Raw genomic sequence first — 57,070 nt, 5'->3', positions numbered from 1 at the left:
CGTCTTGGCCTCGGTCAAAAAGAGCGCGTTGGCCGACGACAGAGTGGCGGGGTGCGGACGTCGCAGCCCGGCACCTGGCCAGACTGGACGATGAATCGCGTAGAAAAGGAAGACGTCCGGAGAACGTCTGGGATGGGTTACCTCAGGGACACTCGTCGAGCTCCCGGGTGCAGTCTTCGGGCGGAATCCAGCAGTAGGTACCCATCACCCAATCCGCCAGCGGGAAGGTCAGATTGAAGTTGTGAGTACGCATCAGGTCCCGGCGATGGTGCAGCTTGTGCAGGTGACGCATGTGACCGATCCAGGGCAGCCGGACCAGAACATGATCCTGGGGCAGATGGTCACAAAAATGGAAAAACTCGTAGGCCAGGTAGCCGATCATCAGTCCCCCGGCAAACAGGTGCCCCCACTCCGGCGCCAGCACCCAGCCAATCACACTGCCCACCAGAGTCGCGATGGTTGCCGTCACCAGCACCAGCCAGGCCGGAAACAGGGTTACCCGCCAATCCCGGTGGTTCCGGGGCACCAGCGCGGTTTCGGTAAAAAAGGAATGGTGGTCACCGGTGTGGCGTTTGTAGAACATGGCCGCCCACCGCTTCTTGCGGTGGCCCAGCTTGATGTGGATGAAGTACTCGGCAAAGTTCCACAGTACCAGCGTGACGATCAGACCCAGCCAGTGGCCCCAGTGGAATTCTCCCGCCAGCGCCAACTGATAGACCACAAACATCACCCCCACACACGCCACAAAAGCCATGTGCAGGTAGCCGTTGTAACGGGGGCTGATGCCGGCACGGTAGTTTGCCCGGAAACTGGCATTGGTGTTCTCAGCGTACATACAAACACTCCAACATCTGCGGCCTGAACGAGAGCTCCAGTATGGGATACAAGCTGGTCCGGTGCGTTAACAGTTCACACCATTATTTTGACATCCCACGCCAATGATATGATCAGCTTAAGGCACCAATTGGCAAAACTCATGAAGCAGCACAAAACCATCTATTCCTATTGGCTCAAGGACAGCCTGGCGGTCATGGCCACCCTGGGGCTCGACGTTGACGCCATCACCGCAGGGTTGCCCGGCCTGCAGGTCGGCAGCCGGCAGAGCAGCAGCTGGGTCGAGGTCAGCGTGGCCAGACAACTGTGGCACAACGCCTTTGAGCAATGCCGGGACACCGCCCTCGGTTTCAAGGTAGGCAAGCAGCTGTCGATACGGGCATTCAATGTGCTGGCGCCGGTGTTGAGCCATAGCCCCACCATGGCCGAAGCCATTGCCAACGCCATGAGATACCAGCAATTGCTGTCTCAGAGCGGATCGTTCCATCACACCCTGCGGAAAGGCCGGTTGGTGGCCCGGTATGTGCCCGCACCGTCACACACCGCCCTGCACTTCTCCCAGGTGGACTCGGTACTGGCGGCCTTCGTCAAGGCCTTGCGGCTGCTGCTGGACGAGCAGGCTTCGCTGCATCAGGTAACTCTCACAGGCCCCAGGAGGGACGACATCGGGCTGTACGAGGCGTTCTATCGCTGTCCGGTTTACCAGGGCGGCGAGGCCGCCGAACTGGAGTTTACCGCCGATCTGCTGGTCCGCCCGATCATCGGTGCCGACCCCGGTATCTACCGCATAAACCAGACACTGGCGGAAGACCGCCTGAGCCGACTGCTCAACGTCGAGCAGCTACACAACAGCGTGGCCGAAGCGGTTGCCAACCTGAAGTACGCCCAGGCAGACATTCACGGTGTGGCACGGGAGCTGGTGCTGACAGTACGCACCCTGCAACGCAAACTCAGCCAGAGCGGCAGCAGCTTCAGCCTGATCCAGGACCAGGTCATGCTGAAGGAAGCCACCCGCCTGCTGACGGAAACCGAAACCAGCGTTCAGGAGATTGCGCTGTTGATGGGATACACCGAAACCAGCTCGTTCTCGAGGGCCATCAGGACCATGACCGGACGTTCACCGCTTCAGCTAAGACAGGCGACCGTCAGGGCGGGCACCCCCAGCAGTTCACCATGAACGGCACTCATACAAAAAAGCCCACCTGTCAGGTGGGCTTTTTGAATCATGCCAGCATCCCCTTTTCGGGGGACCGGTTATCCGGGCTTAGTCCCAGAAATTCCACCAGGCATTCGAGTTTTCACGCTTGGCGGCCTGACCCTGCTCGCTGCCACGCTCGCCGGGATTAACCTCGGGGCCACGGGCATTGTCCATGCGTTCGCTGCGCTGTTCCATCTCCGCCTCGGCCTGGTTACGGCCCCGCTCTGCCTCATTTTCGGCGCGATCACGCATACGCTCGGCATCATCACGACGACGATCGCGCTCACCCTCGGCCCGCTCACGCATGCGCTCGGCCTCTTCCTGGCGACGCTCTGCTTCGTCCTCGGCCCGCTCGCGAACCCGCTCAGCCTCGTCTTCACCGCGTTCACGGCCACGCTCGGCTTCCCGCTCGGCGCGCTCACGCATCCGCTCAGCATCTCGCTCGGCACGATCACGACGTTGCTCCATTTCTTCGTTGCCACGCTCCCGCATCTGCTCAGCCTGATCACGACGGGTCTCGGCCTCGTCCATCATCAACTGCTGCGCATTGCCATTCTGGCGGTGGTCGGCACCGGGGTTGTTACCGTTATTATTGCCACCCGGGGCCGCTACAACCTGGGCTGAAAGCAGAACGGCACCACTGAGCATTACGGCACGAGCCAGAATGGAGCGCTGGACTGTCATTGTCATCGGACTTCCTCTTATCGACTGATTTTTATGGTATCAACATACACCAACAACGCTGAGCCGGCGCATTCCGTTCCATGAATCTTTGGTAGGAAGCGGCAAGTTGGCACCTTCTGCAACGAAATCAGTCAACCGGCGACGGGCGAAACTGCTCCCGCCGCCAGATCCTGCAATCGCCTGACAGCTGGCTGCGCTCATCCGTCTGGAGTTCATGAAGCTGGCGTTGGCAACGAACCCTCTGGTTCTGGGGAGTCATCGGCCCATCGGTTCGGGCCGGTGTCGACGATGGCATGGCGGGATAGGATGGCGACGAGGCCCCGGAACGCTCCAACCGTTCCTGCTGTTGCTGGCGCTGCTCGTTTCGCACCTGTTCCTGAACACGGCCCATCGGGGCACTCGGGGTATGAAGCGGCGTGCGAGGCTCAACAACATAGGGTTCTGCCCCCACATTGCCCCCCACCGCCAGCCACATCGCCAGCAGCAGGCACCTTCCGGTCCGCCTACCGGATTGCACGACAGCGTCCATGACAAGCCCTCCCCCGAAACCGGTGTTTGCCTCATGCCGACTCAGCCATCACTGTGGCATACTCCAGAATGCCTACAACGTATCAGAACCACAACGGATTAAGGACAACCCCATGAAACCGGAAACTCTGGCCCTGCATGCTGGCTTCCACAGTGACCCCACCACGAAGGCAGCCACCACGCCAATCTACCAGACCACCTCCTACACCTTTGACGACACCCAACACGGTGCCGACCTGTTTGACCTGAAGGTTCAGGGCAATATCTATACCCGTATCATGAACCCCACCAACGCGGTTCTGGAAGAACGGATGACGCAGCTCGAAGGTGGCGTTGGTGCCCTGGCTGTCGCCTCCGGCATGGCCGCCATCACCTACGCCCTGCAGACCATCTGCACCGTCGGCACCAACATTGTCAGCACCAGTCAGCTCTATGGCGGCACCTATAACCTGCTCGCCCATTCTCTCCCTAACCAGGGCATCACCACGCGATTTGTCCCACACGATGACTACGCGGCTCTGGAAGCGGCGATCGATGACAACACCCGGGCGCTATTCTGTGAGTCCATTGGCAACCCCGCCGGTAACGTCGTCGACATCCAGCGCTGGGCCGAGATTGCCCACCGCCATGGCGTTCCGCTGATTGTCGACAACACCGTCGCCACGCCGTTCCTGTGCCGCCCGTTCGACCACGGCGCGGATATCGTTGTCCACTCGCTCACCAAGTACATCGGCGGCCACGGCACCACCGTCGCCGGGGTGGTGGTGGATTCCGGCAAGTTCGACTGGGTCGCCAACAAGGACCGGTTCCCGATGCTCAACGAGCCGGATCCTTCGTACCACGGGGTGGTCTATACCGAAGCTCTCGGCGCTGCTGCCTTCATCGGCCGCTGCCGCGTGGTGCCTCTGCGCAACACCGGTGCCGCCCTGTCGCCGTTCAATGCCTTCCTGATTATGCAGGGCATGGAAACCCTGGCACTGCGAATGGAGCGTCACTGCGACAATGCCCAGAAAGTGGCCGAGTTCCTGGCCAGCCATCCCAGTGTGGAATGGGTCAACTACGCCGGCCTGACCGACAGCCCCTACCGCGACACCTGCAAAAAAATCTGCGGCGGCAAGGCCTCTGGCATCCTCAGTTTTGGTATCAAGGGCGGACGTGACGCCGGGGCACGCTTTATCGATGCCCTGCAGCTGATCTACCGGCTGGTCAACATTGGCGATGCCAAATCCCTGGCTTGCCACCCGGCCTCTACCACTCACCGTCAGTTGAGCCCGGAGGAGCTGCTCAGCGCCGGGGTCAGTGAAGATCTGGTGAGACTGTCCATCGGCATCGAACATGTGGATGATATCCTCGCGGATATCCGCCAGGCCCTGGATGCGGCAAGCCGCTGATCCGTAAGCATTCCTCCCGGCGCTGCGACTAATGTAGCAGCGCCGGGAGCACGGTGATTATCCCTACTTTGCTTGTATCCCGCGGCCTCGCGCATTACTCTTGAAGGCTCCCCTCCGTCCTGTCAGAAGAGTCCGGTTTTCATGAGCGACAGCGCGAAACCCCGCGTCACCAGTGGTAGCAAGTTCCAGAGCGAACACGGTATTTCCGCCATCAAGGATGGCATCAAGAAATCCAGTAACGCCGACACCCCGTCCGGTCGCAAGCCAAAGTGGCTGCGAGCCCGCATGCCGGGTGGCGAACGCTACGACGCGGTCCGCCGCAATGTCTCCGAACACCGTCTGAGCACAGTCTGTCAGGAATCCCACTGCCCCAACATTGGCGAATGCTGGAACAGCGGCACCGCCACCATCATGGTGATGGGCTCGGTGTGTACCCGCGCCTGCAAGTTCTGCGCGGTCGATACCGGTAACCCCAAGGGCTGGCTGGATGCGGAGGAGCCGGAAAACACCGCCAAGTCGGTGGAACTTATGGGGCTGCGCTACATTGTGCTGACCTCCGTAGACCGGGATGATCTCGACGACGGCGGCGCGGCCCATTACGCAGCCTGCGTTGCCGCCATCAAGGCCAGGACCCCGGAAGTTGCCGTGGAAGCACTGACCCCGGACTTCGATGCGGTCATGGCGAACGTCGAACAGGTGGTGGATTCAGGGCTGGATGTGTTTGCCCAGAACGTCGAGACCGTGGAACGGCTCACCCACCGGGTACGCGACCCCCGTGCCGGCTACCAGAAAACTCTCAGCGTACTGGCCCACGCCAAAAATCATCGTCCGGACCTGCTGACCAAGACCAGTCTGATGCTGGGCCTGGGTGAAACCGACGAGGAAATCCTCGCCACCATGGACGACTTGCGGGCCATCGGTGTCGATATTCTCACCCTCGGCCAGTACCTGCGCCCCACCCCGAATCATCTGCCGGTGGAGCGCTACGTCACCCCGGAAGAATTCAACCGTTACCGCGAGATCGGTCTTGAGAAAGGCTTCATGGAAGTGCCCTCAGGCCCCATGGTGAGATCCAGCTACCGCGCTGACCGGGTCTTCGAGAAGAACAACCTGGGCCTGATTACCCCGGAGGTTCCTGCCAGCAATGCCCACCAGATTCCGGTCAAGGTGCTCGACTGAGAGCAAGGCTGCGACGGAGAAATTTGTCAGCCTTTGTAAAACCTCCACCGGCCCGTGATCTGAGACAAGAAAAAATCACAATCCCTTGCTATTTTTACCCTTCTGCACCTTCCATCGCCCTGCCCCCCGGCGATGGCCAGGCGGATTGACCGGATAGCGGGCCCTTTATGTTAAGACTGCTCAAGAACGCGCGGCTGAAGTACAAGTTCTGGCTGCTCAATATTGTCGTACTGGCGGTATTGTGCCTGCTGGTGCTTTACGCCATGAACCTTATGGCCACCACCACGCAGCGCCCATTCGGGGACGTGTTCAGCGACACCGCTCTGGAATTTGCAGCGGTAGTCGCCGTGCTGATGGCGCTTGAGATGGCCGGCTCCCAGCTGCTGATCAGCTTCATTGAACGCCATGTCCACCGGCTCAAGGCCACCATGGTCGAGGTACAGGGTTCCGGCAATCTCAGCCAGCGGGCGGAGGTGGACTCCAGCGATGAGATCGGGGAAATGGCCTCGGCCTTCAACGCCATGCAGGATCGCACCATGGCGGTGGTTCGCAGCATGAAAGAAGCCATCGACCGGCTGCACTGGGAAGTCCGCGAGCTTGCCAACGCCGCCGAACAACGGCGGGACGAACTCAGCCGCCAGCAGGCCGGTACCGACCGCTCGGCGGAAATGATCGAGACCATGCTGCAGAGTTTCAACGGCATCGCCGAGCAGGCCGACATTGCCAAAACCCTGTCCCACGAAGCCCGTAACGCGGCCATTCATGGTGGTGACCGGGTCTCCCGGAGTACCGGCTCCATTCAGGGCCTGGCTCAGGCCATTGAGCAGTCCGCTCACAGTGTGCAGTCTCTGGCGGAGAACTCCCATGAAATCAGCGCCGCCGTGGCCGAGATCAAGGGCATTGCCGAACAGACCAATCTGCTGGCCCTGAACGCAGCGATCGAAGCAGCCCGCGCTGGCGAGCAGGGGCGCGGCTTTGCGGTGGTCGCCGATGAGGTTCGCAAGCTCGCCCAGCGAGTGCAGGACTCCACCGACCAGATCCAGGGCACCATCGACCGTCTGCTCCAGGCCATGGGCGCCGCCGTCAACCAGATGACCGCCAGTTCCGCCGACGCGACCCGCTGTGTCGACGAAGCCCAAGAAGGTCAGCACGCACTGGAAGCGATCAATGAAGTGGTCAGCCGGATTGATCACACCAACGAAGAAATCGCTACCGTCTCGGCTCACCAAACGGCATCAACGGACGACGTTATCTCCAATGTCCAGAGCATCCGTGAGGCAACCCAGAACATGGTCTCCCAGCTGGCGGACAGCGCCGACATGAGCCAGCGACTCAAGGCGCTGATCGATTCACTGGAAGAGGCGGCCAATAAGGTCCACGTTGACTAGCGGTTTATGGCACACTGCGCACTCGCTTTAACCCAGTGGAATTGCCTGTCCCATGACCATGTTACGAACCCTCTACCGGCACCTGCTCCTCGCTCATCCGGTGATCGCGCTGTTGGCGTTTACCCTGCTTCTGGTGTTCGCCAGCCTTCGACTTGACCACTTCCGCCTGGATGCCTCCGCGGAATCTCTGGTGTTGGAAAATGATCGTTCCCTGGAGCAATACCGCAGTATTAACCAGCGCTTCACCACCTCTGACGACTTCCTGATTGTCACCTACACCCCCGACCACGAACTGTTCAGTGACGAGGGACTGGCGGCACTGCGCTCCCTGCGAGATGAACTGGAGCGGGTCGAGGCCGTTGGCTCCACCAACAGTATTCTCAACGTGCCCCTGCTGCACAGCCCGAACCTCAGCCTGGATACCGTCAATGACGAAATCCTGACCATCGACGCCGATGCCGTGCCTCCACAGCAAGCACGACAGGCGCTGCTGGCGAACCCGCTCTACCCCAACCTGCTGCTCAGCGAGGATGGCCGTACCACCGCCATTCAGGTCAACCTGCCGACCCCGGCGGCCTACTTTGAACTGCTGGCCGAACGCAAGGCCGCCCGGGCAGCGGTGACCGGCCCCGAGGCCCCGGACAGCGCCCACCGCGCCCTTGCCGAGGCCGAGGCCCGCTTTCTCGCGCTGACCGAATCCCTCGATGCCCGCCGTGATGCCACCATTGCCGAGGTGAGGACGATTCTTGAAGGCCATCAGGACCACGCCAACATTCACCTTGGCGGCGTACCGATGATCGTCGCGGACATGATCCGCTTTATCCAGAACGACCTCTCGACCTTTGGCATCGGCGTCTTGCTGTTCCTGCTGGTGACGCTGGCGATCATCTTCCGCCAGTGGCGCTGGGTACTGGTGCCCTTGCTGTGCTGCAGTTTCACGGTCTGGCTGATGATCGGCTATCTGGGCTGGGCGGAATGGCCGGTGACGGTGATCTCGTCCAATTTTGTATCGCTGCTGCTGATCATGACCCTGTCACTGACCATTCACCTGATTGTCCGCTACCGGGAATTCCAGCATGACGACCCCGGAGCAGAGCCGGCACAGACGCTGGAACGGACGGTCGCCGCCATGGTCAAACCGTGCTTCTACATGGCCGTCACCACCATTGTGGCGTTCGGGTCACTGACCTTCAGCGGCATTCGCCCGGTCATCGATTTCGGCTGGATGATGACCATCGGCCTGACCGTGGCGTTCCTGATTACCTTCCTGATATTCCCGCTGCTGCTGCGGCTGCTGCCACCCCCCATCGATTCCCGGGTGACCTCCGACCGGCGGCCACTGACTGACCTCTTTGCCAGCGCGACTGAACACCATGGCACCCTGGTGCTGTTCGCTTCGCTGGTACTGGCGGTACTCTGTGCCATGGGGGTCAGTCGGCTGACCGTGGAAAACAGCTTCATCGACTACTTCAAGTCAGACACCGAAATCCACCAGGGCATGATTGTCATTGATGACCGCCTCGGCGGAACCACGCCGCTGGACGTCATCATCACCGACGACCCGGCACCGGAATCCAATGGCTTTGATGACCCATTCGCCAGTGACTGTGATCCGTTCGTGGATGACTGTGGCGACGAGGAGTATCGCGACACCTGGTATACCTACCAGAAGATGGAGCGGCTCGCCCAGGTTCACGACTATCTCGACAGCCTGCCGGAAACCGGCAAGGTGCTGTCGATTGCAACCACCCTCGACCTGCTGGCGCAGATCAACGAAGGCCAGGCCCTGGATGCCCTGCAACTGGCGTTTGTACCGGCGGCGGTACCGGATGACCTGACCAATATTCTCCTGACGCCGTACATTTCCGAGGAACATGATCAGGCCCGATTCAGTATCCGGTTACTGGAAACCTCCCCCAATCTCCGTCGCCAGCAGCTGCTCGAGCGCATCCACGCTCACCTGACCGGTGAACTGGGCTTTGAGGACGAACAGGTCCTGTTTACCGGCATGACGGTGATGTACAACAACATGCTACAGAGCCTGTTTGATTCTCAGATCAAGACCCTTGGCGCCGTGTTTCTCGCCATCATGGCGATGTTCATGGTGTTGTTCCGCTCCGTGAAACTGGCGCTGATTGGCATTGCCCCCAATCTGTTGGCCGCGGGCTCGGTACTGGGACTGATGGGGTGGCTGGGCATTCCGCTGGACATGATGACCATTACCGTGGCGGCCATCACTGTGGGCATTGCGGTGGACGATACCATCCATTACATCCATCGCTTCAAAGTCGAATTTGCGCAGGACCGTCACTATCTGGCGACCATGCACCGGTGCCATCGCAGCATCGGGCGCGCCATGTCCTATACCTCGATCACAATTATTGCCGGCTTTTCGATCCTGGTACTGTCCAACTTCATTCCCACGATCTACTTCGGCCTGTTCACCGGCTTTGCCATGTTGATGGCGTTGTTGGGCGCGCTGACGCTGCTACCGAAGCTGATCCTGGTGTTCAAACCGTTCGGCGCCGAGGCCTGATGCCACGCCAGGCAGCGGAGCACCACCGGCGTCAGGGGAGCGTTACCGCTCCGCCCCGTTCAGCGGGTCGGAGCGGTTGGCTGCATCTCGCGCATGCGACGATCCAGCTCGTCACGCTGTTCCTGGGTAAACACACTGTCGACCTTGGCCTGCAGCAGCGTGGACAGCGCCGAGATTTCCCCCGACAGGTCGCCCAGCTTTTCCGCATCCGCGCGAATGGCCGCTTCGTCGTAATCCGGCCGGATATGATCCTGGAGCTTCTGCTGCAGGGTCAGGGCCTCGACACGAAGATCGCGGATCTGAGCCTGAAGGTCGGCCAGTATCTCGCGAATCCTCGCCTTCTGATCGTCGCTCAGCGCCACCAGAGTCGCCAGGCGCTCAACCTGATCGGGTTCCGACTGGGGTTCTGGCAGAGGTTCCGCCAGGACCGGGAAAGAGAGGCTCAGGGACAGCAACGCAGCCCCGAGCAGGTGCTGCAGCTTCATAACGGTCTCCATCTTGAATAAACGTGGTGACCCTCACCCTAAAGCTACCGCTGCCGGAAATCATCCTTCCATGTCTCGTTTTTCCGACACCACCCCGTACCGATGACAGCCAGCCCGCACGGTTGGCGAGATCACGGAAATGTGAAAATTTGGTCATTCCCCGCCATAATGGCGCGATTCGATCATCACCGGAGTAATCCCCATGGCCATTAACTGGTTTCCCGGGCATATGCACAAGGCCCGCAAGGAGATCAAAAAGATCATGCCGCAGATGGACCTCATCATTGAGGTTCTCGACGCACGCCTGCCGTTCAGCAGCGAAAACCCGCTGGTACCGGCCTTGCGCGGCGATACGCCGGTGATCAAGATTCTCAACAAGCGCGATCTGGCGGATCCGGAGGTCACCGCCCGCTGGACGGCTTATCTGGAGCGGGAGCGTGGCGTCCGAGCCATCACCCTGACCCATAACCAGCGTCAGGAAGCCCTCGATATTCTCCGCCTTGCCGGAGAAATGACTGCCGGACACGATCGCCAGAAAAGTGCCTTGCGAGTGATGATCCTGGGCATCCCGAATGTGGGCAAATCAACCCTGATCAACACCCTGGCGGGTCGGCCGGTGGCACGCACCGGTAACGAGCCGGCAGTGACCAAGGCCCAGCAGGTGATCAAACTGCCAGACAACATCCTGCTCTATGACACCCCCGGGTTCCTGTGGCCCAAACTGTCGCCGGAAGCCTGTGGCTATCGGCTGGCCGTGTCCGGGGCCATCCGCAGTGCGGTGATCGATTACGAGGATGTCGCGCTGTTTGCCGCCGAGTACCTGCTCGCCGCCTACCCGGACATCCTGACCGAGCGTTACGACCTTGATCCCCTTCCCCGGGACGGGATTGCGGTGATGGATGCCATCGCGGAACGCCGTCGTTTCTTTGGCCGTGGTGGCATTCCGGATCTGCACAAGGTGGCGGAAGTTCTGCTTAACGAGCTGCGCAGCGGCAAGCTGGGCGCGGTCTCCCTGGAAACTCCGGAGATGGTGGAAGAAGAAACCCGCATTCTCGCCGAAGAGGAAGCCGCCCGCGAAGCAGACGAGGCTCAGGCCGGGAAATCAGGGAAATCGGGCAAGAGGAAGCACCGGCAGAGCTGAAAGCCCTGCTCTGATACATACACCGACGGCAGGGCGTCGAACATGTCCCGCGCGGTTCTCACCAGGTGGGGCTGATCATAGAAACCGGCTTCCACCGCCAGCTGCGAGACCGACTTGCCCCGCTGCCAGTGGGCCAGCGCCCGGTTCATTTTTAGGTGCAACAGAAAGCGCCGTGGCGCCACCCCCAACTCGGCCCGAAACAGGTGGGTCAGCCTGGAACTCGACAGGTTCACCCGGGCCGCCAGGGCGGCCAGATCAAGCTTGTCGGGCAGAGTCTCCCGCAGGTACCGGCAACAGCTGATCACACGGTCATCCAGCGATGCCGGCGTGGCACTCAGCAGCGCCAGCAGGTGTTCAAGACGCTCGGCCATAGCCCGGCAGTCGCCCTCTTCGGTCATGGAAAAGGCCTCCGGCGGCAACGTCAGGTCTACCGAGTCGCTCCCCTTCAATAGCGGTTTCAGCTGCAACCAGTGCGCACTGTCCGGGTCAAGCTGTACCGCCCAGACGCGGGTATGGGCAGGATCAAGGGCCTGGGCAACATCAGGGGCAACAATTGCGGCGCGGGTGGTTCGCCATCGCCCCTGGCACTCCAGACGAAAGGGTCCGTCGAGCCCCAGCAACAGCGACGCACTGATGTGACGATGGGTCTTGTTGGCGACCAGATGGCCCACCAGCTGCCAATGATCAGGCCAAAGGTACAGACGTCCCTGAGGCTGGGTCATAGAAAGGATCCTGCGGTATGCGGTCAAAGTGACAGCATACCGCAAACCTCATCGTCAGTGACCCTGGGCGGAGGTATGGCCCTTATGGCTGTTCAGGGCCAGTGGGACAGGGACGCCCAACTTGGCAACAAATTCGATACTGACGAAGATCGGCCCGATAAGCAGGAAGACCAGGTCATCAACAAAGGATGGCTTCTTACCCTCAACCTTATGGCCATAGACCTGCACGATCCAGGCCGCCACCCAGACGGCCACGCTCAACCACAACAGGGACCAGCCCGAGTTAACCACTGACAGGATGAGCCACAGCGACAATGCAAACCAACCCGCCATCAGCAGAAAAACCCACCAACCCAAACGCAGGTAAAGGACGCCCGACAGCACCCCCAGAATGGTCGCCCCGTTGACCCAGTAGGCAACGGACTCGGGCAGCGCCAGCCAGCTACCGACGGGAACCAGCCACAGCAGGCCAAGGGTGGATATCAGAATGGCAGGCACACAGATAATGTGAATCCACTGGTTGAGGGGGTTCTGGTGGCTATCACCGTAATCGGACAGGAATTGCTGCAGACTTCGCACCGGGTACTCCTTTTTATGGTTATCGTTGCGTCTGAAAGGACAGTCGTCACGGCAGCTTAACAGGCCGCTGACGCGCCGCCTTGTACGAAACGGCTATATTACCGTACCAAGGTCAAATACCGCCGTCGGCCCAAAGCGCCTACACTGGCGTCCAGAGAATCCGGTTACCATTGCGGTAACAATTTACACCGGGCCAGCCGGGAACCTGTGGTTCCCCACGCCCCGAGAGGAGGAGTTTATGAGACGGGTCGTTGTGACCGGCATGGGCATCGTGTCCTGCCTGGGCAACTCAGTGGATGAGGTCGCTGCCAGCCTGAAGAGCGGCAAGTCAGGCATTCGTTTCAACGAAAGCTACCGTGACAATGGTTTTCGCAGCCAGGTGTCCGGTTCCATAGACGTCGATACCGACGTCATTGATCGCAAACTTCGTCGCTTCATGGGCCAGTCGGCCATGTATGCCTATCTCTCAATGGAACAGGCCATTGCCTCAGCCGGACTGAGCGCTGACCTGATCTCCAACGATCGCACCGGGCTGATTGCAGGCTCCGGCGGCGCCTCCTGCTCGACCCAGGTGGAAGCCACCGACATCATGCGGGAGAAAGGTGTGAAGCGCATCGGGCCCTATATGGTTCCGCGCATCATGACCAGTACCGTGTCCGCCTGCCTGGCAACCGCCTACAAGATCCGGGGCGTGAATTACTCCATGTCGTCCGCCTGTGCCACCAGTGCCCACTGCATTGGCCACGCCATGGAGCAGATCCAGGCCGGCAAACAGGACATTGTGTTCGCCGGTGGCGGAGAAGAGGAACACTGGAGCCTGACCATGCTGTTCGACGCCATGGGCGCCCTCTCCACCAAGTACAACGACGCCCCTGAAACCGCTTCCCGTCCCTTCGACAGCGGCCGCGATGGATTCGTCATTGCCGGTGGCGGAGGCATGCTGGTGCTGGAAGAGCTGGAACACGCCCGCAGCCGGGGCGCTAACATCATTGCGGAACTGACGGGCTACGGCGCCACCTCGGACGGTTACGACATGGTGGCACCCTCCGGAGAAGGTGCGCAGCGGTGCATGAACCAGGCCATGGCGACGGTGTCCGCTCCCATCGACTACATCAACGCCCACGGCACCAGCACACCGGTGGGTGATGTGGCGGAAATGGGCGCGGTCGCCCGCACCTTTGGCGATCAGGTGCCAGCGATTTCCTCAACCAAGTCGCTGTCCGGACACTCTCTGGGCGCCGCCGGGGTTCACGAAGCCATTTACTCCCTGCTGATGCTGCAGCATGGATTCATCGCCGGTACGGCCAACCTCATTGAGCGTGATGAGAAGATCGCCGACCTGCCCATCGTGGGTCCGGAGGCCCGTGATGCCAAGCTTAAGACGGTGATGTCCAACAGCTTTGGGTTTGGCGGAACCAACGCCTCCCTGATCTTCCAGGCGCTCGACGACTGATCCCGCGGCCGGGATGAAAGACGGCCAGACAGGCACCACTCAAGACCAGTCTGCCATGATCGGGTATACTGGTCGGTGCCCGTTTCCGGCAGTACCGGTTTATCTTGCGATACTCAGCAGATACCACGATGCCCGTTGGCAATACCGGCGGATCGTATTATCGTACGCAGGTTCTTACTTGGCTTTCATTCAGGCGTAACAACACGTTATGGCGCAATCGATCAAAATCGGAAAGAGCTCTTCACTCAAGGCATCCTGCCAGCAGTGCAGCCTCAGCAATCTTTGCCTGCCGCTGGCAGTCAGTGAGGATGACCTCGCTCGCCTGGAAGATGTGATCCAGCAGGGACACATCTTCAACCGTGGCGACTACGTTTTTGAACAAAGCACGCCCTTCCGTTCCTGCTTTGCCGTGCGCAGTGGTGCGGTAAAAACGTCGATTGTGACGGAAAACGGGGATGAGCAGGTCACCGGTTTCTTCCTGCCCGGGGAGCTGGTCGGTCTGGACAGCATGAGCAGTGCCAACTATGCATGTTCTGCCAAAGCGCTTGAGCGTACCAGTGTGTGCGAACTGCCGGTGGAGCATCTGGACGACCTGACCCACAAACTGCCCGGTCTGCAGCACCACTTTTTCCATCTGATGAGCCAGGAAATCCAGAACAGCCACCAGCTGGCGCTGATGCTGAGCAAGCGTACCGCCGAAGAACGGATTGCCAGCCTGCTGCTGTCCCTGTCGAGCCGCTTCGCCCGGCGCAAGCTGTCCGCCACCCAGTTCAATCTGCCGATGGCGCGCAACGACATTGCCAATTTTCTGGGCCTGGCGGTCGAGACCGTAAGCCGCGTGTTTACCCGCTTCCAGAATCAGGGCCTGATACGGGCACGGGGACGCGAAGTGGAACTGCTGGATATTGAGGCGCTTCAGGGTATTAGCCAGGAAGCCGAAGACCAGCCAGCGTGCCAGCGTAAAAGCTGATCCCGGCCGGGCTCGGCCCCGGCCTTATTCTCCCTGAGCCTCCAGTTCGACCCGGCGACTGGCGCGAATCAGCGCCAGCTCATCTTCAATCTGGGTTCGCCAGGGCAGCTGCTTGATGCCAAAGGTATTGCGGATCTTGGTGCAGCCGAGGGTGGCGTTTTCGGGTTCCAACCCTCCCCAGTCAGGCACTTCATCCATCACCTTCACATCGCCGTCAAACCCCAAGAGTTCGACCAGCGCCAGCCCCAGCTCATACTGGGAAATTTCTTCAGCGCAGGTGTACTGGTAGGTTCCCCACAGCTCGGCGCCACAATCCACCTGCTGAAGCATCGCCACCATGACCCTGGCCAGATCCCTGAACGCCACCGGCTGGCCACGGAATCGACTGGACAACTGCAAGACCGCCCCGCTGTCGTGACAACGGCTCGCCAGGCGAATGAAACGGCCAAGATTCCAGCCAGTTCTGAGAATGAGATGGCGAGGCAACAGCGTCCGCAATGCCTGTTCGCATTCCCACTGCCAATTTCCCAACTGACTGAACGGGTTGCCGGGGTTCGAGGCCAGATATGCACTCTGTTTACGACCATCAAAAACATAGCATGAGGACAACTGCAGCAAAGCCATGCCATGCTCCCGGGCGTGCTCAGCCAGAGCGATGGGGATCGAGAACACCGTCTGGCGGGCCGCTTCCGGATTGGCCTCGGCTTGCTGCGGATCACTCAGCCACAAGGCGTTGATGATGAAATCGGTATCCGCAGGGATCCAGTCTGCCAGTGCAGTCAGGTCAACATTTCCCGGCTCACTGATCAACAGCGGGCTGATCACCAGCGAGGACTTCTTGAGTTGTTCAAGCAGAACCCGGCCCAGCGGGCCGTAATCATGGACGACAAGCACTTTCACAGGATTTCTCAAACTCCTTGATTCGAACCGTTAAGGTACAGGCAATCCCGGGTCGGTGCCAGAGGGCAAACCAACACCGAAGACCAGCAAACCGCAGGGGCTATCACTATTCTGACACCCTTCGGGCTAAACCGAAGCCAATGCCCGTATGGACTCATTCTTTAGAATACGATCAAAGCAGATGCAACCAAAACAATGAGTCTTCTTACGGGATCCAACATGCTGAAAGCGCAAAGCCATATCGTCGCACCGATCGACGATGAACTCAGGACCAAAGCACTTTACACCGTCAGTGAACTCCGCAGCCGCGGCAAGGCCGACAAGGAGGCCATTGAGGAGCTTTTCCAGCTGATCGTGGAATTGACCGAATCCGGTCTGGATTTCTTCTTCCTGGAGCCCCTGCGCCGCCTCAACGCCGGCAGCATGATGATGGGCATGGCCAAAGTGGGCATCAGCAGCATGCTCAAAGGCAGCAAGATGGTGGTTCACAAGGTTCTCAAGAAACTGGACGAACGCAGCCTGGTCAGCATTCTCGACTTCATTGAAGAAATCATTCACGAGCCGGAAACACCGGCCTGACGCCAGACGTCAGCCGCGATAACGCCGGGGTACTCGAGCGGTCACCCCGGTCAGCAATTCGTAGCCAATGGTCCCTGCGTGGCGGGCCACCTCATCAATCAACACGTTTGCCCCCCACAGCTCGACCTTGTCACCGGGCTGCGCCGCTGGCGCTGCCGACAGATCCACTGCCAGCATATCCATCGACACCCGGCCAATCAGCCGAATCCGCTGGCCGTTGACCCAGGCCGGAGTATCCGTGCCGGCATGGCGCGGGTAGCCGTCACCATACCCAATGGCGACGATCCCCATGGGCGTTGGCCGGTCAGCGGTCCAGGTCTGACCATACCCCACGGAATCGCCCGGCTGCAGCGTTCGCACCGCAATGAGCTCGGACGCCAGTGTCATCACCGGCTTTAAACCCAGGACATTGCTGTCCCGGTCGCCCAGCGGCGATGCGCCATAGAGCATGATGCCCGGACGACTCCAGTGAAACAGCGGTTGCCCCGGACGGAAATGCGCGGCGGAATTCCCGACGCTCCGTAACAGGTCGGGCCAGGGCGCAACCGCCTCGTTAAATACCCGGGTCTGCGCCTCGGTGACAGGGCTTTCCGGCTCATCGGCAGAGGCAAAGTGGGTCAGAAAGCCTTTGGGGCGACAGCCGCCCTGATCGGCCCGCGCCATCACCCCGGCCAACTCAGAGGGCCGGAAGCCCAGCCGGTTCATGCCGCTGTTGACCTTGATCCATAGCGTCGGGCGATCCGGGCTGTCGATCACCCACTGCAACTGGTAATCACTGTGAACGACCACCTCAACACCGAGACAGGCACAGGTCGCCACATCCGCCTCACTGTGCATGCCCTGCAGCAGCACCACCGTCTGGTTCAGACCTTCGTCACGAATGGCCTGCGCCTCTTCAAGACAGGCAACAGCAAAACAGCTGACGTCCGCCGCCAGCGCCCGGGCAACCGCCCGGATACCGTGACCATAACCATCGGCCTTGATCACCGCCATGGCAGAGGCGTCCCCCGCCCTCTCCCGGGCCAGACGGTAGTTGTGACGCAGAGCGTCGAGGTCAACGTGGGCAATAGTCGGGCGAGGCATCAGTATTCGTCGTCGTAGTCACCGTGACCGTGGGCCAGGTCTTCAAATTTGGTGTACTTGCCGATAAAGGCCAGCCGGAGGGTACCGATTGGACCGTTCCGCTGCTTACCAATAATGATCTCGGCAATGCCCTTGTCCGGGGTGTCTTCGTTATAGACTTCATCCCGGTACACGAACATGATCACGTCCGCATCCTGCTCGATCGCACCGGATTCCCGCAAATCCGAGTTAACCGGCCGCTTGTTGGGACGCTGCTCGAGACTCCGGTTCAACTGGGACAGGGCCACAACCGGGCAATTCAGTTCTTTGGCAATACCCTTGAGCGACCGCGAGATTTCAGAGATCTCTGCCGTCCGGCCTTCGGTATTTCCTGGCACCCGCATGAGCTGCAGGTAATCCACCATGATCAAGCCGAGCTTGCCGCCGTTTTCGCGGGCAACACGCCGTGCCCGGGAGCGCATTTCCGTCGGGCTCAGGCCCGCGGTATCGTCGATATACAGCGGCTTATCTTTCAGCAGCGACACCGCAGACGTCAGCCGGGGCCAGTCATCCTCTTCCAGCTTACCGCTACGGACCTTGGTCTGGTCGATGCGGCCAAGGGACGACAACATACGCATGACGATCGAGTCGGCCGGCATCTCCATACTGAACACCAGAATCGGCTCACCGGTCTTGAGCAACGCATTCTCAACCAGGTTCATTGCAAAGGTGGTCTTACCCATCGACGGGCGCCCGGCGACAATGATCAGGTCGGAAGGCTGCATGCCGGAGGTGCGTTCATCAAGATCACGGAAACCGCTGGTGAGACCGGTAATGGAACCATCCGACTCGAAGAGTTCCTCGATTCGGCCCAGCGCCTTGGTCAGAACCGGGTTAATGCTCTGCGGGCCGGTACCCTGCTTGTTGCGCGATTCGGCGATGTTGAACACCTGACGCTCGGCTTCATCCAACAGTTCGTCACTGGTCCGTCCCTGGGGGTTGAAGGCAGAGTCTACGATTCCCCCGGACACTTCAATCAGCTTCCGCAGAACCGCTCGCTCCCGAACGATTTCGGCGTAAGCGCGGATATTCGCCGCCCCCGGCGTCTTCTCCGCCAGTTCCGCCAGATAACTGAGGCCACCCGCATCCTCGATATCACCGGCCCGATCCAGAAACTCGGCCAGGGTCACCACGTCCAGCGGCTCACTGTCTCCCGCCAGCCGCTCGGCCGCGGCGAAAATCAACCGGTGGTCCTGACGGTAAAAATCTTCGGAGGAGATGATTTCCGATACTTCGTCGAAGCGACGATTGTCGAGCATCAGGCCGCCCAGAACAGCCTGTTCGGCTTCCAGGGAATGAGGCGGCACCTTGACGCGGGAGGTTTCCAGGTCGGTTGCTGCTGCTATCGGATTGAGGTTTGCCATGAAAATTGGTCTTCGATCAGGTCTATCAGGGGTCTTCGGGGGCATGCCGGAATACGCAGTGTACTGTCGGCGCCGGAAGCTACAAGCATACCAGAAAGCAACAGGCCCGGAATCCGCTTTAGGCGGACCGGGCCTGTTTTGCGCCAGCCCCCGCGAGGGGGCCGACGCCCAGGAATGTGCCGGACCAGGCCGGCAACAGAACCTGGCTTTTTACTCGGCTACTACAGCCAGCTTCACTTCAACGCTAACGTCGCTGTGCAGCTGAAGCTCGACGTCAAATTCACCGGTGGTACGGATCGGACCTTCCGGCAGACGAACTTCACTCTTCTCTACTTCGGTACCGCCAGCGCTGACAACTTCAGCGATGTCGCGTACACCGATAGAACCGAACAGCTTGCCTTCATCACCCGCTTTGGACGTGATGGTGAAGGATGCGCCTTCCAGAGCTTCCGCACGGGACTGGGCAGCAGTCAGCTTTTCAGCAGCGGCTTTTTCCAGTTCGGCACGACGCTCTTCAAACGCCTTCACATTAGCTTCAGTGGCAGCAACAGCCTTGCCATAAGGAAGCAGGAAATTACGACCGTAACCGGCCTTAACAGATACCTTGTCGCCCAGAGAGCCAAGGTTTGCTACTTTCTCGAGCAGAATAACTTCCATCTCGTTAACCTCTTCGTGCTTTATTCAGCCGACCCAGGAGGCTTGATTCGCCCCCGGATATCCAGCCAGCTATCCACAAACGCCAAAACCAGTAACAGAAACATCAGACTCGGACCCAGTAACACCAGCGCGATGTAAAACATCACCAACCAGTGGGAACCAAGTTCACGAACACCGACAACACCGTGCACCAGCGCTATACCCGCCAGGAACACTGGCATACCAGCCGCCCAGGCAATCAGGACCGGATTCAGCCCCAATGAGGGCCCCACCAGTACCGCTACAACACTCCCGATGGCAACAGGTACGGACAACCGGAAGGCGTGAAACTCTTTCCGGAAACCGCCGGGGTTATACAACCCGGCCTGCCAGGACCTGGCCAGCATCGTCATAAAGACGGCGGTGGCGAGGAACATGCCAGACATACTGCCAATCATGGTGTGCCGGATATCCGCTTCCAGCTGGCTCCCCGCTTCCGGGGACGCCGCGATGTCGTACTGTTCGTAAAGCTCCATCCCCGCACTGACCAACTGGTCAAGCAACTGCGGGTACAGAACAGGCAACAGCAAACCCATTACGACGGTCAGAACACTACCGCTGATGAATACCCGCTCCCAGGACGATGTCGCCCTGAGCACCGAGGCCATCAGCATCACCTGCAGCAATACCGCAAGTGCTGTCGGATCCTGACCAAACCAGGCCCACCCCATTGCCGGCAGTAACGCCCAGAGGCCGATATTCAAGCCCCGGCTGATGCCGAGCCTGAGAATAACCAGACCGACAACGGCAGCTCCCGCCCAAAACAGCAAAGGCGCAGCGGTCGCAGCAGCGGCTACCACACCTGCCTGCAGGGGACCTCGCATTACAAACTGTGCAAGAGCACGCATGGTCCCGAGTCCTGTCGATTATTTCTGAAACTTAGTTATCGTGGCTGTCCGAGTAAGGCAGCAGTGCCAGGTAGCGAGCGCGCTTGATAGCGGTAGCCAGCTGACGCTGATAACGTGCTTTAGTGCCTGTGATACGGCTGGGCACGATCTTGCCGGTTTCAGTGATGTAACCTTTCAGGGTGTCCAGATCTTTGTAATCGATCTCTTTAACACCTTCTGCCGAGAAGCGGCAGAACTTACGACGTCTGAAAAAACGAGCCATGAATGAACTCCTCAACTCCGATGATGATTTTACTCTTCTTCGCCCTGGGCATCTTCAGCCTGACGACGCTCGCCTTCGGCTGAACGACGGGGACGATCTTCTCCACCAGCACGACGGTCTTCACGGGACTCGGCGGCCTTCATCGGAGACAGGTCGGTAACAGCTTCATCGCGACGGATGATCAGATCACGGATGATCGCGTCGTTGAAGCGGAAGTTGTGAGTCAGCTCGTCCATGGCGGCCTGTGAACATTCAGCGTTCATCAGTACGTAGTGAGCCTTGTGGATCTTGTTGATCGGGTAAGCCAGGTGACGACGGCCCCAATCTTCCAGGCGATGTACCTGGCCACCATCTTCAGTGATGACGCCGGTATAACGCTCGATCATTGCGGGCACCTGCTCGCTCTGATCCGGATGTACCATAAATACGATTTCGTAGTGACGCATGAGTTCTCCCTACGGTTTAAACAGCTTCCGGCGGATATCAGACCAACCAGAAGCAAGGAGGTGGCAGCTAACTGCCCGTTTCTAGTGCTTTTTTCAAAGCAGCGCTAAATTACCCAATTGAATATTCTGGACAATAAAACGCCACCCCTAATAAAAGGGGTGCCGTATTCTAGGCGTGACTGTGATTGAATGCAAGCTACGGGGCCGGACGGCCCCGTGGGAAACCGCGTCAGGCCTGGCGCTGCCTTAACGCTTCGTACAGACAAACTCCGGTCGCCACCGACACATTCAGGCTGTCGACATGCCCCAGCATCGGAATGTTGATCAGCAGGTCGCAATGTTCCCGGGTCAACCGTCGCATACCCTTGCCTTCAGCCCCCATGACCAACGCCACCGCGCCACGGAAGTCAGCCTGGTAAAGCGAGCTGTCAGCTTCGCCTGCCGTTCCGATCAGCCAGACCCCTTCTTCCTGCAAGGTTCGCAGGGTACGCGCCAGATTTGTCACCCGCACCAGCGGCACGGTTTCAGCAGCACCGCACGCCACCTTGCGCGCGACCGGTGTCAATGACGCAGACTTATCCTTGGGCACGATGACCGCCTGCACCCCCACCGCATCCGCGGTGCGCAAACAGGCGCCAAGATTGTGCGGATCGGTCACCCCGTCAAGGACCAGCAGGAACGGCGGCTTGTCGGAACCGGCCAGCATCGCCAGCATATCCGCCTCGCTCCACTCTTTGCTCTTTCCTACCTGGGCAACCACGCCCTGGTGAACGCCCGCCACCCGCTCGTCCAGTTCACGGCGATGCACCAGCTCCCAGGTCACCCCCATTTCATCCAGCGCACTGGTCACGGTTTTTACCCGGCGATCCTGACGCCCGGTCTGAATCCAGAGCCGCTGCAGACGCTCGGGCTCCCGCTTGAGCACCGCCTCAACGGCGTGCCATCCAAAAATGTACTCGTCAGACACAGACTACTTTCCTGATTTTCTGGGTTTTGAGGGCTTGCCGCTGGATTTTTTAGCCGCCTCCTGGGCAGCAGCTTCAACCAGCTTCTGCTTGGCGGACTTGCCTTCAGTCTTTTTGCCACCCGCAGACTTGGCCGGCTTGCCGGACTTAGCAGGCTTGCCGGATTTGCCCGATTTTCCGGACTTGCCCTTTCTGGCCGGTTTGTCGTCTTTACCGCCACGACCGGACTTGCCGCCGTCGGCGCGCTTACGCTTGTTTCCCGCCCCGCCGTCAGCTTCCAGCGCCAACAGATCGGCCCGACGCCGGCGAGGACGACTCAACAGCTCAAGATCAATTTTGCGATCATCAAGGTCCACCCGGACCACCTTAACCCGGACGGTATCACCGAGTCGGAAACTCACCGCGGTGCGCTCACCGACCAGACGGTGTTTGGCGGCGTCGTGATGGTAGTAATCGCCACTCAGGGTGGATACATGAACCAGCCCTTCTATATAGATGTCATTCAGCTCCACGAAGAAGCCGAAAGGCACCACCGCGGCAATCACTCCATCGTATTCGTCACCCACCCGATCCTTGAGATACTCACACTTGAGCCAGGCCATCACATCACGGGTGGCATCGTCTGCCCGCCGCTCGGTGATCGAGGTCAGCTCGCCAACCTGGGTCATTCGCGCAAGGTCGTAGGGGTAGGCGCCCAGATCCTGATCCCGGGCATCCGGCTGAACCACCATCTTGCGGGCTTCCGCATTATGGATAACCGACTTGATTGCCCGGTGTACCACCAGATCCGGATAACGGCGGATCGGCGACGTGAAGTGGGCATAGCTGGCAAAGCCCAACCCGAAGTGACCGTGCTCCTCTGGACTGTAAACGGCCTGACTCAGTGACCGCAGCATCACGGTCTGAATGACCTGAGCATCGGGCCGCTCGCCAATCTGTGACAACAGCGTCTGGTAGTCTGCGGATGTCGGCTTATCGCCGCCCCCCAACTGCAGACCAAGCTCCCCAAGGAACAGACGCAGACCACTCAGACGTTCCTCGGACGGACCATCGTGCACACGATACAGTGCCGGCAACTTGTGATACTTGAGGAAACGGGCCGCGGCCACGTTGGCGCACAGCATGCATTCTTCGACGATCTTGTGGGCATCGTTGCGGTGAACCGGAACAATCTCTTCGATCTTGCGCTCAGCATCAAAGATGATCCGGGTTTCCGTGGTCTCAAAATCGATGGCGCCCCGCTCCGTGCGCCCACGACGCAAGACTTTGTAGAGATCATAAAGGTCATGCAGATGCGGCAGCACCTCTGCATACTGCTCACACAGATGGTACCCGGGCTCGTCGTCCGGCCGCTCCAGCATGTTACTGACCTTGGTATAGGTCAGTCGGGCATGACTGTGCATAACAGCCTGATAGAAGGTGTAACTGCTGATATTACCGGAGGCACTGATGGTCATGTCCGCCACCATGCACAACCGGTCAACCTGCGGGTTCAGAGAACAAAGACCGTTGGACAGCTTTTCAGGCAGCATCGGCACAACGTGGTCCGGGAAATAGACCGAGTTACCGCGATTCAGCGCCTCTTCATCCAGCGGACTGCCCGCCCGAACGTAATGGGACACATCGGCAATGGCGACGACCAACCGGAAGCCACCGCGGGGACGACGCTCACAATAGATGGCGTCATCGAAGTCCCGGGCGTCCTCTCCATCAATGGTGACCAGCGGAAGATCCCGCAGGTCGACCCGGTTCTGCTTGTCGCCCTCGGTGACCTGATCCGGGATGGCGGCAGCCTGCTCACCGGCGGCCGTAGGCCAGCTATGCGGGATATCATAGGAACGGATGGCAACTGCGATTTCCATCCCCGGCGCCATGTGGTCTCCCAATACCTCCGCGACCTTACCGGTCGGCTTTGTCCGCGGGGTTGGCTGATTCAGGATGTCCACAACCACATACTGGCCATGATAGGCGTTGGCGCAATGCTCTTCCGGAATCAGCACTTCGTGGTTGATCCGCGCATTTTCCGGCACCACGAACGAAACGCCGCTCTCCCGGAACAGTCGTCCGACTATCTGGCGGGTCTGGGCTTCCAGCACTTCGACAATAACCCCTTCACGGCGGCCACGGTCGTCAATGCGATCCACCCTGGCGGCCACCCGATCACCGTGAAACACCTTGCGCATCTGGCGGGCGGTGAGGAACAGGTCGCTGCCGCCATCATCCGGCACCAGAAAACCAAAGCCGTCCCGATGCCCCATGACCCGTCCGGTAAGCAGATCGGCTTCTTCTATAGGGAGATAGGCCCCGCGCCGGTTACAGATCAACTGACCGTCCCGGCACATGGCGATCAACCGCCGCCGCAGGGCTTCAATATTTTCAGGGGTATCCAGCGCCAGTTCCTGGCAAAGCGTTTCATGAGTCGCCGGAGCGCCGCGCTTAAGCAGATGATCGAGAATAAATTCCCGGCTTTGGATGGGGTTGTCGTATTTCTGTGCCTCACGCCCGGCGTGGGGATCGTTATCCGTCTTCTTTCTTGAAGCCATTCGCTATAGTGTCCTGTCGCCGCCCAACGGAATCTCCTCCTGGAGATAAAGAACGCGGCCTGAATTCTTTGAAGCCCTTAGGAAAGTGGACAAGGGCTTGTTGTGACTCGAGTATAACGTTACGAACCGACGCCTGCCTAACCGGCCAGGAAATAAATTTGAAAAAAATGTTTGACAGTCAGAAACCGAATCTTTAAAGTACGCGCCATCGGTTGAGGCAACAAACCTCACCACTGGCAGAAACGCTAAGTTTTCAACAAGCTACCTTAAGCTCTGCGAAATCTAAACGAATCTGCAAATCACCTGCCGAGGTGGTGAAATTGGTAGACACGCTAGCTTCAGGTGCTAGTGGGGGCAACCCCGTGGAGGTTCAAGTCCTCTCCTCGGCACCACTTTCTTTCTGAAAGTGGCTCTCCCAGCAGTAAAAACACCCCCCAAGATCAGATCCCGAATACGCTATCTCGTTTCCACTAGTTTCACTTGTTTGCCGTTTCCTGCTATTGCCCGGGTTATTCCTCAGCTGTCTTCGCACCGGCTTGCCCCAAACGTTTCCCTCTCCCGGACAAAACGCCAACCCTGAACTAACCTTGTACTGTCTGCCGTTGAAACAGGCGAGCACATCAGGCCATGGTCAATCCGGCGATTGCTGATCAGCCAAGATCCCCTATCCCTATTGGCACTCTCACTGAAGTTCACGGTCCGGTGGCGGTGATCCATTGCGAAACGCTGCCCCCACTGCATCAGGCCCTATGCGCCTATCTCGACCATGAACGCTACCTGTTCGAGGTACACCAGCACCTGGACAACCATCGGGTGCGCGCCATTACCCTGCATGGCAGCTCCGGGCTGTGCCGCGGCATGACCATCTATGACACCGGCACGCCCCTGCATGTCCCTGTCACCCCCGATTGCCTTGGCCGCCTGCTCAACATTTTTGGCGAGCCCCTGGACGACGGCGCGCCGCTCACACCACAGGGCTATCGCTCTGTCCATTGCCCACCGCTGCCCCTGGAATACGCCGTTGGCATTGGTGATGTGATTGAGACCGGCATCAAGGTCATCGATCTGCTATGCCCCTTTGTCAAAGGCGGAAAAACCGGTCTGTTCGGGGGCGCCGGGGTGGGCAAGACCGTGCTTATCATGGAGTTCATTCATGCCCTGTCCACCCTCCACCAGGGCGTATCGGTGTTTGCAGGGGTTGGCGAGCGTATCCGTGAAGGCCACGAGTTATGGCATGAAATGCGTGAGGCCGGGGTGCTACCGCAAACGCTGATGGTGTTCGGGCAGATGGACGAATCCCCCGGGGTTCGCTTTCGGGTCGGCCTGTCAGCGCTGACCTATGCAGAATACCTACGCGACACCCTGCACAAGGAAGTGCTGTTCGTGATGGACAACATCTTCCGCTTTGTTCAGGCCGGCAGCGAAGTCTCCAGCCTGCTGGGCCGCATGCCCGCCACCGTTGGCTACCAGCCCACCCTCACCACCGAAGTCGCTGAAATGCAGGATCGAATCCTGTCCACACGGGAGGGAGCCATCACCTCAGTACAGGCGGTCTATGTACCGGCCGATGATATGACCGACCCGGCGGTCAGCGCGATTCTCAATCATCTGGATACCACGGTGATCCTGTCCCGGGCTCAGGCGGGCAAAGGCATTTATCCGGCCGTGGAGCCCCTGCAATCCAGCAGCAAACTGCTGGATCGCCATACCCTCGGAGCGAAGCATTACGCCATCGCCGAGGGGGTCCGGGAACATCTGGCCCGCTATCAGGAACTGGAAGACATCATCACCATGCTCGGTATGGAGGAACTGTCCGCCAGGGACCGCAACACGGTCATTCGCGCCCGCAAGCTGCAACGCTACCTGACCCAGCCGTTCTGGACCACCGCCGCCCATACCGGTATTCCCGGCGTTTCGGTGCCGCTGGCAGACACCCTCCAGGACTGCGAGCGCTTCCTGCTCGGACACTACGATCACCTGTCGGAGGAAGCCTGCTACATGCAAGGCGCCCTGGGCCCCGGGGCAAAACAAAAGGGCTCTCCCCCATGAACACCTTCACCCTGCATCTGCTGGATGCCACCCATTCCGAGACCCTGGCGGACATCACATCGTTTGTCGGAGAGGATGCCTCCGGCAGTTTTGGCATTCTCCCGGGGCACAGCCGCCTCATGACCTGCCTGGTCATGGGACTCGCCCGCTTCCGCACCCGGGACCAACGCTGGCATTACCTTGCGCTTCCCGGCGCAGTGCTCTATTTCAACAATAATGAACTGACATTGAGCACACGCCACTTCCTGCGTGATGACGACTACACCCGCATCAGCAATGCACTGAGGGATCAGCTGCTGGCTGAGGAAAACGCCTTGCTGAGCATGAAAAAAAGTCTGCACCGCATGGAGGAAGAGACCCTCAAGCGCTTGTGGAACCTGAACCGCGTTACCACCGGGTGAGCCCCATGTCTGAGATGGACGACCTTCGCCAACGGATCGCCCGGCAAGCCCAACGCATGAAACAGGCGGAAAGGGACCGGCCAACGCTGATTGGTCAGACCATCTACATCGGCACCCTGGGTCTGATCCTTGTATTGCCGGTGGTCGGGGGCGCCTACCTTGGCTATTGGCTCGACACGATGGCCCAGGGCTACTCCGTGCGATGGACCATCGGGCTGATCCTGGCCGGTGTGATTGTGGGGGCTGTAAACGTTTATCTGTTCATCAGGGAGTAGCGCATGGATGATCAAGGTGTCGCCTTCACACCGGTCTTTTCGATTGGCCCGGTCGAGGTCACCAATACGGTGCTCGTGACCTGGGCCATCATCGCCGTTCTTGGCGTTTCATGCTGGCTGGTGTCCCGACGACTGCAATTGACCCCTCCGCCCCTGCAAACCGCCGTTGAAGGGGTTGTGCTGATGATTGAAAACGCCGTCGCTGCGGTTGCTCCGCAACATACCCGGCAAATCATGCCGTTTATTGGCAGCCTGTGGATCTTCCTGGTGGTCGCCAACCTCTGCGGGCTGATTCCCGGCGTCCACTCCCCGACACGCGACCTGTCAGCCACTACGGCGCTGGCCATTCTGGTATTCCTTTCAACCCATTGGTTTGGCATCCGTATCCAGGGCCTCAGGGCTTACCTGCGTCACTACCTGACCCCCAGCCCAATCCTGTTGCCGTTCCATGTGATTGGCGAGATCACTCGAACCATCGCTCTGGCGGTGCGCCTCTTTGGCAACATGATGAGCCTCGAAATGGCTGCGCTGCTGATTCTCCTGGTGGCCGGCTTCCTGGCCCCGATTCCCATCCTGATGCTGCACATTGTGGAAGCCCTGGTGCAGGCCTACATCTTCGGCATGCTGGCACTGATCTATGTCGCTGGCAGCATCCAGTCCCATCAGCTTCGCAGCTCTCCGGAGGAGTAACCCATGCCTGACCTGTCGACCTTTACCCTGGCATCCACTGTCGCCGCCATCCTTGGCATTTCCATTGGTGTCATGCTGCCCGCCATCGCCATGGGGTGGGCCATCAGCCGGGCCCTGGATGCCCTGTCACGGCAACCGGAAGCCGAGCGCGCCATCATGCGCACCCTGTTCATTGGCCTGGCAATGATCGAGTCTCTGGCCATCTACGTACTGGTGATCGTGCTGATCATCCTGTTCCGGAATCCGCTACTGGCGTACCTGCTGCAATAACGCAGAACGTCCGGGGCGGGCCCCGGCAATCACGAAGGAAGGACTGTCACCGTGGAAATGAGCTGGTCCACTTTCATGCTTGAAATCGTCAACTTCGTCATCCTGATCTGGATCCTCAAGCGCTTCCTTTACAAGCCGGTGCTGGAGGTGATCGATCAGCGGCGGAAAAACATCGAACAACAACTGGCCGAAGTCCAGCAGCAACAGGCGCAGGCAAAATCACTGCAGGGGCGCTACCAAGACCGCCTGGCCGACTGGGAACAACAACGCCAGCAGCTCGAGTCAGCGCTCAGTCAGGAGCTCCAGACGGAAAGGGCAAAACAGTCGGGTGTACTGCAAAGCCAACTGGAGCAGGAGCGGGAAAAAGCCCGGCGCGCCATCAAGCACCAGCAGGCCGAAGTTATCCGCCAGAGCGAGATCCGCGCCTTGCACCAGGGCGCCCGATTCGCCAGCCGCCTCCTTGAGGCCGCTGCGGGCCCAGAGCTGGAAGCCCGATTGCTCTCGCTGACCGCCGAAGAACTCTCACAATTACCCGACGCCACCCGGGATCGCATACGCAGCCAATGGGGTGAACCCCCTTCCGATATTCTAGTAACCAGCGCCTACCCGTTAGCTGAGAAGGATCGGCAGCCACTTGAGCAGGCACTGCGGGAGTCTCTCGGATTAACCGCTCCCATCAGCTACCAGCAGGACCCGGAGCTGGTGGCCGGAATCAGGATCAACGTGGGGCCGTGGATGCTGAATACCAATGTCCGCGATGAACTGAACGGATTCACGGAGTTCAGCCATGGCTTCGAGTAACTCCGCCAGCAACGGCCCTCTGAGCAGACAGGCCGACTGGCTGAACGACTATCGCCCAGGGCTGCGAATCCGCGAACAAGGCTCCGTGCTGGCCGTCGGCGATGGCATCGCCTGGGTATCCGGCCTTCCCTCCGCGGCGATGGATGATCTGATTGAGTTTGCCGATGGCAGTCAGGGCATGGTGTTTGACCTGACGACCAACCGCATCGGCGCGGTTCTGTTGGAAGAAACCAGCCGCCTCACGGCCGGAACCGCGGCCCGCCTGAGCGGCCGCCAGCTCAGCATCCCGGTCGGCAACGAGCTGCTGGGACGGATCATTAATCCACTGGGCGCCCCCCTGGACGGACGCCCCACCCCGGAGCAAACCGGCTGGCAGCGACTTGAAGCCAAAGCCCCTCCCATTGTCGCGCGGGAGCTCGTTACCAAGCCCCTGTATACCGGCATCAAGATCATCGACACACTGATACCCATCGGCCGTGGCCAGCGCCAGCTGATCGTTGGCGACAACGGCCTGGGTCGCAGTGCCCTGGCGCTGGATACGGTCATTCATCAACAGGGCAACGGTGTTCGTTGTGTCTATGTGCTGATTGGCCAAAAGCGCTCGACCACGGTGGATACCATCGAAATCCTGCGGGAATACGGGGCCATGGAATACACCACCGTGGTGGTGGCCGAGGCCAGCAACCTGCCGGGACTACAACACCTTGCGCCCTTTGCCGGCTGTGCGGTGGCGGAGTTCTGGATGCAGCAGGGCTGCGACACCCTGGTGGTCTATGACGACCTGGCCACTCACGCCCAAACCTACCGGGAGCTGTCGCTGCTGCTGCGTCGGCCGCCCGGCCGGGAAGCCTACCCGGGCGACATTTTTTCGGTCCATGCCCGTCTGCTGGAACGGGCAACCTGCCTCAATGCCAGTCATGGCGGTGGCAGCATGACCGCCCTGCCCATCGTCGAGACCCGGCAGGGGGAGATCGCGGCCTTTATCCCGACCAATCTGATCTCCATCACTGATGGCCAAATATACCTGGATCGCAAACTGTTTACCGGCGGCTTTCGCCCCGCCATCGACATTGCCCGTTCAGTGTCCCGAATTGGCGGCCATGCACAACATCCACGCATCAAAGAAGAAGCCGGCCGCATGAAGCTCGACTACCTGCAGTTCCTTGAACTGGAAGTTTTCACCCGCTTCGGCGCCCGCCTGGAAGCCAGCATGGAATCCGCCATCGCCCGCGGCCAGGTGTTACGGGAGCTGCTCAAGCAAGACCGGCTGGCTACCTTGCCGGTCACCGTGCAGATGGCCTGGATGGTCGCCTTTAACGACGGTCTGTTTGAAGCGGTACCAAAAGAGCAGATTCCCGCCCGGATGGCGCAGCTGGCCAGCGGCGTGCACAACGCCAGCCTGAGACTCGACAGCCCCCGTGAGGCATGGCGTAAGGCCACAGCCCACTGGCTCCGGTCCCACGAAGGCAAGACAACATGAGCCGCCGTCAGGAGCTGGAACGCCACCGCCACAATGTGGGTGAAATCCGCAACATCATGAATTCCATGAAGACCCTCGCCTACATGGAAACCCGAAAACTCGCCCGCTTCCTCGAAGCCCAACAGGCCGTCGTCCAAAGCATAGAGACACTGGCCTCAGACTTTCTCAGCACCTACCCCGGGTTGCTCGAGGCATCAGAGAGACTGTCGCCGGTGTACCTGCTGCTGGGGAGTGAACGGGGGTTTTGCGGTGATTTCAATCAGGCGATTGCACGGCAGGCCGACGCCGAGATCGACAGCACTGGCGGGCCGGAAGCGACGGTGATTGCCGTCGGCGGAAAGCTTCATCCCCTCTGCGAGCCTGGCCACCGGAAAGCCGAATTCATCACGGGTGCCAGCGTCGCAGAAGAAATACCCACCGTGCTGAGCAACATCGCCGCGTCACTCGCCTCACTGCAACCGGCCAACGGCATGGCCCTGTACGGTATTTTTCACGGCAACGGCGAAGTCATCTGCCAACGTCTGCTGCCGGCCTTCAGCAACCACTACCCTGAAGGCCCTGGCTACCCACACCCGCCAATGCTCAACCTGCCGCCGGCACAGTTTCTGGCGGAGCTGGTTGACCACCACCTGTTCGCCGCCCTGCACACCCTGCTGTACACATCGCTGATGGCCGAGAACCATCGCCGCGCCAATCACCTGGAACGCGCCGTCAAGCATCTCGACAAGCAATCGGACGCATTGGGGCGCACCTGCAGCGCCCTGCGTCAGGAAGAAATCATTGAAGAAATAGAGGTCATCATGCTGAGCGCCCCGAGCCTTGATGAGTTCCAACCAGACTCTGGCTCATAGAGCGGATTCTGCACCCTGCCGAAACCAGCGCCCGCCTGATGTGCGGGCCCCGGGGCCAGCCTGTAAATCTGGCTACTGCACCAGGCTTCCCGCCAGGGCTCCGGACAGCCGCTCATAGTTCGCCTGCACCCAGGCGAACAGGCTCTGGCTTGGTCTCGCGGTGTCCTTGGCGCCACAGCTTTTGAGGCTGAGAAGACCGGTCAGGTAGGCTTCACTGACCAGGTTGGGCTGGTCCGCCGAGACAATCAGGCTGTCCGGCTGATAGAAGAAATTCCAGGCAAACCCGTTGTAGGAACCCGCCGCCAGCGGCGCCCACTCCGGGTTCAGAAAGGCATGTTGCAATAGCCGGTCCCAGCCATTGCGACGATCGAAATCCAGCGCCAAATCGATAAACGAGGCCGGTTGGGGATCGTAACCCGCAAAGGTATACGCCTTTCTGTGACTGATCACCCGGGTACTGCCAAGATCCTCAGCGAGGATACTGGCACTGCAATCGTCCGTGGTGGCTGCCAGCGCCACCGCTTCCAGCTCGCCACCGGCATCGGTCAGACCATAACCCCGGTAGGCATCGATCTCATTGCTGTAGTCGGGCACCAGAGTACGAGTGCCATCACTGATACTGCTCACCCGGCCAGCAGCCATTTGCCACTGGAACGTGATCGCAGGCTCCCCACCCAGTGCCGGTGACGCCTCCAGGCCGGCATGGCAGGAGGTCGTGGTTTCGAAGGTCGCCCGCTGGTTAGCCCAGTCAAAAATCAGGCGCTCATCGACCCCCTCCTGCTCCATGAACCCGCGACTGAGCTGGGACAGCGAAACCGCCGGCAACCATTGGGTCCCGGTCTTGGCTATATAGCCACCGGCATCGGCCAGGCGGGCAATTTCCTGTAATGACGGAGCCATACAGCCTTCCACGTCCAGCGACATTAACTGGCCGTCCGCCGCGTAGCGGAACTGGATTCGGGCTGACTCCAGCAGGTCTGACGATCGGGCGGGCAGACTGCCATTGCGGTCATGGGCGAACACCACCTGCTCGGCAAGCACCAGCGGATTGCTCAGATCCAGGGGCTCCACCACCATCGGCAGGCTATCAATATCAACATTGCCATAATGTCCAAAAGGCGCCGCGTCATCCACCAGGGCAACAAGGTCGCCGGAATTACGGGCCAGCGAAACCGCCAGCAACTCGAACCCTTCCGGGGTCAGCACCCGCTCCGTGCCATCGCCGGTCCGCAAGGCGTCATTAGCCTCAGCCGGGAACTGCGCCGCCATGAAGCGGACAAATGCCCGCGCGTAGGCATGCATCCGCTGATCCCCTGCCGCCAGATAGTCCCGTTGCAGGTTCACGTCTCGAAAGGCCGCCTCCAGCACAGCCGACTCGCCAAACTGGGCCGCCAATCCGGCCAGGGTGCGGGCCCGGAGCAAGGTGGTCAGCGGGGTGACCGTGCGCACGCCTTTGGGCGCGGTAAGCATATAAGCCTGCTCGATCACGCGCTCCCCCAACGGGGTTTCATCGACCGTCTGACCCGGCAGCGTCATTACCATCAACGAGTAGTCCCGCGGGTCAAGGTCAGCGGCGACCAGTGGATCCTGATCCAGCTCCCCGATATCGAGGCTGAACTGGCCGCCTCCCGTTGTCATTGCGGTGGGCTCGCCCCCTGGCAGAACCACGCTCCCGCCACCCGGCCTGACCACCGTCATTGGGCCCGGGGTGTATTGGTAATCACCGTCAATATCAAGCCAGACCCGGGCGTTACGCAGGTAGTCATCAATCACCACTCCGCTGTAGCTGGCAGACTGATCATAACCGGAAGCATCGAAATCCCGGCCGTCCACCGGCAGCGGGTCGGACTCCTCACCACACCCGGTCAGAGTGAAGGCGGCAAGGGTCAGAGAAAGAGGTAGAAGCAGACGAGATATCACGGCAACCGTTATCCTTGTTGGTGGTTGTCCGGATACTCTATGTGAACTTGCCGGCAGGAACCTTGATAGGCTTGGCAAATTGTAAAGTTGAGTAACCGGGTACCCCAAAGAGAGGCACCCGGGTGTGTCGGGTCAGGCCGCTGGCCCGCAATCAGAAGGAACGGGCAACAATCTCTTTCATGATCTCGTTGGTACCGGCATAGATGCGCTGCACCCGGGAGTCAGCCCAGGCACGGGCAATCGGGTATTCCCACATGTAGCCATACCCGCCGTGAAGCTGGACACACTCATCCATCACCTTGCACTGCAGATCGGTCGTCCACTGCTTGAGCATTGCCGCAGTGGTGACATCCAGCTTTTTCTCAAGATGCAGCTCAAGACAACGGTCGACAAAAACCCGCGCCGCCGTGATGTCCGCTTTCATTTCTGCCATCTTGAAGCGGGTGTTCTGGAAGGCCGCGACAGGCTTACCGAAGGCCTTGCGGTCTTTGACGTAGGCCAGCGTCCACTCCCAGGCCGCTTCCGCCGCGGCCACCGCGGTCAGAGCAACTTGCAGGCGTTCCGCCGGGAGTTCCTGCATCAGCTGGAAAAACCCCTGGCCTTCATTGCTGCCCAACAGGTGGGTCTCGGGAATCTTTACATCCTGGAAGAACAGTTCGGACGTATCCTGGGCTTTCATACCGACCTTGTTCAGGTTCTGCCCTTTCTCAAAGCCCGCCCAGGCAGACTCGACGATGAACAGGCTGGTGCCCTTGGCACCTTCCTTGGGATCCGTCTTGGCCACCACAATCACCACATCCGCCAGCTGGCCGTTGGTGATGAATGTTTTGGAACCGTTCAGAACGTAATGGTCGCCGTTCTTGATCGCATTGGTTTTGACGCCCTGCAGGTCGGACCCCGCGCCGGGTTCGGTCATCGCAATGGCTCCGATCATCTCGCCGCTGGCAAGCTTGGGCAGGTAGTGCTGCTTCTGTGCCTCGGACCCGTAGTGGAGAATGTAGGGAGCCACGATATCGGAATGCAGGCCCCAGCCAATTCCGGACAGGCCAGCACGGGAAATTTCCTCATGGATCACCGCGCTGTAACGAAAATCGGCACCCACACCACCGTACTCTTCCGGCATGGTGGCGCACAGGAAGCCCAGTTCACCGGCCTTGGTCCACAGCTCGCGGCTGACCTGGCCGTCTTTTTCCCATTGCTCATGGTAGGGGGCCGCTTCCTGCTCAAAGAACTTGCGGACGGAATCCCGGAAGCCTTCCAGGTCGGCATCGAAAAGAGTACGTGGAATCATGTTGAACCCCTGTGAGTGGTTGTCGTTATGTTTATTCACAGAGTCTGGTGTTCGACAGGAATTTGCTCAATGGTGAAAAACATCAATCCGGTTGGCCAAAACCGCCGTTAGTCCTGACCACCGTGCTTGCGCTGTACCCGCTCTTCCCCCCAACGGGGCATCAGTGTCTGGTCGACCCCCAGGTGATCCAGAAGGCGGGCCACAATGAAGTCCACCAGATCTTCTATAGAGCCGGGCTGATGGTAGAAGCCGGGACTGGCCGGAATGATGGTCGCCCCCATGCGGGTCAGGCGGAGCATGTTTTCGAGGTGCACTTCCGAGTAAGGCGCTTCCCGCGGCACCAGAATCAGCGTCCGACGTTCTTTCAGGGCAACGTCGCCAGCCCGTTCAATCAGGTTGTTGCTGGCTCCGGTCGCCAGGGCCGACAAGGTTCCCGTGCTGCAGGGACAAACCACGAGCGGCGCGGGTTCGCCCGAACCGGACGCCGGAGGGGCGAACCAGTCTTCACGACCAAACACCAGCAACTGATCCGCCCCGGCGCCATAGAGGCCCGCCAGGTACTCCTGCATGGCGGGCGGACTGCCGGGCAGCTTGAGGTCGGTTTCGGTGGCGATCACCACCTGGGCCGCACGACTGACCATCAAATGAACCCGGCAGCCGGCGGCCAGCAGGCATTGCAACAGACGCAGACCATACTGAGCCCCGGAGGCACCAGTAAAGGCCAGATTGATGGTTTTCCGCACGGCCGGATCGGCTGTCATGGGTCAGTTTCCTGCGCTGAAATCGCTCAGTGGCCAAGCCGCTGCTTGAGTGCCGCCACCAGTTTCTGGTGGATGCCACCAAATCCGCCATTACTCATGACCACAATATGGCAGGGCTGGGTCAGCTCTTCCAGTGTGCGACTGATCAGCGCCTCGACCGAGCCCTCGACCTGATGGGTTTCGTGGTCACCAGAGCTTTGCTGATGAGCGGCCACCAGGCTGTCCAGCCACTCCAATTGGTTGAGGTTGGCCCACAACACCCGGTTCGCGGCATCGGCACTGGGCAACAACGCCTGCTGGTGCACACCTTGCTGCATGGTGTTGGAGCGTGGTTCGATCAACGCCAGGATGGGCTCATCACCCACCTGATTACGCAGCCCTTCAAGGGTCGTGGCGATGGCCGTGGGATGGTGAGCGAAGTCGTCGTAGACCCGCACCCCATCAATATCGGCCAGCAGTTCCATCCGCCGCTTGACCCCCGAAAAGCGGTTCAGGGCCGCAATCGCGTGGTCAGGCGTCACCCCAACGTGACGGGCAGCGGCAATGGCTGCCAGTGCATTACGCACGTTATGCATGCCGGTCTGGGCCCACCGGACCTTGGCCACCGGCTGCTCATGATGGATCACCATGAACTCGCTGCCGTCGTCCTTCAGCAACTCGGCACGCCAGTCAGCGTTGTCGCTCTCGCCCCCAATGGCCGTGGACTGAACGCCGCTCCAGCTGCCCATGGCCAGTGCCCGGTCCAGATGTTCGTCGCGGGCGGGCCGAACCAGCAGGCCCTGAGACGGAACCGTTCTGACCAGGTGATGAAACTGGCGCTCGATGGCCTCAACGTTGTCGAAGATGTCGGCGTGATCAAATTCCAGGTTATTGAGGATCAGCGTTCGCGGCCGGTAATGAATAAATTTCGAGCGCTTGTCGAAAAACGCACTGTCGTACTCGTCGGCCTCGATCACGAAAAAGTCGCTGCTGCCAAGCCGGGCAGAGACCGGAAAATCTTTTGGCACACCACCCACCAGGTAGCCCGGATCAAATCCCGCCTGGTCCAGAATCCACAACAGCATCGAGGTGGTGGTGGTCTTGCCATGGGTGCCGGCAACCGCCAGCACCCAGCGCTTGCGCAGCACTTCCCGCGCCAGCCATTCAGGCCCGGACATGTAGTCGATGTTGCGATTCAGCACCGCCTCCACTTCCGGGTTGCCGCGGGACATGGCGTTGCCGATCAGAACCAGATCCGGTACCGGATCAAGATGCGTCGGATCGTAGCCTTCCATCAGGCTGATGCCCTGGGCTTCCAGCTGGGTGCTCATGGGTGGGTACACGCCCTGATCGGATCCGGTGACGGTATGCCCCAACTCCCGGGCCAGTACCGCCAGGCTTCCCATAAACGTGCCACAGATGCCCAAGATGTGAATATGCATGTCAAATCAGCCCTGATAAGTGAACCGTGCCAAGCCTCCCGTATACGCCCCCACCCGTCAAGGGCAAATTGACCCGTGTATAAGGGGTCTCCGCCATGAAAATTGGCAATAATTGACGTATCATGCGCGGCAACCGTTTAACCAGCAGGAGGCGCCAGCCAACATGGCCATCAAGAACGCGTTTTACGCCCAGTCCGGCGGAGTCACCGCCGTCATTAACGCCAGTGCTTGCGGTGTTATCCAGACCGCCCGCAAGAACCCGGATAAAATCGGAAAGGTATTTGCCGGACGCAACGGGATTATCGGCGCCCTGCGGGAAGAACTGATCGATACCAGTCTGGAATCCGATGATGCCATCCACGCCCTGCTGCATACTCCGGGCGGCGCCTTTGGCTCCTGCCGCTACAAGCTGAAAAACCTGACCGAGAACCGTCGTGAGTACGAGCGCCTGATCGAGGTGTTCCGCGCCCACGACATTGGCTACTTCTTCTATAACGGTGGTGGCGATTCCCAAGATACCGCATACAAGGTGTCGCAGCTGGGCGAGAAAATGGGCTACCCCATTACCTGTATCGGTGTCCCCAAAACTGTCGACAACGACCTGCCGTTTACCGACTGCTGCCCCGGCTTTGGTTCCGTAGCAAAGTACATTGCTACCTCCACCCTGGAAGCCAGCCTTGATATCCGTTCCATGAGCGAGTCGTCCACCAAGGTGTTCATTCTCGAAGTCATGGGCCGTCATGCTGGCTGGATTGCGGCCTCCGGTGGCCTCGCCGGCAATGGCGAAGGTGAACCACCCCATATCATCCTGTTCCCGGAAGTACCGTTTGACCGCGAAGCGTTCCTCAAACGGGTGGATTACTGCGTTCAGAACTACGGGTACTGCGTGGTGGTTGCCTCAGAAGGCGCCCAGTACGAAGATGGCCGCTTTGTTGCCGATGCCGGTGCCAAGGATGCCTTCGGGCACACCCAGCTCGGCGGTGTCGCTCCGGCTCTGGCCAACATGGTTCGCCATGCCCTGGGTTACAAATACCACTGGGCGGTGGCCGACTACCTGCAGCGCGCCGCCCGTCACATCGCTTCCGCGACGGACGTTGAGCAGGCCTACACCGTGGGCAAGGCCGCGGTGGAAATGGCTCTGGCCGGCAAACAGGCGCTGATGCCGACGATTGTCCGCGAACAGGCTTCCCCCTATCGCTGGCACATTGGCGAAGCGCCACTGAGTGAAGTGGCCAACCAGGAAAAGAAGATGCCGATCCACTACATCACTGATGATGGCTTCGGAATCACCCAGGACTGCCGTGAATACCTGCAGCCCCTGATCGAAGGCGAAGCCTTCCCACCGTTCGAGAATGGCCTGCCCAAGGTGGCCAAACTGAAAAATGAGCTGGTGGAGAAGAAGCTGAAAACCGCTTTTGACATCTGATGGCCAACCTCCGGCCATGAAAAAGGCGCCCTCCGGGGCGCCTTTTTTGTCACTGCGGTCTACAACTAGCCAACGGTCTCAGCCGCCTCGGACTGCCGCACGTAGAGGAAAAAGTCATCGCATCCACCAATGTGCTGGTCACCGACAAAAATCTGCGGAACGGTCATCACCGGCTTGCCGATGATCTTCTCCAGGTCGGCCTTGGTGATGCCCTCTTCCGCCATGTTAACGAACCGGTAGGGGAAGTTCTTGAGCTCACAGAGCTGCCTGGCGCGGACACAGAAGCCACAGGACATACGACCATAAATTGTAACCTGCTCCATAAACGCTCCTCTCGCTGAACAAACTGCCAAATCAATTACCGGTGCGGCAAGCTCCGCACCCTCATCACCGTGAGCATGATGCCAGCCATGCCGACAAAACAAAACTCAATCGGACAAATATCCTCGATAGCCAGAACCAATGAGGGGGCAAGCCAGGTTTTCAGGCGGCGTTGAGCAGACCGCTGACATCTTCACCATATCGGGCTGCAGTGGCAGATAACCACTTCATCGCGATATCCTGCACCATGCCGACTGTGGCGCGGGTACTATCGGCTTCCATCGTCCCCAACGAACGCTGGGCCGTAACGATCATGCCCCCATCACCAACCCAACGGGATCAACGTGGTATACCTTAGCCTTTTCCTGACCTCTTTCCTCGCCGCTACGCTTTTACCAGCCTATTCCGAGGTCCTGTTCGGCGGCCTTGTCACCCAGGGCTACTCGGTCTGGTGGCTATGGTTCTGGGCCACTCTGGGCAACACATTGGGGTCGGTGGTTAACGGTATACTGGGGCGACAGGTTGAGCGCTTCCAGGATCGGCGCTGGTTTCCGTTCAGCCGGGAACAGATGGAAAAAGCACGCGCACGGTATCTGCGCTATGGCGAATGGTCATTGTTGTTGGGTTGGCTGCCGGTGGGCGGAGATGTACTGACCCTGGTTGGCGGGATTATGCGGGTGCCCTGGCTGACCTTCATTACACTGGTCGCCATTGGCAAAGGCGCCCGCTACGCCGTCGTGTTGTGGATCGTCCTTGAATCCTTCGGTAACGGAACCCCAGGCTGATGGGGTCAAGGCTTCAGCCCTGCGGGTTGCGATCACCGCGATAGAGGTAGGCGCGCAGCAAAGCCTCTCCGTTGAACTCGGAACACAGCACTGAAATGAAGGTGTAGACACCGATCAGCTTGCGATTGAGGAAGACAAATTCCTTTGGCGGAATCCGGAAATAACGGCTGATGGCCGACCGCGCCGCCTGTCGCGCCACCCGGGAAGGCAGATCACTTTGCTTCCAGCGGTACTGCCCCTGACGGTTTACGGCATTCTCAGGCCATTGACTGCGATCAGACTTCAGCGGCTCCAGCACCGACATACAGACATCGGCAAAGGTGTGCAGAACGTCTTCGGGCCAGTCCCGGCTCATAAACCCGAGATCGACGCCACCATCAATAAGGCCTTCCCGGTTACCTTCGTAAGACGCTGCAATCATTCGCTTTACCGGCTCCAGAAAGCTCTCCGGATAACTTTGTACGGCTCCGAAATCCAGCAGCACGATCTGGTCCTTCTCGATATCGCAGCCGGGTTCTCCGGCGATGCGGATACGATAATTACCAAAGTTTGGATCGGTCTGAATCTCTCCCCAGACAAAAAGCTCCTCAAGGAACAGTTCCAGCGCCGCCTTACCGAGCTCGCTGCGTCGCTCGAGCGGTAGCTCACGAACGGCCAGAGAACTGACGGAATGCCCGGGCTCATAGGTAGAGGCCATGAGGTGAGAGGTCGAGTATTCCGGCAATACACGGGGGACCACAAAGCGCTCATCGCCGAGAAGCATCTGCCTGAAACGCTCGGTCGTTTCGGCTTCCAGCCGGTAATCAACTTCCCGATGCATCATCTGCCGGACTTCTTCCAGCCAGTCCTCGAATTCAGGGCCAATGGAGACCAGCCGGGCGACTCGCAATAATTGGGCAACCGCGTTGAGATCACTGTCGATGGCATCAGCCACTCCCGGGTACTGCACCTTGAGCACCAGTTCCAGGCCATCACTGAGCCGGCGGGCCCGATGCACCTGGCCGAGAGAGGCCGCACCGATGGGCTCCGGGTCCACTTCCAGCTCAGCCAGCCGCGCAGTCCCGAGTTCCCGCTCCAGTACCACGCGGATAGCGTTCCACTCCAGTGACGTGGTCTGGTCTTCCAGGGTATGCAGGGCTTCGGTGACTTCTTCCGGCAGGAAGTGTTCTCCATAGAGAGCCATGACCTGCCCGATCTTGACCACACTGCCCTTGAGCTTGCCCAGCTCCTCGACCAGAAATTCTGCCTGGCGAGACAACATGGCACGATGACGACGTTCCCGATTTTCCTTGCTGCTGAACCAGTTGGTCGCCATGTGCGAAGCCATGCGGGTGCCCGCAAACAGCCCGGCCCGGGTCATCGATAGCCGACGCTCGAAACTTCCAGTCTTGATTCGGGATACAGTGTTGCCAGTCTTTTTGGACGCCATGAAATCCTTTCCGAAGCCAATCACTCAGGCCGTAGGAGAATGTACGAATGAAGGGAACCCGTGCTCAGGTCATTATACGGGTAAATGATGGGCTTCCGGTTACTGGTTAGCCTATCCCAATACGACGTTTCGGCCATTGAACACCCGCCGCCATCACCGCCTTTCAGAGAATTTACGCATAAACCTATCAAAGCAGACTAAGTTTACGAATTTCTACATTCAATTTGCCCGATAGGCGTTAAGCTAGGAAGCAATAAAATAATAAAGTAGCCTTCTGTCACGCCGAAAAACCAAACACTATGGCTTTGATATCTGATTCTGACGCCTCAAGGAACAACGCAGCCAATGTCCATATCGAGGGTGAAATCCCGGTTTCAACCCTGATTATCTGGCTCACTGTCGCCGGCGTTTGTGCGCTCAGTGTGTTCAGCGTTCGTGGCTATATGCAAGGTAACACCACAACCTTGTATGCCCTCAGTGCGTTCGCCGCCTTGCTCGCAACCAATGCGATCATCTATGGCTTCAGCCGCAGTGAGCCCCTGCTTCACGGCGGATTTGTTGCCCTCATCACGCTGTTGTTTTCATACCTGACGGTCTTCGCCGTGGAGAACGGAGCCGGAGTGCTCTGGCTGTTTGCCTACCCCCCGGTGGTGTTCTATATCAGCAACCAAAAGGTGGGACTGATCAGCTGCATTGGCGGATGGCTGGCCCTGGCGCTGCTGTTCAGTCCGATCGGCGGAATGATTATCAAGACACCATACAGCGCTGACTTCAGCCTGCTGATGCTGTCTGCACTGGGTTTTGTGATGGTCTCCTGCTATGCCCTCGACCAGAGCCGCCGGCGCAGCAAACAGCGGTTGCTGCAACTGGCCTCAGAATTTGAGTATGCGGCAAAACACGATGCGCTCACCGGTCTGTTCAACCGCCGTGAGGGGCATGCGCGGCTTGAGAGCGAGTACGAGCGTTACCGCAGAAACCATCGGCCTTTCTCGCTCCTGTTGATGGACATTGATTTGTTCAAGAAGGTCAACGACACCTATGGTCACCTGGCCGGTGATGAAATGATCAAGCTGGTTGCCCGCACCCTGCTGCGCGAATGTCGAAAAGTAGACATCGTTGCCCGCTGGGGGGGCGAAGAGTTTCTGGTCGTGTTGCCGGAAACCGGCGCCCGGGAGGCCTTCCTGTCAGCCGACCGGATCCGTGAGGCCGTGGCCACACAATCCATCGAGGTGGACGGTAAAAAGATTCAGGCGACCATCAGTATTGGCGTCGCCGCTATTGAACAATCGAAAACCATTGAGCGAAGCCTGCAGCACGCCGACGAGGGGCTGTATCAGGCAAAAACGCTGGGGCGTAACCGGGTCTGCGAATATTCAGACCGGCTGTCCGGCGCCGAAGCTGAAAAAAAGCAGGCTCCCAGACAAAAAGTGCAAACAGGCCGGGCCACCAGAAAAGCCCTGGTTACCAGCCCTCGACGTGACTGACCGGGTGTGCCTCGAGGCGTCGGGCGAGCGCATCAGACAAAGCCCGGGAGAGCTCAGCAACGTTCGCACCCGGCACAAAATCGGTCACCTGACACATCGCCATTCCGGCATAACCGCAGGGGTTGATGCGGGCAAACGGTGACATATCCATCGCGATATTCAGTGCCAGGCCATGGAAAGAGCACCCTCGCCGGACCCGCAGTCCCAGGGACGCAATCTTGGCATCTCCAACATAGACACCGGGCGCATCCGCCTTTGGCGCCGCCTCGATACCTTGATCCGCAAGCACCTCAACGATGGCCTGCTCGATATGATCCACCAGCGCCCGCACACCCAGCTTGGCCCGGCTGAGATCAATCAGCAGGTAGATCACCAGCTGACCCGGGCCGTGATAGGTCACCTGCCCCCCGCGATCCACCTGAACCACCGGAATATCACCGGGGTTCAGGATATGCTCGGCCTTGCCGGCCTGGCCCTGGGTGAACACATGGGGATGCTCCAGGCACCACAGCTCATCCACCGTTTCCCCGTTGCGGTCTGCAGTAAACGATTTCATCGCCTCCCAGACCACTTCGTAGGGCTGCAGGCCCAGTGAACGGACAATCAGATCTGCCATTCGTCAAAGCACCATGTGAACACGGCCGCTGGCTTTCAGTTCCTCAAACAGCGCCTTGAGCTGAGGCTCCCCAGTGGCGACGATCGTCAGCTGAACGGAGCAGAACCGGGCGTTGCGGCTGTCCTTGACCGTCACATCGGTTTCGCTGATGCCCGGAGCATGGCGTTCCACCACAGACACCACATAGTCGCGAAAATCCGGCGCTGCCGTACCGATCACCTTGATCATGTAATCGCAGGGGAACTCAATCTTGGGCGCTTTCGGCTCAGACATCTCTCAGCTACCTCTCAGCTTGCTGCAGCCGCTCACGAGAACAGCTGCACAAAAAACAGTTTAATCGCGTCCCAAAGACGCTTGAACAGCCCCCCTTCAGGCACATCCTGCAAGGCCAGCACCGGCTCATCCAGCAGTACCTCGCCGTTCAGGGACACCCGGATCCGGCCCAGCTCATCCCCGATGGAAACCGGCGCCTTGATGACCGTGTCGATATCCACCACTGACTCCAGCGCATCCTTTGAGCCACGGGGAATGGTCACAAACACTTCATCCTTTACCCCCAGAGCCAGCTCGTTCTGAGCGCCACCCCAGACCTGGGTGTCCAGCAACTGCTGACCTGCGCTAAACAACTTGGCTGATTCGTAGTAACGGAAGCCATAATTGAGCATTTTCTGGACTTCCTGGGACCGGGCCTCATTGCTGGGCGTCCCCATGACGACACCAATCAGGCGGGTATCGTTGCGCACCGCTGAGGCCACCAGACAAAAACCCGCTTCATCGGTGTGCCCGGTCTTCAGGCCATCAACCGTGGGGTCCCGCCACAACAGCGCATTACGGTTGGGCTGACGGATGTTGTTATAGGTGAAATGCTTCTCAGCGTAAATTCCGTAGTTCTCCGGATAATCATTAATGATCGCCCGCGCCAGCAGGGCAAGATCAAACGCCGTCGAAAAATGCTCCTGATGCGGCAACCCGGTAGCATTGGCAAAATGGGAGTCGGTCATCCCCAGCAGCTGAGCCTGCTGGTTCATGATATCGGTGAACGCCGCTTCACTTCCGGCCACAAATTCAGCCAGTGCCACACTGGCGTCATTGCCGGACTGAATAATCACCCCTTTGAGCAGATCCTCAACCCGCACCTGAGTCCCTTCGCGCACAAAGGTCCGGGAACCTTCGGTGCGCCAGGCATTGACACTGATGGGCACCATATCGTCCATGGAAATCCGGCCTTCAGCCAGTTCACGCTCCACAATGTACGCAGTCATCATCTTGGTCAGACTGGCCGGAGGCAGGCGCTCATGGCTGTTGTTTTCCATAATGACGTCGCCACTGCGGGGGTCCATCAGCACGTAGGAGCTGGCCCCGATCTGTGGCGGCGAAGGAATTAACAGAGGCTGCTGGGCGAACGCCACAACGGGCATCAGCACGACAAGCAGGAGGGCGATCAGTGAACGAAAAACAGAATTGTGTGACATGGGTCCATTCATAGTTGAGGTTTGCTGTTTTATTAGGCTGTCAGCCGGGCACGGCCCCGCTGTTCATTCGTCATTCTAGCGGGTATCCGTGAGCAGGATAGGCTCACCGAAGCCGCTATCAGCCAGTTGTTGCCGGGTTCTCTGGGCCTGATCCGAATCCTGGAAAGGACCTACCTGAACACGGTGATAACGTCCGGATGAGGTCTCCACCTCACGCACCCGGACGGAAAATGGCACCAGCGCTTCCGCCTGTTCCGCCATCATTCTCGCGGGGCCCGCATTGGAAAACGAGCCCAGCTGTACAAAGAGCCCCGGGGTTCCTGCCGTGGAAACCGGTGTTGGTGCTGGTGTCGCTGGCTGAGCCGGCGCGTTCTCGCCGGCAACCCGCACGACCCCATCGGGTGTCACGGTAATCGCAGCCACTTCAACTCGGGCAGTACCCTGAGCCTGGTAGCCCAGCTTGATCGCTGCCGCATACGACAGGTCAATCAGGCGACCGTCATGGAAAGGTCCACGGTCATTGACCCGTACGATCACACTGCGCCCGTTATCCAGGTTGGTGACACGGGCATACCCCGGAATCGGCAGGCTCTTATGTGCCGCCGACATCGCATACATATCAAAGACTTCGCCATTGGACGTCTTGTGTCCGTGAAACTTCTCGCCGTACCAGCTGGCCACGCCACGCTCCACGTAACCGGAAGCATCACTCATCACCGTGTACTGTTTTCCCCAGACTGTATAAGGCGAGCGGTTACCCGCCGACCGGGGCGGTTCATAGCGCGGCACCGCATCCGCCAGCCCGGAGGCATCAAAGCCCTCGGCAGGGGCCCGATCCTGGGCAATGGAATAACGCGACGAACCTGACGAATCAGGTGAAGAGGCGCAGCCAGCCAGAACAACCGCGCTCAGTGCCAGCACAAGCAGGGTAATGTGTCTGCGGGGCAATTTGATGACCTTCACGACGAAGCGATTTCCTGTTCGGTACCCTGCTCGGCCAACGCCTCTGACGACGCCATCACGGCCGTGCTCTGCAGGAGATGATAATTATATCGGGTGTGACGTATAAGTTGTGGCAGGCCACCCCGAGTTCAATGGCATTGTCCCCATTTAACAGGGCCGCAGGACCTTAACCCACGGTCTCTGTGCCACAAAGAGACCGCTGTCAGCGCACGTCCCGACCTATTGGGCCTGCCTTCGGGCCGAAACAAGGTACCTTAACATGGCGGCAATGCGCTCAACCATTACCCTGTGTCCACCTGAGGCTTGCGGGGCGCTACGCCGTTATCATCCGGCGATGAGTATGGATCGACATCAATACCCCAAATGCCGCCATCAGAGTCACACTGGATGTTCCGCCATAGCTGATCAGCGGCAACGGCACGCCAACAACCGGCAGCAGCCCACTCACCATGCCAATATTCACGAAGATATAGATGAAGAAGGTCATGGTCAGCGCGCCTGCCACCAGACGTCCGAACGAATCCTGGGCATTGACCGCGATATACATGCAGCGGAACAGAATCAGCAGGTACAGCCCCAGCAGAGCGAGCATGCCAACAAAGCCAAACTCCTCAGCGAGGACCGCAACGATAAAATCGGTATGGCTCTCAGGCAGGAACTCAAGGTGAGACTGAGTGCCCTGCAACCAGCCTTTGCCACTCCACCCACCGGAACCTATGGCGGTCTTGGACTGGATAATGTTCCAGCCGGCGCCAAGCGGATCGCTTTGTGGATCCAGCAGGGTCAGCACCCGCTGCTTCTGGTAGTCCCGCATCACGAAGAACCACATCATCGGCGCGGCCACCGAAACCATCGCAAGAAAAGCCGTAATCAGTTTCCAGCTGATACCGGCAAAGAACACCACGAACAATCCTGCAGTACCGACCAGCAGCGCCGTCCCAAGGTCTGGCTGTTTTATAATCAGGGCCATCGGGATCAACACGATAGCCAGAGCCACAGCCACGTGGGTCAACCGTGGCGGGATAAAATGGCGGGACAGGAACCAGGCGGCCATGATCGGCACCACCAGTTTCATCAACTCCGAAGGCTGAAAACGCGGCAGCCCCGGCAAGGCCAGCCAGCGCTGGGCGCCCTTGGCGCCAACCCCGACCAGCAGTACCGCAACCAGGGCCACCAGCCCGACAAGATACAACCACGGCGCCCAACGCCGGTAGATGGACGGGTCGAGCTGGGCAAACACCAGCATCACAACCAGGGCCACCCCCATGCGAATCCCCTGGGCTTTGATCATGCCAAAATCCCGGTCGGCCCCGCTGTAGAGCACGAAAAGGCCACCGCCGACCAACAGCAGCAACAGCATTAACAACACCGGATCAAGGTGCAGGACCGACCAGATGCTCTTCTGCCTGGACAACCCACGATCCGGCGTCGGTGCCAGAAACCCGGTTGCCCGCATCACTCTCCCTCCAAGTTCAGCATTCCGGCCTCAACACTGTCGAGATCTTCAGGGAATCCTAACAGCCACGCATCGAACATGGCCCGAGCCACAGGCGCCGCAGTACCACTGCCGCTGCCACCATTCTCAACAATCACTGCCACTGCGATTTTCGGGTTATCCAGCGGGGCAAAACCGACAAACAACGCGTGGTCACGCAAGCGTTCCCGCACCTCCTCCGCATCGTATTCCTCATCCTGAGCCAGACTGAAGACCTGAGCGGTTCCAGTTTTACCAGCCATCCGGTAAGGAGCCCCGGCCGCAGCCCGCCGCGCGGTTCCGGTCCTGCCGTGCATCACTTCAGCCATTGCATCGGCCACGAATTCCCAGTCATTCGGGTTGTTCAGCTCGATATCCGAGTGCGCTGGCTCCGGCACCACCTCATCCAGCGGCAAATCCCCGTCCACATCCATCAGCAAGCGGGGTTGAGCCCAGCGCCCGCGATTGGCGAGAACCGCGGTACCCGTCGCCAGTTGCAGCGGGGTTGCCAGCAGGAAACCCTGACCAATGCCCATATTGACCGAATCCCCCGGATACCAGGGCTCGTTACGCACGGCCTGCTTCCAGTCCCGGGATGGCAACAGCCCCGGCAATGCGCCACTGACATCCAGCGAGGTATCTTCACCAAAACCAAACGCGGACATGTAGTCGTACATGGTATCGATACCCATACGGACAGCGGCATCGTAAAAATAGATATCACAGGACTGGGCAATGGATTCCGTCAGATCCACCCAGCCATGACCACCCCGCTTCCAGTCGCGATAGCGGCGCCCCCCGGCCTTGAGCTGGAAATAGCCCGGATCCCAGACCGTCCGCTCACGGGTCGTCGCACCACTGTCCAGGGCGGCTATCGCCATCATGGGTTTGATGGTAGAACCCGGCGGGTACTGGCCCCGGAGAGCGCGGTTGAACAGCGGCTTGTCATGGGATGTGCTCAATTCCCGGTAAGCGGCAACACTGATACCCGTTACAAACAGATTGGCATCAAACCCCGGCACACTGGCCAGCGCCAGCAGCCCCCCGGTTTCCGGTTCGATAGCGACAATCGCTCCACGACGCCCATCCAGCAGCTTGTACGCCAGTTTCTGCAGTCTCAGGTCAAGATGCAGGCGGAGGTCTTCACCCGGCACAGGGTTTTCCCGCGCCAGCACTCTCAGGGTGCGGCCACGGGCATTGGTTTCAACATGCTGATAACCCACCTGGCCGTGCAGCTGCTCTTCGTAGAAGCGCTCAATACCGGATTTGCCAATGTAGTTGGTGCCAGCGTAGTTGACCGGATCAATGTCCTGCAGTTCTTCGCGGTTGATACGGCCGACATAGCCAAGGGCGTGGGAGGTAATTTCACCGTGGGGGTAATAACGCACCAGTTCTGCCGATACTTCAACGCCGGGCAACTCATGGCGGTGTACGGCCAGGGCTGCAATTTCGTCTTCGGTCAGGTCATAGCGCAGCGGCAGTTCCTGGAAGGGCCGCCGCGGCTCTCGCAGCCGTCGCTGGAAACGCTCCAGCTCATCGTCCGAGACGGCAATCAATGCCATCAGCGCCGCGAGGGTTTGTTCCATACCCGGCACCCGCTCGGGCACGATGGTCACGCTGAACACCGGACGATTTTCCGCCAGCAGGTCGCCATTGCGGTCATAGATCAGCCCGCGGGTCGGAGGCACTGACTGCACCTGTACCCGGTTCTTGTCGGACAGCGTGATGTAGGTCTGGTGCTCGACCACCTGAAGCTGGTACATGCGGGCAAGCAGCCCACCAATCAGCAGCAACACCATGGCCAGGGCCACCAGGGCCCGGCGCTGAAAAAGGCGCCGCTCAGCGGCCGTGTCTTTGAACTCCCCCCAGGGCATGGCGTTACCTAGGCACGATGATAGGGGTGATTGCGGGTGATACTCCAGGCGCGGTAGAGCTGCTCAGCCAGCAGAATGCGCACCAGAGGATGCGGCAGGGTCAAAGGGGACAATGACCAGAGTTGGTCAGCGCGGTCACGACAGGCCAGCGGCAGGCCGTCAGGCCCGCCCACCATGAAGCAGACGTCACGACCGTCCTGCTGCCAGTTTTCCAACTGTCCGGCCAATTGCTCGGTGGACCAGGAGCGCCCTCCCACTTCCATCGCAATCACCCGATCCCGCGGACCGGCCGCAGACAGCAGCGCCTCTCCCTCCTTCTGCATCAGACGGGGGATATCCGGGTTCTTGCCACGATGGGCCATGGGAATCTCGGTGAGTTCCAGGGAGAGTTCCGCCGGCATGCGGCGGGCATATTCGGAGTAGCCCTGGTTCACCCAGTCGGGCATTTTCTGGCCGACGCAGAGCATGCGTAGCCGCATGCTTACTCGCTGCCTGCTGCGCCCAGATCCGGGGCGTCGCGCCAGAAACGCTCCAGATCGTAAAATTCCCGGGTTGCCGGCATCATGACGTGAACCACCACGTCGCCAAGATCAACCAGAATCCAGTCACTGACGTTCGCGCCCTCTACATTGGCAGCGCGGACCCCCTGGTCCCTGGCCTCTTCAATCACCGAATCTGCCAGTGACTTTACGTGCCGGTTAGAAGTACCGGATGCGAGCACCATATAGTCACACACACTGGTCCGGTCTTTGACGTCAATCACACTGATATCCTGGGCTTTGACGTCTTCCAACGCATTCACCACCAGATCTTTAAGCTGCTCTGCCTGCATAATCACCCTGTTAAGCGGCCAATGAAGGAGTCCACCGGCGCTGATTATCTGTACAAGCGGGGATTGTAGCACTAAAGATTGCCCGGCGGCAGACGGAATCCCGCCGTGCCGAGTCAGCGGTCATCGTGCACCGGGCACTCGTACAATCCACGCTGACGGATCTCCTGCCACACCGAATCCGGAAGCAGATAGCGAGGCGAGCGGCCTTCACGAATGCGGTCGCGGATGGCGGTTGCAGAAATATCCAGCAGCGGCAGATGCTGATAAAGAAACAGGCCGCAGGGCGCGGACCGTAACTCATTCACCGAACGGCACCCCCGGGTTCGCAACAGCCCCGCAGGAATACCATCCGGATTCAGCCCCTCTCCGGGCCTCGCCACTACCAGTACATGGGCCAGTTCCGGTATCGATTGCCAGTCCCGCCAGCGATCGAAGCCGGCAAAAGCATCCGTCCCCATCACCATGACCAGCGGTTCATCCGGGCCAATCAGGGCCCGCAGCTGGCGCAGGGTCTCGGCGCTGTATGAAGCACCGCCCCGCGACAGTTCGCGATCATCGACCACCAGTCCCGGCTCACCGGCAACCGCCAGCCGCAACAACCCCAGACGGTCCTCACTTCCGGCCCCGGGACTGGCCCGGTGCGGCGGAATATGACACGGCACCAGCGACAGCTGAGGCACCGCCAGCAACTCCCTCAGCTCGACCGCCAGCCGCAGGTGGCCGTGATGCACCGGATCGAACGTACCACCGTAGATTACCTTCATGCGCTATCAGTTCCGGATGTGGCCGTCTCCGAACACCACATACTTCTGCGACGTCAGGCCTTCCAGTCCGACCGGTCCACGGGCATGTATCTTGTCGGTAGAGATACCGATCTCCGCACCCAGGCCGTACTCGAAACCGTCGGCGAAGCGGGTGGACGCATTCACCATGACCGAACTTGAATCGACTTCAGTGATGAACCGGCGGGCCCGGGTATAGTTTTCAGTCACAATGCTGTCGGTGTGCTGGGAACTGTACCGGTTTATGTGGGTAATGGCGCCATCAAGGCCATCCACAACCCGCACCGCCAGGATCGGCGCCAGATATTCCTCACCCCAGTCCTCTTCTGTCGCGGCGATCACATCCGGCAGGATGGCACGGGTCGCCTCGCAGCCCCGCAACTCAACCCCTTTGGCGACAAACGCCTCGGCCAGCAACGGCAGGATATCTTCGGCAATTTCCTGATCCACCAGCAGGGTTTCCATGGTGTTGCAGGTGCCGTAGCGATGGGTTTTGGCATTGACCGCAATGGCCAGCGCCTTTTCCGGATCGGCATGGCTGTCAATATAGACGTGGCAGATGCCATCCAGGTGCTTGATCACCGGCACCCGGGCATCCCGGCTGATGCGTTCGATCAGCCCTTTTCCACCCCGGGGCACAATGACATCCACATAACGCGGCATGGTAATCAATTCGCCAACAGCCGCACGGTCGGTGGTTTTCACCACTTGCACGGCCGCTTCCGGCAACCCGGCGGCTGCCAGGCCACGCGCTATACAGGCCGCCACGGCCTGGTTGGAATGGATGGCTTCGGAACCGCCCCGGAGGATCGTGGCATTACCGGATTTCAGACACAGGCTGGCAGCTTCCACGGTGACGTTCGGCCGGGATTCATAGATGATTCCGATGACGCCCAGGGGCACCCGCATCTTGCCCACCTGGATACCCGAGGGTCGGTACGTCATGTCCGTAATCTCGCCGATCGGATCCGGCAATGCGGCGACCTGACGCAGCCCCTCAATCATGGTGTCGATACGGGCCGGAGTCAGTTCCAGACGATCCAGCATCGCCGGTTCGAGGCCGTTTTCACGACCTGCATCGAGATCCTTGGTATTGGCCATGGCCAACTCACCGCGAGCGGCATCAATCGCCTCGGCTGTTGCCAGCAATGCCTGGTTGCGCATGGCAGTCGTCGATCTGGCAACCACCGCAGCCGCAGCCCGTGCCTGTTCGCCCACTTCCACCATGTATCCAGCAATATCCATCATTACACCCTTAACTGAGAGCCTGTTAACTAAAGAGCCTGTTACTCGAACACGCCACAAAACGGGCGCAATCTTCCACTTTAACCTGTCCACATCGGGCACGCATCTGCTTTGAACACCCAACAGATATTCGCCCATCCCGAATCTGCGGTTAGACTTATGGCATGGTTGCTTTATTATACCGCTGCTAACAGACACTTCGAGTGTACGCAAAACATACGCGCAGGAGCGATTCCTGGCGTATGCTGGGGCAATATGGAAGGTTGGAAAGGACGGACACCATGGGCCAGATGGCCGAACTATTTTTGCTGAGCCGGTTTGCGCGAATCAGTTGCATTGCGCTGGTGGCGCTGGCCCTGTTCAGTGCCTATCAGGGCGCAGTCCTTGCCGCAGCGACCGCCCTGATCGCCGCAGCCCTGGTCTGGACAACACCAGCCTTTCGCCCCGGCCGGACCCGTCAGCCCTGGCGCACACTCAACCGGATCCTGCTGATCGCACTGGCGACCAGTCTTCTCGCCAGTCTCTGGAACCCGCCCTGGGCTATCGGCCACTGGCTGTATGCGATGCCACTCATTGCATTTGGCCTGCTCCCGGTCGGCTGGGGAGCCATGCTGACCCTGATCTGCGTGATTGTCATCATGGTCGCCAATCAGGCCGCCGTCGGGGAACCGGGACGCCACCAGTTCATCAGCTCCATGCTGCTGACCCTGGCACTGTCGGGCATCCTGGTCTATCTGCGCGAATACAAGAACCGCCAACTGGCACCGTTACGCCGCACCGATGAACTGACCCAGGCCGCAAGCCGGGAATACCTGTCAGCCGATCTGCACAAGGAAATTCAGCGCAGCGAGCGCGAAGGCACCGACATGTCACTGATTCTGATCGGTCTGGATTCTCACCTCAGCGACCAGGATCCGGACGAGGACATCCGTGCGATCCTGCCGCGAATCGGCCGCTTCCTTCACTCCCAGCTTCGTGATTTCGATTCCTATTACCGGGTTGCCGATCTCCAGTTTCTGGTCATCCTGCCTAACGTCGCCACCGCTGATGCTGCCCACACGGCGGAAACCATCCGCAAGGGCCTTGGCAGCCTGCTCGAGTCCCACGGCCTGAACCTCACCGTTAGCGCTGGCATCGCCGGACTCAATATCGGCGATGATTCCGACAGCCTGCAGCAATCCGCTGCGAACGCCCTTCGGCGAGCCCAACAACAGGGAGGCAACCGGGTGCAGTCCTACAGCACCTGGTCAGAAGCCCAAGTCACCCAGGCCAGAGGATCAGCGCAATGACAGAAACCCGGCTGCGCACCTATACGCACCTCACCGGGTACGGCCTGGCGACACTGTTTATCACCATGCTGGCGGTGCAGAATTTCCGCTATGGATTTTATGACCTGTTTTACCTGGCGAGCGGTCTCGCGGCCCTGACCATTATCGGGATGGGTTATACCGCCGTTGCCAGGCGCCAACAACTCAGAGCTCCCGGTCACCGGTTTGTGATGGCGGCACTGAACGCGCTGATGCTGATCGCTCTGTTTTCGCTACAGCAGGCGGATATCAGCTACTGGTGCCTGCCGGTGATTCTGCTCAATCTGCTGATTCTGCCGCTTCGCCAGGGGCTGGCTCTGTCGCTGCTGGTCACGGTTGTCCTCGGCATCTTCCTGATTGGCCGCGAACCGCTAGCCGACGCCGCTTTGATCGTCTTTGCAGCCATCATCCTGCTGAGTACCGGTGCCCTGTATATCTGGCACTATGACCACATGACCCAGTCGGCCGAGGATCTGTCAATTACCGACCCCAATACCGGCGCCCACAACGCCCGCTTTCTGGATGAAACCCTTCAGAAGGAAATCAGTCGCTGTCAGGCCACCGGACACCCGCTGTCGGTCATTTCCCTGGCCCTGGACTACGTTGACGAAACCCGGGATCTGCACGGGCCGGCCGGTCTGACCGCGTTCTACCGGGAAGCAACCCAACATCTGTTTGGTGTCATTCGGGCGGGCGATACCCTGTATACCCTGGACGATGGCAGATTCTTTCTCATCCTGCCGTTCACCCCGGAAGAAGGCGTTCGGGTTATTGCCGAGCGCATTCGCCGCTCCATTGGCGAAAAGGACTGGCCCGTGGTCGGACGGGTAACGATCAGCCTGGGCTGCGCAACCCGAAGCCCGCGCGACACTCTGGCGGATTCCTTGCGCAAGCGCACGGACTTCGCCCTGAAACAGGCCCAGAAACGCGGCCATGACTCGATTTCGTTCGCCGAGGGGGACGTGATCGGGGCATGAGCACTGATTGGCTGACAGCCCTTATAGACTGGCTTTCGGCCAACCCCGGCTGGCTGGTGTTTGCCCTGTTTTTTACCGCCTTCCTGGAGTCACTGGCCATTGCCGGCATTCTGGTGCCCGGTGTTGCCATCCTGTTCGCGGTGTCGGTACTGGCCGGAAAAACCGGACTCCCGCTGACGGATGGTCTGGTTTGGGCGGGGCTCGGCGCCATTGCGGGCGATGGTCTCAGCTTCTGGATTGGCCGCCGCCTGCAAGGCCGTCTGCACAGCGTCTGGCCATTCAATCGCTACCCGGCCCTGCTGAACAAAGGCGAAAGCTTTTTCCTTGATCACGGCGGAAAAAGTGTGGTGATTGGCCGCTTTGTCGGGCCAATCCGGCCGGTGATCCCGCTGGTCGCCGGCGCGATGGAGATGCCCTGGCGCCGCTTTCTGGCATTCAATGTGTTTTCTGCCATCGGCTGGGCCTTTGCCTACGTGGCTCCCGGCCACCTGGTGGGCAGCACCCTTGAACACGCTGTCGAACTGCCCCGACATTTCTATCCGATACTTGGCGCGACCCTGGCAACCCTGGCGCTGGTCTACCTGCTGCTGTTCCGGATACAACTCGGACTGAGCAACAGCAGCGCCGTCTATCGCCGGTTAAATGCATGGATGAGTCGTTACAACAGCACCCATCGCTTCTGGCGGGAAATGACCAGTCATCGTCCCGCCACCGGCGGCGAGTTCCCCCTGCCCTCACTGATTCTTGCCGGCGCCGCCAGCGCGTTGTTCACCCTGCTTTGCCTGCTCGTGGCCTACACTCCTTTGCTCGGCGGCATCGATCAGGCCACCGCACAATTCTTCGCCCGTTTGCGTACCCCGCTGCTGGATCCGTTATTTGTGCTGACCAGTGGCCTCGGGGACATGTCGATGCTGCTATCCGCAGGACTCATTGCGGTGCTGGCCTTTGGCTTTCGGGGGTACTACGCTGCTGCCGCGCACATACTCGGGGCGGTGGTTCTGAGCTATGTTGTGGTCACGCTACTGAAGAATGGCCTGGGCTTACCCAGACCGGAACTTGTGGCACAACCTCCAGCCTCAGGCGCCTTTCCCAGCGGACACACCGCCGGCATTGCCGTTCTGTCCGGGCTGATTGCCAGCTTTATCGCAAGGGAACAGATCAGTGCGCACCGCTGGCGCACCTACCTTATATTCAGCCTGCCGATGCTGGCGGTTGCGGTCAGCCGCCTCTACCTTGGCGTGCACTGGCTGAGTGATGTTCTCGGAGGGTTACTGCTGGGTCTGGCGATCTGCGGGCTGGTGCGGGCAAGTTTCAGCCGTTACGACCAGATTCCGCTACGCTTTGAAAGCACTTTTGCCGCGGCGACGGCGCTATGGCTGGCAGTGGTGGCCAGCTATATTGGCATGACCTGGTCTGAGGCGGTCACCGCCTACCAGGCCCTGAACTAGACCGCTTCGGGACTAGTCCATGCCATCGAGCAGATCCTGCAACCGACGCAGCCGGTCGAGCGGATCCTGAAGTTCTGCCAGTCGTTGTTTGTCGCGAGTATCGATGGGCAACAGCTCCGTCAGCCTCCACCCCACATCCCGGGCATTTTCGTAATCCACCTCCATATTGAGATCGTTCACCACCGGATGTCGAAATAACGTCCTGAGCACCTCCGGAAGCTCGGCAAACTCATCGGGAATCGCCGCAGACCGTTCGTCCAGCAGGTATTCGACATCGCCCATGTTAAGGCCGTCCCCTGCCTGCCAGCAGTTCGCCACCGCAACCTTGGCCTCGCCCTCCACGGTAATGCCCAACAAGCCGTTATCGAGCTGCTGGAAATCGATAATGCGGACATAGGTGCCAATGTCGTAAAACGCCACCGACGTGCTGGTTTCCAGGCCTTCCCGCAACAATACGATCACAAAGCCGCGATCTTCCTTGAGGCAACGGGTCAGCATGTCAATGTAGCGGGGCTCGAACAGCTGCAGAGGTATCCGGCCTCCGGGGAGCACCAGGGAATTCAACGGGAACAACGGTACATTCATAGCGGATCTGGTCACTTATCACTGCACTCCACAACGGCAGACAACACAACATTGCCGGGACTCACCGCCGGGGGAGATGGGTCTGTCAACGAACCAGCGGCAGTCCACCCACGGTCACCAGGCCTGCTTGCCTGTGATCAGTGAATCGACAGCAGCTTCTGCACTTCCTCAACCCGGGCACGGGCTTCGGTTAGGATCTTCAGGCTACTGGAGACATTGAGCTCCAGCTCACCAAGGCGCCGATACGCCGGCATTTCCTCAAAATGCGGAAGCCCAGCCCCGTTACCGGAGCCAATCATGGCATGTAACTGGGCGACGATCACCAGATCCACCAGCTGCGGGTCCGGATCGGCGCACTCATACTCCCAGTTTTCCGCATGACGGGCCGCTTCCACAAAGGTCGCCGGAAACCCCCAGTTCTCCAGAACTTCGGCACCGACATCAGAGCGCAACTCTGTCAGAGCGCGACCAAGATTCACTTCATCAGCGAACAGGTTGACGTGACCCTCGGCATGAACCAGCACCGGAACCACACCGATATCATGGAGCAGGCCCGCCAGCAGGGCTTCCTCCGGATTGATCCGGGTGGCACTGTCTGCCAGTACCCAGCAAAGTGCCGCCACTTCCCGGGAATGCTGCCACAGTTTTTCCATTTCTTTCTGCAGTATAGGCTGACGTGTCTGAAATACCTCACGGAGGGCAAATACAGTCACCAGCTGACGCGTGGTATTGGTGCCCAGCCGCACCACCGCCTCACGCACGTTACGGACATCACTGAAACCACGGTAGAGCGGACTGTTGCAGGCCCGCACCAGCTTGGCAGCCATGGCCGGGTCGGCGGTAATGGCATTGCCTATCTGTTCCGCCGTCGAGTCTTCGCTGTCGACCATGCGACGGACCTTCCAGGCGACATCCGGAACGCTGGGCAGGTAGATCTGATTGGAACGAAGCTCCGAGTAGAACTCCATCAGCAACTGGTGGTTGTCGTCTCCGTCTGCATCCTGCTCCTCGGACGCCATCTCCAGCT

The 57,070-nt window shown here is 59.6% G+C and carries 57 protein-coding genes and 1 tRNA gene (1 of these 58 running past the window's edge); 24 read left to right on the top strand and 34 right to left on the bottom strand.

The annotated features are described in order from the left end of the window. Positions 1–142 precede the first annotated feature (142 nt). Positions 143–835, bottom strand: a complete 693-nt coding sequence (locus tag BLV11_RS16485) for a sterol desaturase family protein (RefSeq protein ID WP_091816955.1) — start codon at positions 833–835, stop codon at positions 143–145. A 141-nt stretch (positions 836–976) separates the two neighbouring features. On the opposite strand from BLV11_RS16485, the gene BLV11_RS16480 reads away from it, so the two are divergent. Next, the gene (locus tag BLV11_RS16480) at positions 977–2,011 is read left to right on the top strand and encodes an AraC family transcriptional regulator (protein ID WP_175528371.1); all 1,035 of its coding nucleotides are present in this window, start codon (positions 977–979) and stop codon (positions 2,009–2,011) included. Positions 2,012–2,098: 87 nt separating this feature from the next. On the opposite strand, the gene BLV11_RS16475 is transcribed toward BLV11_RS16480, so the two are convergent. Together BLV11_RS16475 and BLV11_RS16470 are read right to left on the bottom strand one after the other, a co-directional pair. Beyond that, on the bottom strand, positions 2,099–2,722 hold the full coding sequence (locus BLV11_RS16475; protein ID WP_091816949.1) for a hypothetical protein: 624 nt from the start codon (positions 2,720–2,722) through the stop codon (positions 2,099–2,101). 121 nt (positions 2,723–2,843) lie between these two features. Further along, complete coding sequence (locus BLV11_RS16470) at positions 2,844–3,245, bottom strand: hypothetical protein (protein ID WP_139173246.1); 402 nt, start codon at positions 3,243–3,245, stop codon at positions 2,844–2,846. Between the two features lie 112 nt (positions 3,246–3,357). Here BLV11_RS16470 and BLV11_RS16465 point away from each other — a divergent pair, with 112 nt between their 5' ends. From BLV11_RS16465 to BLV11_RS16450, 4 genes are all read left to right on the top strand, one after another. Further along, positions 3,358–4,635, top strand: coding sequence for a bifunctional O-acetylhomoserine aminocarboxypropyltransferase/cysteine synthase (locus BLV11_RS16465; RefSeq protein ID WP_091816940.1), 1,278 nt, complete (start codon positions 3,358–3,360; stop codon positions 4,633–4,635). A gap of 141 nt (positions 4,636–4,776) precedes the next feature. After that, positions 4,777–5,814 carry a lipoyl synthase gene (gene lipA, locus BLV11_RS16460; RefSeq protein WP_091816937.1) on the top strand — a complete coding sequence of 346 codons (1,038 nt, stop codon included), beginning with the start codon at positions 4,777–4,779 and terminating at the stop codon, positions 5,812–5,814. Between the two features lie 167 nt (positions 5,815–5,981). Further along, entirely contained in the window at positions 5,982–7,202 is a 1,221-nt protein-coding gene (locus BLV11_RS16455; RefSeq protein WP_091816933.1) for a methyl-accepting chemotaxis protein, read from the top strand. A gap of 52 nt (positions 7,203–7,254) precedes the next feature. After that, a complete protein-coding gene (locus BLV11_RS16450; RefSeq protein ID WP_091816931.1) occupies positions 7,255–9,738 on the top strand; it encodes an efflux RND transporter permease subunit in 2,484 nt (827 codons plus the stop codon). Positions 9,739–9,797: 59 nt separating this feature from the next. Here the strand turns inward: BLV11_RS16450 and BLV11_RS16445 are convergent, their stop codons facing one another. Further along, on the bottom strand, positions 9,798–10,223 hold the full coding sequence (locus BLV11_RS16445) for a Spy/CpxP family protein refolding chaperone (RefSeq protein ID WP_091816928.1): 426 nt from the start codon (positions 10,221–10,223) through the stop codon (positions 9,798–9,800). Positions 10,224–10,425: 202 nt separating this feature from the next. Here BLV11_RS16445 and ylqF point away from each other — a divergent pair, with 202 nt between their 5' ends. Then, a complete protein-coding gene (gene ylqF, locus BLV11_RS16440) occupies positions 10,426–11,364 on the top strand; it encodes a ribosome biogenesis GTPase YlqF (protein WP_091816925.1) in 939 nt (312 codons plus the stop codon). Here ylqF and BLV11_RS16435 read toward each other — a convergent pair. Together BLV11_RS16435 and BLV11_RS16430 are read right to left on the bottom strand one after the other, a co-directional pair. After that, a complete protein-coding gene (locus BLV11_RS16435) occupies positions 11,313–12,086 on the bottom strand; it encodes a helix-turn-helix transcriptional regulator (RefSeq protein WP_091816922.1) in 774 nt (257 codons plus the stop codon). The two genes, ylqF and BLV11_RS16435, sit on opposite strands and share 52 nt — an antisense overlap. A gap of 54 nt (positions 12,087–12,140) precedes the next feature. Continuing rightward, the gene (locus tag BLV11_RS16430; protein WP_091816918.1) at positions 12,141–12,665 is read right to left on the bottom strand and encodes an Mpo1 family 2-hydroxy fatty acid dioxygenase; all 525 of its coding nucleotides are present in this window, start codon (positions 12,663–12,665) and stop codon (positions 12,141–12,143) included. A gap of 238 nt (positions 12,666–12,903) precedes the next feature. Between BLV11_RS16430 and fabB the strand changes: the two genes are divergently transcribed. Continuing rightward, positions 12,904–14,118, top strand: coding sequence for a beta-ketoacyl-ACP synthase I (gene fabB, locus BLV11_RS16425; RefSeq protein ID WP_091816916.1), 1,215 nt, complete (start codon positions 12,904–12,906; stop codon positions 14,116–14,118). 208 nt (positions 14,119–14,326) lie between these two features. Next, positions 14,327–15,088 (top strand): fumarate/nitrate reduction transcriptional regulator Fnr, encoded by a 762-nt coding sequence (gene fnr, locus BLV11_RS16420; protein WP_091816913.1) that lies wholly within the window; start codon positions 14,327–14,329, stop codon positions 15,086–15,088. 24 nt (positions 15,089–15,112) lie between these two features. On the opposite strand, the gene BLV11_RS16415 is transcribed toward fnr, so the two are convergent. Next, positions 15,113–15,988: an SDR family oxidoreductase gene (locus tag BLV11_RS16415; protein WP_091816910.1), complete on the bottom strand. Its 876-nt coding sequence runs from the start codon at positions 15,986–15,988 to the stop codon at positions 15,113–15,115. A gap of 219 nt (positions 15,989–16,207) precedes the next feature. Here BLV11_RS16415 and BLV11_RS16410 point away from each other — a divergent pair, with 219 nt between their 5' ends. Further along, the gene (locus BLV11_RS16410) at positions 16,208–16,567 is read left to right on the top strand and encodes a hypothetical protein (protein ID WP_091816906.1); all 360 of its coding nucleotides are present in this window, start codon (positions 16,208–16,210) and stop codon (positions 16,565–16,567) included. 9 nt (positions 16,568–16,576) lie between these two features. Here the strand turns inward: BLV11_RS16410 and alr are convergent, their stop codons facing one another. The 8 genes from alr to rnr form a co-directional block, all read right to left on the bottom strand. Continuing rightward, positions 16,577–17,650 (bottom strand): alanine racemase, encoded by a 1,074-nt coding sequence (gene alr / locus BLV11_RS16405; protein ID WP_091816902.1) that lies wholly within the window; start codon positions 17,648–17,650, stop codon positions 16,577–16,579. After that, positions 17,650–19,053 carry a replicative DNA helicase gene (gene dnaB, locus BLV11_RS16400; RefSeq protein WP_091816898.1) on the bottom strand — a complete coding sequence of 468 codons (1,404 nt, stop codon included), beginning with the start codon at positions 19,051–19,053 and terminating at the stop codon, positions 17,650–17,652. Before dnaB ends, alr begins: the two co-directional genes overlap by 1 nt. A 210-nt stretch (positions 19,054–19,263) precedes the next feature. Beyond that, positions 19,264–19,710, bottom strand: coding sequence for a 50S ribosomal protein L9 (rplI, locus tag BLV11_RS16395; RefSeq protein WP_091816895.1), 447 nt, complete (start codon positions 19,708–19,710; stop codon positions 19,264–19,266). Between the two features lie 20 nt (positions 19,711–19,730). Then, entirely contained in the window at positions 19,731–20,597 is an 867-nt protein-coding gene (locus tag BLV11_RS16390) for a hypothetical protein (RefSeq protein ID WP_091816892.1), read from the bottom strand. Between the two features lie 31 nt (positions 20,598–20,628). After that, positions 20,629–20,859 carry a 30S ribosomal protein S18 gene (rpsR, locus tag BLV11_RS16385; RefSeq protein ID WP_091816889.1) on the bottom strand — a complete coding sequence of 77 codons (231 nt, stop codon included), beginning with the start codon at positions 20,857–20,859 and terminating at the stop codon, positions 20,629–20,631. A 29-nt stretch (positions 20,860–20,888) separates the two neighbouring features. Beyond that, positions 20,889–21,305 (bottom strand): 30S ribosomal protein S6, encoded by a 417-nt coding sequence (gene rpsF / locus BLV11_RS16380; RefSeq protein WP_091816884.1) that lies wholly within the window; start codon positions 21,303–21,305, stop codon positions 20,889–20,891. Positions 21,306–21,534: 229 nt separating this feature from the next. Continuing rightward, positions 21,535–22,272 carry a 23S rRNA (guanosine(2251)-2'-O)-methyltransferase RlmB gene (gene rlmB / locus BLV11_RS16375; RefSeq protein WP_091816879.1) on the bottom strand — a complete coding sequence of 246 codons (738 nt, stop codon included), beginning with the start codon at positions 22,270–22,272 and terminating at the stop codon, positions 21,535–21,537. 3 nt (positions 22,273–22,275) lie between these two features. Beyond that, the gene (gene rnr / locus BLV11_RS16370; protein WP_091816873.1) at positions 22,276–24,813 is read right to left on the bottom strand and encodes a ribonuclease R; all 2,538 of its coding nucleotides are present in this window, start codon (positions 24,811–24,813) and stop codon (positions 22,276–22,278) included. Between the two features lie 305 nt (positions 24,814–25,118). Here rnr and BLV11_RS16365 point away from each other — a divergent pair. From BLV11_RS16365 to BLV11_RS16325, 9 genes are all read left to right on the top strand, one after another. Further along, a tRNA-Leu gene (locus tag BLV11_RS16365) sits at positions 25,119–25,205 on the top strand. A gap of 274 nt (positions 25,206–25,479) precedes the next feature. Further along, the gene (atpD, locus tag BLV11_RS16360) at positions 25,480–26,862 is read left to right on the top strand and encodes a F0F1 ATP synthase subunit beta (protein ID WP_425433839.1); all 1,383 of its coding nucleotides are present in this window, start codon (positions 25,480–25,482) and stop codon (positions 26,860–26,862) included. Further along, positions 26,859–27,263, top strand: coding sequence for a F0F1 ATP synthase subunit delta/epsilon (locus BLV11_RS16355; RefSeq protein ID WP_091816866.1), 405 nt, complete (start codon positions 26,859–26,861; stop codon positions 27,261–27,263). Before atpD ends, BLV11_RS16355 begins: the two co-directional genes overlap by 4 nt. Before the next feature lie 5 nt (positions 27,264–27,268). Next, the gene (locus BLV11_RS16350; protein ID WP_091816863.1) at positions 27,269–27,538 is read left to right on the top strand and encodes an AtpZ/AtpI family protein; all 270 of its coding nucleotides are present in this window, start codon (positions 27,269–27,271) and stop codon (positions 27,536–27,538) included. Between the two features lie 3 nt (positions 27,539–27,541). Further along, positions 27,542–28,228, top strand: coding sequence for a F0F1 ATP synthase subunit A (locus BLV11_RS16345; protein WP_091816860.1), 687 nt, complete (start codon positions 27,542–27,544; stop codon positions 28,226–28,228). Positions 28,229–28,231: 3 nt separating this feature from the next. Beyond that, entirely contained in the window at positions 28,232–28,498 is a 267-nt protein-coding gene (locus tag BLV11_RS16340) for an ATP synthase subunit c family protein (RefSeq protein ID WP_091816858.1), read from the top strand. 57 nt (positions 28,499–28,555) lie between these two features. Further along, entirely contained in the window at positions 28,556–29,299 is a 744-nt protein-coding gene (locus tag BLV11_RS16335; protein ID WP_091816856.1) for a F0F1 ATP synthase subunit delta, read from the top strand. Further along, positions 29,286–30,779 carry a F0F1 ATP synthase subunit alpha gene (locus tag BLV11_RS16330; RefSeq protein ID WP_091816853.1) on the top strand — a complete coding sequence of 498 codons (1,494 nt, stop codon included), beginning with the start codon at positions 29,286–29,288 and terminating at the stop codon, positions 30,777–30,779. Before BLV11_RS16335 ends, BLV11_RS16330 begins: the two co-directional genes overlap by 14 nt. After that, positions 30,776–31,630 carry a F0F1 ATP synthase subunit gamma gene (locus BLV11_RS16325; RefSeq protein ID WP_091816850.1) on the top strand — a complete coding sequence of 285 codons (855 nt, stop codon included), beginning with the start codon at positions 30,776–30,778 and terminating at the stop codon, positions 31,628–31,630. The genes BLV11_RS16330 and BLV11_RS16325 overlap by 4 nt, the downstream gene beginning before the upstream one ends. A 72-nt stretch (positions 31,631–31,702) precedes the next feature. On the opposite strand, the gene BLV11_RS16320 is transcribed toward BLV11_RS16325, so the two are convergent. The 4 genes from BLV11_RS16320 to mpl all read right to left on the bottom strand — a co-directional run bounded on the left by BLV11_RS16320 (position 31,703) and on the right by mpl (position 37,023). After that, positions 31,703–33,550, bottom strand: coding sequence for a hypothetical protein (locus tag BLV11_RS16320; RefSeq protein WP_091816847.1), 1,848 nt, complete (start codon positions 33,548–33,550; stop codon positions 31,703–31,705). Between the two features lie 151 nt (positions 33,551–33,701). Further along, on the bottom strand, positions 33,702–34,841 hold the full coding sequence (locus tag BLV11_RS16315) for an acyl-CoA dehydrogenase family protein (RefSeq protein ID WP_091816844.1): 1,140 nt from the start codon (positions 34,839–34,841) through the stop codon (positions 33,702–33,704). 107 nt (positions 34,842–34,948) lie between these two features. Further along, positions 34,949–35,602 carry a flavin prenyltransferase UbiX gene (locus tag BLV11_RS16310; protein WP_091816841.1) on the bottom strand — a complete coding sequence of 218 codons (654 nt, stop codon included), beginning with the start codon at positions 35,600–35,602 and terminating at the stop codon, positions 34,949–34,951. A gap of 26 nt (positions 35,603–35,628) precedes the next feature. Continuing rightward, positions 35,629–37,023: a UDP-N-acetylmuramate:L-alanyl-gamma-D-glutamyl-meso-diaminopimelate ligase gene (gene mpl / locus BLV11_RS16305; protein ID WP_091816837.1), complete on the bottom strand. Its 1,395-nt coding sequence runs from the start codon at positions 37,021–37,023 to the stop codon at positions 35,629–35,631. A 163-nt stretch (positions 37,024–37,186) separates the two neighbouring features. Between mpl and BLV11_RS16300 the strand changes: the two genes are divergently transcribed. Continuing rightward, positions 37,187–38,449 (top strand): 6-phosphofructokinase, encoded by a 1,263-nt coding sequence (locus BLV11_RS16300; protein WP_091816832.1) that lies wholly within the window; start codon positions 37,187–37,189, stop codon positions 38,447–38,449. A gap of 65 nt (positions 38,450–38,514) precedes the next feature. On the opposite strand, the gene BLV11_RS16295 is transcribed toward BLV11_RS16300, so the two are convergent. Then, a complete protein-coding gene (locus tag BLV11_RS16295; protein ID WP_091816829.1) occupies positions 38,515–38,772 on the bottom strand; it encodes a GrxA family glutaredoxin in 258 nt (85 codons plus the stop codon). A gap of 160 nt (positions 38,773–38,932) precedes the next feature. Then, on the bottom strand, positions 38,933–39,085 hold the full coding sequence (locus BLV11_RS18360; RefSeq protein WP_175528370.1) for a hypothetical protein: 153 nt from the start codon (positions 39,083–39,085) through the stop codon (positions 38,933–38,935). A gap of 29 nt (positions 39,086–39,114) precedes the next feature. Between BLV11_RS18360 and BLV11_RS16290 the strand changes: the two genes are divergently transcribed. Further along, complete coding sequence (locus tag BLV11_RS16290; RefSeq protein ID WP_091816826.1) at positions 39,115–39,555, top strand: YqaA family protein; 441 nt, start codon at positions 39,115–39,117, stop codon at positions 39,553–39,555. A 13-nt stretch (positions 39,556–39,568) separates the two neighbouring features. On the opposite strand, the gene BLV11_RS16285 is transcribed toward BLV11_RS16290, so the two are convergent. Continuing rightward, entirely contained in the window at positions 39,569–40,984 is a 1,416-nt protein-coding gene (locus tag BLV11_RS16285) for an ABC1 kinase family protein (RefSeq protein WP_091816822.1), read from the bottom strand. Positions 40,985–41,283: 299 nt separating this feature from the next. On the opposite strand from BLV11_RS16285, the gene BLV11_RS16280 reads away from it, so the two are divergent. After that, positions 41,284–42,468 carry a GGDEF domain-containing protein gene (locus BLV11_RS16280; protein WP_091816819.1) on the top strand — a complete coding sequence of 395 codons (1,185 nt, stop codon included), beginning with the start codon at positions 41,284–41,286 and terminating at the stop codon, positions 42,466–42,468. Here BLV11_RS16280 and lipB read toward each other — a convergent pair. From lipB to BLV11_RS16230, 10 genes are all read right to left on the bottom strand, one after another. Then, complete coding sequence (gene lipB, locus BLV11_RS16275; protein WP_091816815.1) at positions 42,446–43,084, bottom strand: lipoyl(octanoyl) transferase LipB; 639 nt, start codon at positions 43,082–43,084, stop codon at positions 42,446–42,448. The two genes, BLV11_RS16280 and lipB, sit on opposite strands and share 23 nt — an antisense overlap. A 3-nt stretch (positions 43,085–43,087) precedes the next feature. After that, positions 43,088–43,357 (bottom strand): HP0495 family protein, encoded by a 270-nt coding sequence (locus BLV11_RS16270; RefSeq protein ID WP_091816812.1) that lies wholly within the window; start codon positions 43,355–43,357, stop codon positions 43,088–43,090. A 32-nt stretch (positions 43,358–43,389) separates the two neighbouring features. Continuing rightward, positions 43,390–44,556: a D-alanyl-D-alanine carboxypeptidase family protein gene (locus BLV11_RS16265; RefSeq protein WP_091816808.1), complete on the bottom strand. Its 1,167-nt coding sequence runs from the start codon at positions 44,554–44,556 to the stop codon at positions 43,390–43,392. Positions 44,557–44,631: 75 nt separating this feature from the next. Then, positions 44,632–45,510, bottom strand: coding sequence for a septal ring lytic transglycosylase RlpA family protein (locus tag BLV11_RS16260; protein ID WP_245726059.1), 879 nt, complete (start codon positions 45,508–45,510; stop codon positions 44,632–44,634). Positions 45,511–45,832: 322 nt separating this feature from the next. Next, positions 45,833–46,975, bottom strand: a complete 1,143-nt coding sequence (rodA, locus tag BLV11_RS16255; protein ID WP_091816804.1) for a rod shape-determining protein RodA — start codon at positions 46,973–46,975, stop codon at positions 45,833–45,835. Further along, positions 46,975–48,867 carry a penicillin-binding protein 2 gene (mrdA, locus tag BLV11_RS16250; protein ID WP_091816801.1) on the bottom strand — a complete coding sequence of 631 codons (1,893 nt, stop codon included), beginning with the start codon at positions 48,865–48,867 and terminating at the stop codon, positions 46,975–46,977. Before mrdA ends, rodA begins: the two co-directional genes overlap by 1 nt. A gap of 8 nt (positions 48,868–48,875) precedes the next feature. Next, the gene (gene rlmH / locus BLV11_RS16245; RefSeq protein WP_091816798.1) at positions 48,876–49,346 is read right to left on the bottom strand and encodes a 23S rRNA (pseudouridine(1915)-N(3))-methyltransferase RlmH; all 471 of its coding nucleotides are present in this window, start codon (positions 49,344–49,346) and stop codon (positions 48,876–48,878) included. A 2-nt stretch (positions 49,347–49,348) separates the two neighbouring features. Further along, positions 49,349–49,699, bottom strand: coding sequence for a ribosome silencing factor (rsfS, locus tag BLV11_RS16240; RefSeq protein ID WP_091816794.1), 351 nt, complete (start codon positions 49,697–49,699; stop codon positions 49,349–49,351). Between the two features lie 113 nt (positions 49,700–49,812). Continuing rightward, positions 49,813–50,463 (bottom strand): nicotinate-nucleotide adenylyltransferase, encoded by a 651-nt coding sequence (gene nadD, locus BLV11_RS16235; protein ID WP_091816790.1) that lies wholly within the window; start codon positions 50,461–50,463, stop codon positions 49,813–49,815. A gap of 6 nt (positions 50,464–50,469) precedes the next feature. Beyond that, positions 50,470–51,726 carry a glutamate-5-semialdehyde dehydrogenase gene (locus BLV11_RS16230; RefSeq protein WP_091816787.1) on the bottom strand — a complete coding sequence of 419 codons (1,257 nt, stop codon included), beginning with the start codon at positions 51,724–51,726 and terminating at the stop codon, positions 50,470–50,472. Between the two features lie 290 nt (positions 51,727–52,016). On the opposite strand from BLV11_RS16230, the gene BLV11_RS16225 reads away from it, so the two are divergent. From BLV11_RS16225 to BLV11_RS16215, 3 genes are read left to right on the top strand one after another with little or no spacing between them, the layout of a single operon-like run. Next, a complete protein-coding gene (locus BLV11_RS16225; RefSeq protein ID WP_342707457.1) occupies positions 52,017–53,015 on the top strand; it encodes a GGDEF domain-containing protein in 999 nt (332 codons plus the stop codon). Continuing rightward, the gene (locus BLV11_RS16220; protein WP_091816780.1) at positions 53,012–54,010 is read left to right on the top strand and encodes a GGDEF domain-containing protein; all 999 of its coding nucleotides are present in this window, start codon (positions 53,012–53,014) and stop codon (positions 54,008–54,010) included. Before BLV11_RS16225 ends, BLV11_RS16220 begins: the two co-directional genes overlap by 4 nt. Continuing rightward, entirely contained in the window at positions 54,007–55,458 is a 1,452-nt protein-coding gene (locus BLV11_RS16215; RefSeq protein ID WP_091816776.1) for a bifunctional DedA family/phosphatase PAP2 family protein, read from the top strand. The genes BLV11_RS16220 and BLV11_RS16215 overlap by 4 nt, the downstream gene beginning before the upstream one ends. A gap of 12 nt (positions 55,459–55,470) precedes the next feature. On the opposite strand, the gene BLV11_RS16210 is transcribed toward BLV11_RS16215, so the two are convergent. Together BLV11_RS16210 and BLV11_RS16205 are read right to left on the bottom strand one after the other, a co-directional pair. Further along, positions 55,471–56,058, bottom strand: coding sequence for an LON peptidase substrate-binding domain-containing protein (locus tag BLV11_RS16210; RefSeq protein WP_245726056.1), 588 nt, complete (start codon positions 56,056–56,058; stop codon positions 55,471–55,473). Between the two features lie 122 nt (positions 56,059–56,180). Next, a protein-coding gene (locus tag BLV11_RS16205) for an HDOD domain-containing protein (protein ID WP_091816771.1) crosses the window boundary here: on the bottom strand, positions 56,181–57,070 show its 3' portion. It continues 364 nt past the right edge of the window; 890 of the gene's 1,254 nt are visible here — the last part of the coding sequence; the start codon falls outside the window, past its right edge; it ends in the stop codon at positions 56,181–56,183.

Source organism: Marinobacter mobilis (assembly GCF_900106945.1).
Lineage (GTDB): Bacteria > Pseudomonadota > Gammaproteobacteria > Pseudomonadales > Oleiphilaceae > Marinobacter > Marinobacter mobilis.
Note: the sequence above shows the minus strand (reverse complement) of the source record. Positions and strands in the feature narration are given on the sequence as shown.

Coding starts and splice junctions, on each gene's coding strand:
- BLV11_RS16485 (WP_091816955.1), bottom strand. CDS start 835: ATGTACGCTGAGAACACCAATGCCAGTTTCCGGGCAAACTACCGTGCC.
- BLV11_RS16480 (WP_175528371.1), top strand. CDS start 977: ATGAAGCAGCACAAAACCATCTATTCCTATTGGCTCAAGGACAGCCTG.
- BLV11_RS16475 (WP_091816949.1), bottom strand. CDS start 2,722: ATGACAATGACAGTCCAGCGCTCCATTCTGGCTCGTGCCGTAATGCTC.
- BLV11_RS16470 (WP_139173246.1), bottom strand. CDS start 3,245: ATGGACGCTGTCGTGCAATCCGGTAGGCGGACCGGAAGGTGCCTGCTG.
- BLV11_RS16465 (WP_091816940.1), top strand. CDS start 3,358: ATGAAACCGGAAACTCTGGCCCTGCATGCTGGCTTCCACAGTGACCCC.
- lipA (WP_091816937.1), top strand. CDS start 4,777: ATGAGCGACAGCGCGAAACCCCGCGTCACCAGTGGTAGCAAGTTCCAG.
- BLV11_RS16455 (WP_091816933.1), top strand. CDS start 5,982: ATGTTAAGACTGCTCAAGAACGCGCGGCTGAAGTACAAGTTCTGGCTG.
- BLV11_RS16450 (WP_091816931.1), top strand. CDS start 7,255: ATGACCATGTTACGAACCCTCTACCGGCACCTGCTCCTCGCTCATCCG.
- BLV11_RS16445 (WP_091816928.1), bottom strand. CDS start 10,223: ATGAAGCTGCAGCACCTGCTCGGGGCTGCGTTGCTGTCCCTGAGCCTC.
- ylqF (WP_091816925.1), top strand. CDS start 10,426: ATGGCCATTAACTGGTTTCCCGGGCATATGCACAAGGCCCGCAAGGAG.
- BLV11_RS16435 (WP_091816922.1), bottom strand. CDS start 12,086: ATGACCCAGCCTCAGGGACGTCTGTACCTTTGGCCTGATCATTGGCAG.
- fabB (WP_091816916.1), top strand. CDS start 12,904: ATGAGACGGGTCGTTGTGACCGGCATGGGCATCGTGTCCTGCCTGGGC.
- fnr (WP_091816913.1), top strand. CDS start 14,327: ATGGCGCAATCGATCAAAATCGGAAAGAGCTCTTCACTCAAGGCATCC.
- BLV11_RS16410 (WP_091816906.1), top strand. CDS start 16,208: ATGCTGAAAGCGCAAAGCCATATCGTCGCACCGATCGACGATGAACTC.
- alr (WP_091816902.1), bottom strand. CDS start 17,650: ATGCCTCGCCCGACTATTGCCCACGTTGACCTCGACGCTCTGCGTCAC.
- dnaB (WP_091816898.1), bottom strand. CDS start 19,053: ATGGCAAACCTCAATCCGATAGCAGCAGCAACCGACCTGGAAACCTCC.
- rplI (WP_091816895.1), bottom strand. CDS start 19,710: ATGGAAGTTATTCTGCTCGAGAAAGTAGCAAACCTTGGCTCTCTGGGC.
- BLV11_RS16390 (WP_091816892.1), bottom strand. CDS start 20,597: ATGCGTGCTCTTGCACAGTTTGTAATGCGAGGTCCCCTGCAGGCAGGT.
- rpsR (WP_091816889.1), bottom strand. CDS start 20,859: ATGGCTCGTTTTTTCAGACGTCGTAAGTTCTGCCGCTTCTCGGCAGAA.
- rpsF (WP_091816884.1), bottom strand. CDS start 21,305: ATGCGTCACTACGAAATCGTATTTATGGTACATCCGGATCAGAGCGAG.
- rnr (WP_091816873.1), bottom strand. CDS start 24,813: ATGGCTTCAAGAAAGAAGACGGATAACGATCCCCACGCCGGGCGTGAG.
- BLV11_RS16355 (WP_091816866.1), top strand. CDS start 26,859: ATGAACACCTTCACCCTGCATCTGCTGGATGCCACCCATTCCGAGACC.
- BLV11_RS16350 (WP_091816863.1), top strand. CDS start 27,269: ATGTCTGAGATGGACGACCTTCGCCAACGGATCGCCCGGCAAGCCCAA.
- BLV11_RS16345 (WP_091816860.1), top strand. CDS start 27,542: ATGGATGATCAAGGTGTCGCCTTCACACCGGTCTTTTCGATTGGCCCG.
- BLV11_RS16340 (WP_091816858.1), top strand. CDS start 28,232: ATGCCTGACCTGTCGACCTTTACCCTGGCATCCACTGTCGCCGCCATC.
- BLV11_RS16335 (WP_091816856.1), top strand. CDS start 28,556: ATGAGCTGGTCCACTTTCATGCTTGAAATCGTCAACTTCGTCATCCTG.
- BLV11_RS16330 (WP_091816853.1), top strand. CDS start 29,286: ATGGCTTCGAGTAACTCCGCCAGCAACGGCCCTCTGAGCAGACAGGCC.
- BLV11_RS16325 (WP_091816850.1), top strand. CDS start 30,776: ATGAGCCGCCGTCAGGAGCTGGAACGCCACCGCCACAATGTGGGTGAA.
- BLV11_RS16315 (WP_091816844.1), bottom strand. CDS start 34,841: ATGATTCCACGTACTCTTTTCGATGCCGACCTGGAAGGCTTCCGGGAT.
- BLV11_RS16310 (WP_091816841.1), bottom strand. CDS start 35,602: ATGACAGCCGATCCGGCCGTGCGGAAAACCATCAATCTGGCCTTTACT.
- mpl (WP_091816837.1), bottom strand. CDS start 37,023: ATGCATATTCACATCTTGGGCATCTGTGGCACGTTTATGGGAAGCCTG.
- BLV11_RS16300 (WP_091816832.1), top strand. CDS start 37,187: ATGGCCATCAAGAACGCGTTTTACGCCCAGTCCGGCGGAGTCACCGCC.
- BLV11_RS16295 (WP_091816829.1), bottom strand. CDS start 38,772: ATGGAGCAGGTTACAATTTATGGTCGTATGTCCTGTGGCTTCTGTGTC.
- BLV11_RS18360 (WP_175528370.1), bottom strand. CDS start 39,085: ATGATCGTTACGGCCCAGCGTTCGTTGGGGACGATGGAAGCCGATAGT.
- BLV11_RS16285 (WP_091816822.1), bottom strand. CDS start 40,984: ATGGCGTCCAAAAAGACTGGCAACACTGTATCCCGAATCAAGACTGGA.
- BLV11_RS16280 (WP_091816819.1), top strand. CDS start 41,284: ATGGCTTTGATATCTGATTCTGACGCCTCAAGGAACAACGCAGCCAAT.
- lipB (WP_091816815.1), bottom strand. CDS start 43,084: ATGGCAGATCTGATTGTCCGTTCACTGGGCCTGCAGCCCTACGAAGTG.
- BLV11_RS16270 (WP_091816812.1), bottom strand. CDS start 43,357: ATGTCTGAGCCGAAAGCGCCCAAGATTGAGTTCCCCTGCGATTACATG.
- BLV11_RS16265 (WP_091816808.1), bottom strand. CDS start 44,556: ATGTCACACAATTCTGTTTTTCGTTCACTGATCGCCCTCCTGCTTGTC.
- rodA (WP_091816804.1), bottom strand. CDS start 46,975: ATGCGGGCAACCGGGTTTCTGGCACCGACGCCGGATCGTGGGTTGTCC.
- mrdA (WP_091816801.1), bottom strand. CDS start 48,867: ATGCCCTGGGGGGAGTTCAAAGACACGGCCGCTGAGCGGCGCCTTTTT.
- rlmH (WP_091816798.1), bottom strand. CDS start 49,346: ATGCGGCTACGCATGCTCTGCGTCGGCCAGAAAATGCCCGACTGGGTG.
- rsfS (WP_091816794.1), bottom strand. CDS start 49,699: ATGCAGGCAGAGCAGCTTAAAGATCTGGTGGTGAATGCGTTGGAAGAC.
- nadD (WP_091816790.1), bottom strand. CDS start 50,463: ATGAAGGTAATCTACGGTGGTACGTTCGATCCGGTGCATCACGGCCAC.
- BLV11_RS16230 (WP_091816787.1), bottom strand. CDS start 51,726: ATGGATATTGCTGGATACATGGTGGAAGTGGGCGAACAGGCACGGGCT.
- BLV11_RS16225 (WP_342707457.1), top strand. CDS start 52,017: ATGGCCGAACTATTTTTGCTGAGCCGGTTTGCGCGAATCAGTTGCATT.
- BLV11_RS16220 (WP_091816780.1), top strand. CDS start 53,012: ATGACAGAAACCCGGCTGCGCACCTATACGCACCTCACCGGGTACGGC.
- BLV11_RS16215 (WP_091816776.1), top strand. CDS start 54,007: ATGAGCACTGATTGGCTGACAGCCCTTATAGACTGGCTTTCGGCCAAC.